Below are 57,671 nucleotides of genomic sequence, written 5' to 3' on the forward strand. Positions count from 1 at the left end.
ACCAGATCGGCATTGACCACAGAGGTTTTGACATCGGTGCCCATACGTGTTGTGCCGCCAATAATGGCATTGGACAGGTAAGGGTCGTTGTGTTTGACCTCTGTCGCGCCCATGTTCTTGAAGACTTCGAGATTGATGTCCAGACCGACCTTGAGGCCTTCTTTGGTATAGTCGTCCATCTTGAAGGTAATCTTGGGCTTGGGAATGCCAGCTGTATCCATTTGATCAGAAAGCTCTAGACGGTTGTTTCGATCCGGTAAAACCTCTGCCGAGGAATTTAAACGTAAATGACGGGAAACTCTCTCGTTAATCTGTTTTGATAGATCTGCCCCGATGACGCCTTGATCAATCAGATCGTGGGCCATGTTGATGGCATCACTGTTTCCTGACCAGCCGTTGTTCATAAAGGATGTCCCGATGGCGGCCATCTTGCTTCTGAACTCACCATCACGGCGTTCTACCAGACCGGATGTCTGCTGTGGCCCGCGATAGGGAAAGACAGGATCAGGTGTAAATCCGGTGGTGTCCTGATTGGCCTGTGTAAGCAGATAACGCCCTACAGAATCAGATGAATTGGCAACACCTTTACTGGCTGTTTCCTGTTTTGAATTAAGCAGAAGCCTTGGGTTTTCGATGGCGTGGCCACAAAGAGCAAAGGCCTTGCCACCAACCCAGAAGGTTGATCCATCAGGCTTTTGGACTTTGACGCGGGTGATCTTCTGATTTTTATCAACTTCCATAAAGGTCACAAGGGCGTTGACTTCTACGCGTGCGCCTTCTTCTTCGGCCTTTTGGGCATCCACAGAGGCGTCGTATTTGGCGCCGATAGGGCAGATTGGCACACAGGTATTGTTGCCACAGCAAACTGGACGATTGTCATAGATCACAGAATTACGGGCATGAGAGAAAATCGCCGAATGTAAGCCCATCTTGGCCAGTGCTTTGGTGACCTGTTTATCCAGATAGGTTTCGGGAATAGGGGGCATTTGGTATGGCGTTTTTCGTGGCGCACCCCAAACGTGATTGGGGTCACCCGCAACACCCCAGCGTTTTTCCGCAACCTCATAAAAAGGTTCTAGCAGCTCATAATCAATGGGCCAGTCCTCTGCGACGCCGTATAAGCTTTTCATACGAAAGTCTGCCGGGCGCAGGCGATCTGCGAAACCTGTCCAGTGCCATGTGGTCCCGCCAAATATGCGTAGATATGCCCCGATAAAGAGGTTTTCTTTTAGGGTGTCTTTGTCCTGTACGTAAAAGTCAGCATAACCGTTGTCTTCTGGGTGAGGTGCTGATGGAATACTTGGATAGGGGGCTTGCGGGCCTTTGACAGGGTTTTCGTAAAACACCTTGAGGAAGTCACCGCGCGGACGTCTGTCGCCTGCTTCCAAGATCAGAACATCAATGCCTTTTTCGCGTAAGGATCGGGCCAGATGCGCCCCGGCCATACCAGCACCAATGATAACGACATCAGCGTTCATTTTGTTTTCTTCAGTCATTACATTTCTCCCCCTTGAAGAGGACCGTGCGTCCAGTGCCCAAACTTTGGTCCCCCACAAATACCGGGGGCCTTTGCAAAGGCAAGGGATGACCAGGCTAAGGACCAAGGGTAGTAAGGAACCGTTGTCGTACTGTTGCCTTTATCATCCGTGCGCGTGATTTCCCCAGTGTAAAGCACCCGGGCAATCAGCTTTGTTTGTTCCTTGAAGTCATCGCTGGCATTGATCAGGGCCTCGGTAATCGACCGCCCGTCAACCAGCTGTATGAAGGTATTCATGGCGTCCTGTCCATAGACGGCGAGGAATTCTGTCTCGACTGCACGGACCATATGATCGGCGATATCAACCACACCACCAATCTGACGAACTGCTTCGCTAAATACCCGCGAACCTGACCCCAGACTTAATGCCTGTGCCTGTCCAGCCAAGGGGATCAGCGCAGCAGAAGCCAGTAAAGAGCGTCTGCTTAGTTTCATATGACTTCTCCTGACGACCTCTTGATAGGTCTTCTTTTTTTTGGGTTCTTTGCGATCCGATGGATTTGATGCCCAGAAGCTATTCCAAAGGCCGATCTATTGGCTGACGATGACGGCACCACGGGCACGATTGGATGTGGAATCCTTGTCCATCATTGCGGCGTAGAGTTCAGCAATCGTCAACCACACAGGCGGGTATTTGTAGCGAGCAACGTCCATCACCAGAACACGATCTGTATCTGCGTCATAGGCTGCTACGGGTGAAATATGTCCCCCACCGACTTGACCGATGGGTTTGCGCGAATAGTTGGCGACAAAGCGCTTGTTTGGGTCGGCGAGTGTCTTGGTGATGGTTTCGCGCAGCCAGTTTTCATCGAACTCATCAGCGTGTTTAAACTCAGCCTTTGCCCCCAGATTAATGAAAAACTGCGCCAGTTGTGGCAGTTCCAGCCCCTCGTGTTCAACCATGGCATAGGATTTTACCTTTTGGTTTTCAGGCGTAAAGATCGACACCTGGGTAAAAAGCGGCCAAGGGTAAAGCTCTGGCGGTTGTGGGCGCTCGATATCCAATGAGTTCATAACCCCGGCAATAGACGCCGGACCACAGAATGTCAGGATATGTTCGCTTTCCAGATAACTCGCCAGTTTTAGGTAATCAGTCAGGATCTCTGCATCACGGAACAGTTGCTCCCCCTCGGGCGAGGTCAGGTAAATGTTGTTATCAGCCTTGGCAGAACTGTCAGCCTGTACGATACCGGTCAGGGACAGAGTAACAAGTGTTGCTGCGGCAACTGTATTTAATAGGAACGTTCTCATTTTTGTTCTCCAAACCATTTTGCGAGTTCTTCAATATCTTTGTCAGTGAGGTCTTTGACCATCTCTTGCATTACGAGGGCCTGTCCGCCTGTGCGCTGTCCGTTTTTATAATGGCGTAGCGCATTGGCCAGATAGATGGGTTGTTGCCCGGCGATGATCGGCACATCAGCCAAGGCAGGGCGACCATCTTCACCGTGACAGGAAAGGCATTGCGAACCCGATGCGGGGATGGGAGTAGGGGGCGGCGATGACGTATCGGCCATTGCTGCCTGTGATAGGAATATGCCGCCAACCAAAAGGGCACTGGTGGCGTAAATTGTGTGTAATTTCGTCATGTTCAGTTATCCAGTTCGTTGCGCGGATCTAGGCTTCGATATTCACATTAATCATCATGCCCGTATCCTCGTGGGGAAGGATGTGGCAGTGCATGACATAGCGACCTGAGAAATCAAGAAAACGGGTGCGGAATGTTACAGAGCCAGCGGCGGGCACGCCTATGGTATCCATCCACGGTTTGTCCGGGTCAGGGACACCATTGATCGATCTCACCTGGAAAGGATTCACATGAATATGGATCGGGTGCGGATAGGGCGTGGTATTGATCAAGGTCCATTCTTCAACAGCCCCTAATTTGGTAACCACGTCATCCCGACGCGGATCAAAGGGTTCACCGTTAATGGTGAAAAGTGTGTCGTCAAAAAAGCCTTTTACATCCTCGACGCCGAGAACAATCTTGCGATGTCCTGTCAGTTCATCATCGGTGATATCGGTAAGTATCCGGTTTTTGGGCAGGTCGCCTTGGGGAATGTTCTTGCCAAAAGGTGTTCCCGCTGGAACACGGGGGTCGTCTTTTGGGATGACAAATATATTGGCAAGTTCGACTGCGGGAAGCGGATCCTTCCCTTGATTAAACTGGGGACGCCGTAATTCATAAGCACCTGTTTTGATACCTTTGACCAAAACATCAACACGGTTTCCTGGCGCCATATGAATTTCTTCGCGACGCTGGGCCTTTGGCATCGGGTTGCCATCGCGCCCGATCTCGTAAATCTCAAGCCCGTCTATTTTAAAGGGGAAGAATTGTGCGTCGCCTGCGTGTAGAATGCGCCAGCGTTGAACTTCGCCCTCGCGGATATAAATTCGAGGCTTGTATTCGCCGTTCACCAGAAAGTCGCGTTCCGCATCAAGCGGCCAGATCGGGTCTTCGGCATCCAATATGCCATCCACTCCGGGGATCGGTGCCTGAATGACCAGAACACGTTCGACGGCTTCTTTGATTTCCGGCACATCATCCAATGTACCCGTGATGACAGCCATACCCGCAGCACCAGACGCAACCTGTGCAGAGACTGATCCGTGGCGGTGCGGATGATACCAGTAACTCCCTGCGGGATGATCATCGGGTACTTCAACAACATAGTTAAACTTCTGATCCGGTTCGATATTCAGATAGACGTTATCGCTGTTGCCTTTGGGACTGACGTGAAACCCGTGATAGTGCATGTTTGTGGTATTGAAGTGATTTGGAATGTTGACTTCTGTCGGTTGATCTGGCGCGTTTTCTGGCATACGGTTTTCGAATGCCAGTTCGAGCGTATCACCGGGATCAATTCGCAGGGTCGGACCAGGCAGGCTGTTGTTGAAGTTTCGCAACAGTGCGGCGCCACTGGGCAGCTCAACCTTGTTATAGCTCATATAAATTTGGGCGCGGAGCTGGCCGTCCACAGATCTTAGTTCGGGTGGATTGGGTAGATCGTCAGAAATTCCCAGTGGCGAGCTACTGGCATGAACTTCCTGTGCGTAACTGAAACCGCTGTCCGTGATACCCTTGAGCACGATACCACCAGCTGAAAGGGCGGCAGCCCCTTTCAAAAACGTTCGCCGTTTTATTTTTTTCATTTAATTCCCCTGACAACACCATATTGAGGCGAAAAATACTAATGTGTCGTTAACGCTTGCAGCATATCACAACTCTGCCGACAATCGTTGTTCTTCGTTTTTATTTTTATATTCTTCTATTTGAAGTTATTTTGTGTTTTGTAATTATAAGTTGTTACAGTTTTTACTTAGTACCCTGAAATAGATCATTATTTTTTTTCAGAGGATGCACCGATCAGCAGAAACATACAATTGCTTTTTAAATTTTTTTTCTTGTATTTATCGAGGGCTATACCCACAACAGGACTGCACGTTTATTTAAATTTTGTGAGCCTTGGTTACTATGAAGATGACCCGTCCCTGTGTGAGGGAAAAAGTATTGTCCCCCAAGGAATGTCAGCAGCTGATTGGTTTGTTTGAGGCCTCATCCGATGTGGCTGAGGCCAAATTGGCTGGCGGGGTGAAAAGCACACTTCGTGAATGCAGCTATTTGTGGCTGGATGATACGGATGAAACGTCTTGGGTTTTCAAAAAGCTTGCCGGATTGGTATCGCGAGTTAATCAGGACTGGTTTCAGTTTGATCTGGAAGATTTCAAAGAAGGTGTACAGGTGATCCGGTATGATGCGCCTGAAGACGCCAAAGCACCAGCCGGGCATTATGGTGCACATATGGATATTGGCGCATCAGGTTCTACGGTCAGTCGTAAGTTATCGATATCGATACAACTCAGTCATGGCGCAAGTTATAACGGTGGTGAATTGAGTGTGGATAACGAAGGTAAGGACTGGGTAGCCCCAAAAGATCAGGGAACAGCTGTAATTTTCTCTAGCTTTCTACAGCATCAGGTGCGTCCGGTGACAAAAGGCACACGCTATGCCTTGGTGGCGTGGGTACATGGGCCAGCCTTTAGATAGCCAACCCCTTTAGATAGCCAGCCCCTTTAGATTTAATTCTTTGAAAATTTGATTGTTCGATTTCTGGCGGGGTTGCTCACAGGGTTTTGATCCGCTCCTTGCTTGAAGAATGTTTCTTCTAAACCAGATAGATTACCAGATAGATTACCAGATAGATTACCAGATAGATTACCAGATAGATTACCAGATAGATTAAAGGTCTTGACCGGACGTTTAACCCTACACCTTTTCATTGGTGAGGCAGTGAAGGATATCATTTCGAGCAAATCTTACAGGATGATTTTATTCTGACAGGCAAACTTAATCATTATTTAGCTTTCATTTGCCAGAGTATCGGCTAGAGCAGTATCCGCTTGTAAGCATCGGTATTTTAAATACTAGTTTGCTTGTATCGTCAGTTTGTTTTGCCCCACCCGTCCTTACCCAGTGTGATATCCGGGTAAGATACAAATGGGAAATACTGATTTAATGAATGAAGAACTCAAACTCTGGGCTGGCGCATCCTTAAAGACGGTGCTGAATGGTCAGTCCATTATTGATTCCCCTCGATTACAGGTCACATCACTGGAAGAGGCCGAAGCCTTTCTTGAATGTTATGGCTATGACTATGATCATCTGGAAGATCGACAGGAGATTGAATCTATCCGTCTGGAAGCAATTGATTTTATCGAAGACATGTTGCTGGAAGATGGCGAGGAAATCTTGCCGGAAGTACGCAATCAAGAAAATATATTGCATCTACTGATGTGGGTGTCTGAGCCTGAGGCAACAACACGTTCACGGTGGAGCTGCGCTTTGTTGCGTGTGATGCATACCTATGCCCACTGTGGGTCATTTTTTAATGAAAATTATCACGGGCAAATTCAAGATCAGATTTTTAACCGCTTTGAGCAGCACATTCGCTATACATCCAATGGCATATTTATTGGAGATATAGAGCTCGTATCCTATGAAAGCCGTGCGTCTAAATCCCGGAAATCTGCGGTACTCAAGCTGTTACACAAGGTTGAGAACGTTGCCGCTGATATTTTTGACTGGATAGGTATTCGCATGGTGACCCGCTATCCGCTGGATGCTTTGCGGGTCCTTTGCTATTTGCGTAATCAGAATGTGGTGATGTTTGCCAATATAAAACCATCCCGCTCTCGCAATACGCTGATTGATGTGGATTGGGTCGAAGAACGCTGGAAAGGCGTTGAGGATTTGGCACAGGTAAGCGTCGATCTAGAGGAAATGCAGTATCCCAAGGAAGTGGGGCGCATGACAGATAATGTCTTTAGCGGCGATAGCTATCGTGCTTTGCAATTCACTTGTCGTCAGCGCATCAAGTTAAGGGACACAGACGGGAGCCCGCGTCGTTTTTATTTCCCCTATGAAATTCAGATTCAGGACGAAGAAAGCTATCAGGCTAATCGCAATGGTGAAGCGTCGCACGAACAATATAAACAGCGCCAAGTCAGATCAGCCCGACATCGTGTGCTGGGGAGCCTCTGCCGCAAAATTAATCGTTAGTGATTTTCTTGGGACGTTGTCAGTCTGTTTACAATAAAGGTAAAAATTCAGAGTATCTAAAAAGACGTATGAAAGATAAATAGCTGTATCTAATTGTAATTATTTATATCATCACCATATACTCATGGCTAAGCAAGCCTTGTGGCCTTGAAAGGTAATGTATACGGTTGTGCATTGGTCCCTGAAGTGTGTTTCTGAAAAATTCTGAAAATTGAATAATTCACTAAACTTTCGTGCATGAGCTCGAGAGTGATTTTCACTGCTTCAAAAATGGGAAATAAAATGATTAACGGTACAGTTAAATTCTATAATGCGGAACGCGGCTTTGGCTATATCAAGCCTGACAATGGCGAAAAAGATGTACGTGTTTTGCTTTCTGCGCTTTCGCGTGCCGATATGAAAAGCTTGGCACAGGGGCAAAAAGTCAAATTTGATACACATACCGATCCTGATAGCGGGAAAGTCGCTGTCCATACTATCGAGGCTGATTAAACAGGCTTTATCCAGACTATTTGTCATAATCGGAGAGAGTTATTCTCTCTCTCCGATGCTAACCTGAGTTTCAGGGCTGGATTTCTAAGATTCCGGCTTTGGGGTTCAGATATGCGTATTCATTTGATTAGATGTGGATGCCTTTATTATGCAGCTCTATCCAAAATTTTTATCGCGTTTATTATTTTGGTGTTTGGCTTTGTGTTTCAGCACGGCGCCTTTGCGCAATCAATGATACCTGACAATGCAAAGGCTAGTTCATATGCCGAAGGTTGGGAGTGCAAAAGCGGCTTTCGAAAGAAGGATGAAAACTGTGTTGCGATCACTGTGCCTGAAAATGGTTATTTGACTAGACAGTCTTATGGGCAGGGGTGGAGATGTAGCAGAGGCTTTCATGAAACAGGTTTGTTATGTAAGGCAATTGTTATCCCAGAAAATGCTTATCTTGAAGCATTTGGTCGTGGATGGCGATGCGATCGCGGGTTTCGAAATAACAACAGCGGCGTATGTGAAGCTGTTTATGTACCGGAAAATGCTTTTTTAACACGCCAGGGGAATGCTTGGGAGTGTGAGTTTCCATTTCGTAAGGCTGGGGATGCGTGCCAGATGATTTCAGCGCCTCCTAATGCCTTCCTGACATATTCTTCATACGGAAAAGGTTGGGAATGTCGCCGCGGGTTTATCCCGACGGGTAATAATTGTCAGGCGGTCAAGGTTCCAGAGCATGCATATCTGACCGGTGATTATTTTGATGGCGGGTGGAAATGTAAACGTGGATATCAGGCCAAAGAAGGATTGTGTTTTCCCATTATTGTACCGTCAAACGCCCACCTAGGTTATTTCGGTACTAATTGGGAGTGTGACCGTCCATTTGAAAAAAATGGAGAGCAATGTGTCATGCCTTAGGCGTGTTGTTTGTCCTTAATCCCAGTTGTTATTCCAAAATCATATTATCAGGAATTTTCAGATGATAAATCAATCTGTTAAGAGCCAACACGTAGGTCCTAATTTTTCGCAAAATTTTTGTCAGGAAAAATCCTCGTTCTTATCTGTTGCCTCGCCCATGTCTATTGCTCAGTGCGTGTCTATTGAATGCACTTTCATAAAGATCATAGGGCATGATCGGGTAAAAAAATCATGAAGCTGATTGGCACGGATGCCCAGGAATTAACCTCTATTGCATGTGATCCTAAAATAGATCGCTACATTGCCGTTGTTGCAACAAATACCGAAGGAAATAAAGAAACGGGATTTGGTTCAGTTGATACGTGCAAAGCCTTTTATGAAGCCTTGATGGAAAGTTATCAGCGGGTCACGTTCCACGAAGTTTCAACAAAGGCATCGCTTGACCTCGTTGCGGGGGAAAGACCTGATCTTGTTGTTTTATGTAGTAAGTATCTGCCTGCAATGGGTGGCTTTCCAAAAATATGGTTTTCAGAATACTTTGCAGCGCACGGTATTGCCTTTACCGGGTCAGATCGTGAAACGCTGGAATTTGATTCGAACAAAAGCAAGGCAAAAACAGTTTTGTTGAACCATGGTATTGCAACGGCAAAGTTCTTTCTGGCTCACCCCGAGCAATTTCAGAGCGAAGATCATTTGCCGTTGCCATTTCCGCTGTTTATTAAACCTCTTGATGCTGCAAACGGCAATGGGATTGATGAGAATTCAATTGTTCGGGATTTTGAAAACTATCAACAAAAAGTTGCTGAGCTGTTTTTAGCTTTTGGGACGAAGGTTCTCGTTGAAGAACTTTTGCCGGGGCGGGAATTTACGGTTGCGGTTTGGGATAATAAAAATGAAGCAACGAGAATGGTTATGCCACTTGAAATTATTTCTCCGGAAAATTGTAAGGGTGATCGTACGTTGGGATGTGCAGCCAAAAAGAAAAATGAGGAAATTCTTGAACTTGTAGAAGAGCCGCTGTTGTCCGAAATCAGACAACTTGTCGGCAAGGCTTTTTCTATTCTCGGGGCGCAGGACTTCGGGCGCATTGATGTTAAATTAAATGCTCTTGGTCAACCGTATTTTATAGAAGCCAATCTGGTGCCGGGGATGACACCTGATAGCAGTTATTTCCCGCGCGCGTGCATTCTTTATAACACAAAAAGCGGAATGCAAAATGATATGCCAGCTATAACCCATTTCGATGTTGCGAGGAAAATCGTGGAGTTGGCTCTGAATCGTGCGTATCCGATGCCGGCAGTTTGAGCTTCATCCCTTCTTGCTTCGTTGATTTTTTTGCGTGCCTAAGGCTAATTCTACAGTAGGGTGGTGTACTAGGGCGAAGATAGAATAATGACAATTTCATTCGGGGGGTAAATCTCACTTCCCGCTTGCAAGATTTTTTCAAACCAGTTAATTTTATAGGGTATGAATTTGGGCGCTGAGCGCGGCAGGCTGATGAGCAGCAGGCAACCGCGGCGCTTTGCCCCGATTGGATACGGTCTTTATCTTTTCTGTACATTTTTGTGCGGAGTAAAGCATCTAAAAGGGGCGAAAGCGGAGAACCCTTTTGATGAAGACCATAATAGAACCCTTTCGTATTAAATCTGTTGAACCTATTCGCATGACCACGCCCGAAGAACGGCGTGAATTGTTGAAACAGGCTGAATATAACCTCTTTAAATTGCATTCTGACGATGTGTTGATTGATCTTTTGACCGACAGTGGAACATCGGCCATGTCATCACAACAGTGGTCCGCCCTGATGGGTGGGGACGAATGTTATGCTGGCTCGCCATCATTCTATCGCTTTGAAGCTGCTGTGCGGGATTTGATGGATTTTAAACACATTATTCCGACGCATCAGGGGCGTGCGGCCGAGGCGATCCTATTCTCTATTCTGGGGGGCGAAGGGAAGTACATTCCATCGAATACCCACTTTGATACTACACGGGGAAATATTGAGAACAGTGGGGCCGAAGCCACGGATCTTGTCATTGCCGAAGGGAAAGATCCGGCGTTGATCCATCCCTTTAAGGGAAATATGGATCTGGATAAGCTGGAAGGCTATCTTGGAGAGTATGGCGATAAAGTACCTTGTGTGATGCTGACCATCACCAATAATGCCGGGGGTGGGCAACCCGTATCCTTGGAAAATATCCGCGGTACGGCTGCGCTGGCCAAGCGTTTTGGCAAACCCTTTATCATTGATGGCTGTCGCTTTGCCGAAAACGCCTGGTTTATTCAACAGCGTGAAGCGGGGCAGGGCGAACGGACAATCAAAGAAATTGTCCGCGACTGTTTTGCCCTTGCAGACGGCATGACCATGTCGGCAAAAAAAGATGCTTTTGCCAACATCGGTGGCTGGCTTGGGCTTAATGATGATGAATTGGCCGAGAAATGTCGTGCGCGTCTGATCATGACCGAAGGTTTCCCCACCTATGGCGGTCTTGCTGGGCGGGATCTGGATGCGATTGCGCAAGGGTTGATCGAGATTGTTGATGAGAACTATCTGCGCTATCGCATTCGTACCAACGAATATATCGGTGAACGGTTAGATGCATTGGGTGTACCTGTGGTAAAACCTGCGGGTGGTCATGCGGTCTTTGTTGATGCTCGGCGCTGGATGTCGCATATCGCACCGCTACAATACCCCGGACAGGCCGTCGCCTGTGCTCTGTATGAACAGGGGGGCATCCGAGGGTGCGAGATTGGCACGGTCATGTTTGGGCGTGCCCCTGATGGAACGGAAAAGCCCGCAGCTATGGATCTGGTGCGTTTGGCTATTCCGCGACGGGTTTATACGCAATCCCACGCGGATTATATGATCGAGGTTTTTGAAGAGCTTTCGGCCATAAAAGATACCTTGCCGGGATATCGCATTACCAAAGAGCCCAAAATTCTGCGTCACTTTACCGCCAGTTTTGAGCCGTTGTCTTAGGTAGGGTCAAAGGTGAAAATATAGTGTGAATAAGCTTGGCAGAGGTGATAATCGTTATCTCTGCCAGCTTCCTTGACGCCGATACTTATAATATTGTGTATGCTACTGGGTTCTTAAATCACGTAACTGATGGCAACTAGACAATATTCCATTTTTTCTTGAGGGTGATTTGAACCTGTTGCATACGCAAGAAGAAGGTACCTTCCTCGGCGCCTTCGTTTTGTAGCCACTTGACGATGGGTTTCAGGCTTTTGTATGGCAACATCATACTGGCACAGGTATTTATTTCTGGCTCAAATCTTTTTTGGTTGAGACGGCGGATCATTTCGCGGAAATTTTCCAACATCTCTTCTATTTTTGGGATGTTACCAACTTTATTCTGAGTTTCAGCAATAATCTGTTTTGCCATGTGAATAGGTTGGCGGCCGAGTTCTGCTGCGATCAGCGGGCGGGCTTCGAGCATCGCGTCGCGGCTTCGGGCCGATCCGATACAGATGTCTTGTAACGCTTTGTAAGAAAGCATGCTTTGCTCGTCGCCAACCGCATGGGCAGACAGGGCGATAATATCAAATTCCAGATCTTCGGTTTCATTCACGATCTGATCGATTTGCAGGACGGTTTGGCTGTGATCATTGCCATACTTGGTTGCGTTCTGGATTTCTTTGACCGAGTGCAAGAAACGCCCTTTGTTGAGGGTGTAAAGCTGTTTGATTAATACAAATCCAGCCGTTTGTGGTAGAAAGTATTCGTTGATTTCTGAATGAACTTTCAGTTTGTCGCGTACTTTTTGAACCAATAGTTCCTCGGGCGTGAAATCCTGTGCGGCAGAATTGGTACCTGAACTGGAGCTTTCAGATTTTTTTTCGGCCATGCTTTGCTCGGCTGCTATCCCCCAATCCAGAAGCTTCGTAACCTGTTCATCAATGTAAATCACATTATCTTCGAAAAAAGATTCATGATTTTTTCCAACCCCAATGACGTCTCTGGTCAAAGGCTCATAGATGGTGGTTTGGATTTTCTTGTTACGAAATCGCTGTGTGACGAGCTTGATTATAAGGTCTCGGATGCCAGATGCGTACAAGTTGGCATAGATACACAAGGGGTGAACGGGAAACTCTCGACGCCCTTTTCTGTACCCGGGATGGGCTGAAACTTCACCGCGTATTATCGAAAGATTATCTGCAATTTTACTGCTGATGTGATTGACCAGTAAATACTCTGCCCGCAGATATTCATAGTCGTCGTATTCCGTTGGCTCATCCTTTTGATAAAGCTCGGGAATTATCTTTTGTGAAATGGATTGCGCAAGCTCTACACGGCCCGGATGGACGGTCGATTTGAGACTGTTTAAAAAGTCCAGAAGGTCAGCGATGGATCTGCGCGCTGCTGCTGGATCAATGGTGTTCTTAACCGTTGTGCGCAGGTCATCGATAACGGCAGCCACAACCTCGCGAACTTCGGTTTTATCTGAATTACTATTTAACCGCGCAAAGCGTTGTAGCGATGGCAAAGAGGTAGCCATAAAATCTTCCATATTCAAGAAACCCGCGTAAAGGTAGCACCTGAATGATGAAATAAAGTTAATGGATTGTCTTTTCTAGCTTTATTTTGATTTATTGTTTCGAATTTACCAAAAAATCTCTGAAAATTTTATATTAATTTGCCGCATTTACCAATTGGCGATAGATTTTTGGTAGAGCCTGCGAGAGCCGGGCCGCATTACCAACGATGTGATAGGCTCCTCGACCAAAGATTGTCGGGAAATAGTCTTTGGCCTCTTGATCGATGGTGACACCAAAGACTGTGATACCTTTACGACGACATTCCTGAACTGCTTTTCTGGCGTCTTCAATACCGTAGCGACCTTCGTAATGGTCGACATCGTTGGGCTTACCGTCAGTTAGAACCAGCATGAGTTTCTGTTTGTTGGGACGATTTTCAAGTTCTTCGCCCATAACCCTGATAGCGGCACCAATACGGGTATAATAGCCCGGTTTCAACGCACCAATGCGTTGCATGACTTTATCATTCAGCGGTTCGTCAAAACCCTTAACCCGATCCAGACGGATATAGTGACGTTTGCGAGAGGTAAAGGTATGAATGGACAGATCATCACCTGCGGCATCCAATCCGTTCGCAAGAATAGCAAGGGATTCTTTTTCCACATCAATCACGCGACGATCATCCAGCCAACTGTCTGTTGAAAGAGAAACATCCATCAAAATAGAAACGGCAATATCACGATCAATCTTTCGCGTATTGAGATAAATTCGATCAGAACAGATACCGCTTGCCTTTAAGTCTCCACGTGCTCGAACCAGAGCTTCGATATCAAGGTCATTGCCTTCGGGTTGTGAGCGTAAAAGTTTACGATCATTTCTAAAGGCTTCAAACTGTCGACGGACCAGACGGATACGTTTGCCAGCTTCCTTGCCCAGTTCCCAGCCTGTATCTTCGTCCGATGCTTCGCGCATGGTAATAGCGCAATAGTCTGGTAAAAAGGTATTCTTGCGATAGTGCCATTCGTGAACCGTTCGTTTTGCTTCAATCCGGCTTTCATCCAGCTCGTTCGCTGGTAAATCCAGATCCATTTTGATCTGGGTCGCAACTTTTTCTTCGTGATTGCTCAGGGTGATACGGTCTATATCATCGGCTGTTTCCAGCGCGTCTTCTTCTTCGTCTTCTTTGATATTTCTGTCGAGGTTGATTACATCAGACACGGCCATGAGCTTGTCGTAAACGCTGACAAAAAAACCATCACCTTTTTGTGTCTGGTCCAGTTCTTGGCGTTCTGCGCGGCGCTTTTTATTATCCCGGGATTGTTTGTTCGCGCCGCCACCGCTTTCGGTTTCGGAAGAACTATTGGCACTGGCAGTCGGGATAACTTCCCCCCATAAAGGGATAGGTAGGAAGGGACGATAATTTTGTTTAGCTTGCTCAAAACCGCTGAGGTCCAGATTGCTCAAAGATGGGCATTGTATAATTGCAAGATACAGCTTGGATCGATCAGTAAAAGTCGTGGTCCGGTTTTCTAACCCTTGCCTTTTTGAGTTTTGTGCCAGCAAGTAAAGAATCACATCTTCAAGGGCTTTTTCCTGATCGGGCAGGTAATCTCGCTTGGGGCGTAGCTCTAGCAGGTTATGACATAGTGTTCCATAGACTTTCTGAAGGCCTGGCAATTCGTCCAAAATAAATTGTGTCACTTGATACGTTTGGCGAATAAAAAGGATATCAGCTAACAATGGATTGCTGGCATCAACGGGCTTTTCGTTTTGATGTTGGGAAAAGAAAGCAGCCAGCCAGAGATAGAGATCTCTGTTGAGAGACCGTTGAGGAAAAAGGGCAATTTGGTCCGGCAGCATCATGGTCCGCCCATCAAGTGTCGGGCGGGATAGCTTTTCAATATCTATGCCCAATTTTTGACGAAAAGAAAGGCGGTGGCTGGATTTTTCATTGCCACTCGCCGCAATCTCAATGGCATTTTCGCCCCCCAAAGCACGAAAAAAAACGCTCAGCAGAACCTTTACGTCATCAAGGATCACAGCCTGATCGGCAAAAGAAGGGTAGCTTTCTGCGTTGGCAATAAGCTTGTGCCATTGTCGGCCAACAAACTCTTCTACCTCTATCAGTTCCATTATGCCCATGGTGTGACGTCCTGCTTTGCTCTGTATTTATTCGTACAAACTTGGAAAACTTGGAGGTGATGACATTCAGTTATCCGAAGCTGACCCGCACCACTTCTTCCAAACCCTGTTTGACGTCGTATTCGTCTGTTAAAGGTTCAATCATAGCGTGGCGGATAGCTTCGTCATAGCTTAACCCCGCCTGTATCAGAGTTGCGCAATAGACCAGAAGACGGGTTGATACGCCTTCTTCCAGATCTTGTCCCTTCATATCGCGAAGCTTGCGGGCAAGCCGGACAAGGCCCATGGTTCGATCCGGGTCAAGGCCGCTTTCGGTTGACACAATGCGTGTTTCAGTTTGGGCATCTGGAAAGTCAAATTCAGCAGCGATAAAGCGTTGTCGTGTACTGGGCTTGAGGCTTTTCATCATGTTTTGGTACCCGGGGTTATAAGAAACCACGAGCATAAAATCATCTGGCGCTTCCAACATCTCGCCAGTCCGTTCCAAAGGCAGTAACCGTCGATCATCGGTAAGAGGGTGAAGGACGACGGCGACGTCTTTGCGTGCTTCGACCACTTCATCCAGATAACAGATACCGCCTTCACGGACTGCTTTGGTTAGGGGGCCATCTGTCCAAACAGTATCGCCGCCCTTGAGAAGGTAACGTCCGGTCAGATCAGAAGCTGAAAGATCATCGTGACAGGAAACAGTGTGAAGTGGCACGCCGATTTGATGAGCCATATGGCTGACAAAACGCGTTTTACCACACCCCGTTGGTCCTTTGAGCAACAGGGGAAGCTTGTTTTTGAAAGCCTGTTCAAAAAGAAGGCACTCATTTGCCGTTGGTTCATAATAAGGTTGTGACTGTGCCATAACAAACACCTGTTTAAAAAATGAAGTAACGAATAATTTTTATTTTTAAGGGGCTGATTGGGGCTCGAACATCCGAGCCCCAATGCCATGAACAACGCTGTTATTCAGCAGGTTGTTGTGCTGTCGCATTTGCCTGTTGCTCTTCTTTTCTTGGAACAAGAAGGGCATAGACAATGATAAACGCACCAATGACAACGACCAGACCAGAACCAAGTCGCAGTTGATAGAAGAACATCATCTGATCCTGTACATCCATATAGGACTCACCCAGAAAACGCTGGACGTGAGACTGGATAACCCCGGCAAAAGTCAGGGTAAAAGTCATGAAGGCAACCCCGGAAGAACAGATCCAAAAGCCCCACATGTTAAGTGTCTGGTTGTAAGGTTCTCTGCCCAGTAGTTTTGGCAAGGCATAGGTGATAATCGCCAAGTTGACCATGACATAGGCACCATAGAAAGCGAGGTGACCATGGGCCGCCGTAACCTGAGTACCGTGGGTGTAGTAGTTCACGTTGGCAAGGGTATGGAGAAAGCCCCAGACGCCGGCACCAAAGAACGCAAACACGGAACAACCAAGTGCCCAGAGAATAGCGGCGTGATTTGGATGTTTCCGACCACCTTTCCAGACCATATAGAAGGTAAAGAGAACCATGGCAAAGAATGGAGCGACTTCCAATGTTGAAAAGACAGATCCGATCCACTGCCAGTAACCCGGTGTCCCTATCCAGTAATAGTGGTGACCTGTTCCCAGCAACCCAGTGAAAAGTGCCAGACTGACAATCAGATAAAGCCATTTTTCAACAATCTCACGGTCAACACCTGTCATCTTGATCATCAAGAAGGCAAGGATAGACGCCATGATAAGCTCCCAGACACCTTCAACCCACAGATGGACCACGAACCACCAGAATACCTTGTCGAGGACGAGGTTGACGGGATTGTAGAAGGCAAAAAGGAAGAGAAGGGCAACCATCCACAAGCCGATCACGAGGATCATGGAGACAGCTGTCTTCCTGCCCTTAAGCACAGTCATGCTGAGATTAAAGAGGAAGATCAACATCACGCCGACAATGGCAATTTTGATCCATAGGGGTTGTTCAAGGAACTCACGTCCGCCGTGAACGCCGAAAATGTAGCCTATGATTGCTGCGGCACCGCCCCCCAGAAATAGCCAGAACTGCAACTTTGCAAGGAAAGGGCTGTAAATTTCTGTTTCTGCTTCTTCGGGGACCAGATAATAGGCTGCCCCCATAAAGCCCATCAGCAACCAGACAATCAGACTGTTGGTATGGATCATACGAATGATATTAAAGGGGAGTGTTTCAGCCAAAAGATTTGGCCACACATAAACAGCCCCTGCCAAGGCCCCAAAGGTTACTTGGGAAAGGAATAAAACGAGTGCACCGACAAAATAGTAGAGTGCGACTTTTTGAGTTTGATATTTCATAAGATAGTCCCCCGGCTCACCCTTCTTCGTTTGGTGGCCAATTTTGGGTATTGATCCCGTTGGTCCACTTGAAGAATTCGACAAGGGCGTCCAATTCCTCTTCATTGAGGTCAAAGTTCGGCATTTGGCGGCGGCCTTCGACACCTGTTGGCTGTGACTTCATCCATTCCTTGATGTAGTCAGCAGCACTTTCAGCATCTTCTTCGCCCCCACGGCGTGCCCAAACGTTCCCGAGTTCCGGTGCGAAATAGGCACCTTCGCCAAGAAGGCTGTGACAGTTAATACAGGAATGCCGTTCCCATACTTCTTTACCAAGGGCAACTTGCTCGTTGATGTCTTCCGCATTTGATGTTTCAGGATCAGTTGCGTAATTCACCGAGTGGATGACGAGACCTATAAAGATCACGGCAAAGAAAATTGTCCCTCCGTAGAAGATGTTCCGGGCGGCGCTGATTGATAAGCGCTCATTCATAATGGATCTCCCAACTTGCTAGACAGATGCAAAAGATCGCGACTGACTGTCATCAATCTTTCCACCAAACCTATAGATACATTCACGCTGCATCTTTTGATTTGACGTTGGTCAAGTGAGTAGATGGTGCCTGTGTCTTTTTAGTAGGGAAATTTTTATGAATTTATTAGAGGAAAAAACATATCTACTTAATAAATCACTTATTAACTCTCATTCTATATTAATCAGATGTTTAGGGGATTAGGTGGCGATGCCATGAAGTGGCTCATTATTTTATTTTTTTGTAGTTATGCCAGTTATGTGCAAGCGCAGACGGTTTTTACAACACGTGCGCCAGAAAGCGATGGTGACCAAAGACAGGAATACGTCAGAAAGGTGTTTGAGCTTTCTTTGCAAAAGACAGAGGCAGGATATGGCCCCTATATTCTAAAGCTAGCGCCCCCCAGCTCAACAATGAAACGTTCGTTAGTTGATGTGAGGCGAGAGGCGTATGAAAATTTTTTCGTCAGAGATTCCGTTTCCAAGAAAAGCTTGTCCGAACTTGAAGCTGTTCCTTTTCCTGTCGACCTTGGAATTGCTGGATATAGGGCTGCTTTCGTCGCGAAGAAAAATTTGTTGCAATCTGTAAAGACGTTGGGTGATTTAAAGAAACATACGGTTGTTCAAGGGCTTGGCTGGTTAGATACCCAAATACTCAGGTCAAATGGCTTTAATGTTGAAACCGCAGGCTCGTATGATGGGATGTTCAAGATTGTTGCGAATGGTCGTTCTGATCTATTTTTACGTGGAGTAAATGAGCTTTTGGCCGAATGGACGACATATCAGCATATTCCGGGCCTTACCTATGACGAGCACGTTTTATTGTATTATCCGCTGCCTCGTTTCTTCTTTACTTCAAAGAAAAATAAAGAAGCGGCCAAAAGGGTGTATAAGGGGCTTGTTATGGCCTATGAAGATGGCTCTTTGCATAGTCTGTGGCAGCAATACTATGGACCCAGTATTGATTTTGTAAATTTAAAGTCCCGTCGCTTTTTTGAAATCGAAAATCCCTTTTTAGAGGGGATAGATGACAGCTACAAAAAGTACCTGTACCGACCGTAATATTCACACGCTAGTGCATCTTTCTGATGCATGTTTCCCTACGAATAATGACAATTTTTAAGACTCCAAATATAATTTGGTGACTGCGTCAAAATGTACCATTTTTAAATTATCTTTTTAAAAACAAATGTTTAGTCTTTCGGGATTTTGTGAAAAGCGATCCAGCCCATTCTTCTTGCTCAAAGTCAAATCACTGATAGGAAATTTGGATTAATTCTTGGTCGTGAGTTGATATTAGGACGGCTCGCGAAAGAGGCCTATCCCTTCCTGTAAACCTAAGGGGTCACAAGAGTTCTGGCAGAGAACGGAACCTTATCTAGGAGCAAGATCATGGAAAAAAATAACGATAAAACAATGGATCGTCGCAGCTTTTTGCGGGGCACAACACTAGCTTCAACGGGTGCTGCTTTGGGCGCGATTACACTTGCTGGTCAGGCCAGCGCCTCTGGTTTGACAGTGAAGCCACAAACAGAGCCGGAATACGATCAGGTTGCGAGCGCAGAAGTTAAGGTATCAGCATCTCTAAGCGAAGCAGAAATTGCAAAGCTACCACGCGTAAAACAGAAAATGGTCGCTCCGCCCTTTGCACCAAAACATGATCAGGTGGCGAAAGGTGGGCCCAAAGTAGTTGAGGTTACTTTGACTGTCAAAGAAATGCCCTGGAAACTTGATGACGAGGCAGAGACGATTGCGCTGACGTTCAACGGCAGTGTTCCTGGCCCTTTGATCGTTGTTCACGAAGGGGATTATGTGGAAGTCACAATGGAGAACCCCGAAACCAGCGCGATGGAGCACAATGTTGATTTCCACGCTGCAACGGGTGCTTTGGGCGGTGGTGGCTTGACCCACGTGTTACCGGGTGAGACAGCTATCCTGCGCTGGAAAGCGACAAAACCGGGGGCCTTTGTATATCACTGTGCACCGGGCGGATCTATGATCCCTTACCATGTAATCAAGGGAATGAATGGCGCGGTTGTTGTTCTGCCCCGTGATGGCCTGACAGATGGGCGCGGTAATCCAATCACCTATGATAAAATGTATTACATCGGCGAACAGGACTTCTACGTACCAAAAGATGAAAACGGCAACTATATGAAGTTCTCTGAAGCTGGTGAAGATTTTTCTGAAGTTATGGAAGTTGCCCGGGGTTTGATCCCGACACATGAGGTCTTTAACGGTAAAGTCGGTGCGCTGACGGGTGAAGGGGCGATGACGGCCAAGGTTGGTGAAAAGGTTCTCTTTATCCATTCCCAGGCAAATAGAGACTGTCGCCCGCACCTGATCGGCGGACACTGGAATTTCTCTTGGGAAGCTGGGTCTTTTAGTGATGTTCCCGGACGCGGACATGAAACCGCGATCATCCGTGGCGGTTCCGCAGGGGCCTTTCATTACGAGTTCGAACAACCGGGTGTTTATGCCTATGTCAATCACAACCTGATTGAAGCAACTGAACTTGGTGCTGTCGCCCACATGGTGGTTGAGGGCGAGTGGAACGATGATTTGATGAAGCAAATCAAGAAAGGGGACGAGACTGCCTAAGCAAAGTTTGGCATAAGCCAAGAGTGGCTTGGCGCTGATTTACCCAGATATTTGGGGTGATGTGATGATAAACAGTAAGTATATCTTTGTAACCTTGTTACTTGGTCTCGTTATCGGCGGTGGTGCACTGGTTTTGAAAGAGCACCATGCGGAAAAGAGTAGACTGGATGCTGTTTTAGCTGAAAATCCGGCATATCACCCCAAGTTGGTTAAGGTTGAATTAGAGCCAAATGCCACATCTGGTTACACAGAGCCAAAAACGATATTTGTTACCTATTCAGAAGTTACGATTGCACATTGGCAAGCATGTTACGATGATGGTGGGTGCAGTTATCAGCCAAAGATGCGCGAGAATGAAACCCCTCAGCATCCTGTAACTCAGGTGAGCTATTTCGATGCAGAAGAATTCATTCGTTGGATTTCACTGAAAACCGGACAGGCCTTTCGATTGCCGCTGGAATCTGAATGGAATTATTTTTCCCGTGATGTGATCAGCCCCCCAAAAAAGCTTTTTGATGATCCCAGATTGGCCTGGGCTGCAGACTACGTCACCTTTAGCAGCCGCCCAAAATCCAGCAAGACCAAAATTGTTGGTGGGTACGGTGAAAATCAATACGGGTTGGTCGATCTAAAAGGGAATGTATGGGAGTGGACGCAAACTTGTTGGAGCACTGATTACAGCGATCTGACAACATCAAAGGAACGCAGCGAGGCCTGTGGCGGTGTACGCATTATGCAGGGGGAACACAGATCCTATCAGTCTGAATTGATTAGGGACCCTAAGATTGGTGGATGTTCTGTTGGATCACCACCTAACAACGTTGGCTTTCGTCTTGTGTTGGAACAAAAGGTGTAAGGGGTGAATACGTGAGGGGCGATCGCTGATTTATGATCCCTGATTATTTCTGCTCAAGTATTAAAGTAAGAAAATCCCCTTGATCATCGCTGTGCTTTGTTTCTGAAACGCTGGTCCATCCACGTTGTGACAGTACGTCGTTGAATTTTGTTGAGAACCGCTTGATCTCTACACCGAAATAATCGGTATCAAGGGATGTATCCATAAAACGTAAAACTTCAAGAAGGTCATTGGGATAGTCAAAAGACCTGACATCAATGGTTATGATGTCATCGTCAAAGCGAAAGGTTGCCTTGGCGGGCTGTGTGGATTTTTCTTTTTCTGATAAGGGTGCATCGCGATGGATGTGGAATAGCCACCCATCTTTTGTTTCTTTGCGATCAATAATACATCCCAGCTTGGTCAGTTTTAGTCGCAAGGGGATCGGGTCAAAATTCGATTGCAATATCACCTGTGTTTCTTGCTCAGCCTCAAAGAGAATGCCAGTGACAACATCAACAGGTATCTGACCAGCTGCGATTAAATCTTCGACCCTGAGGTAGTGACAATTTTCGTCATCTTTATCGGAAGTAATCTCGTTATCCATAGCAGATCAGTCCTGGTTGGTGACGCATCACGTGCTTATGCAGACATCAAGAGCTTGTTTTCGTCAAACACATAGCCAAATCCCGCGCAATACTGACGAAGTTTATCGGGATCAGTAATGATAACTTCTTGCCCCTCGCACACGATACCAGCATCTTCCAGACGACGAAGTACCCGTGAAAAACTCGCGGGATCTATACCTACATTGCTTGCCATGGTTTGTTTACAGCGGGGTAAGTTTCCGGACCCTTTCCATTTGTTGCTTTCGTAGAGCGACAGCAACTTTGACGCAACACGCTGGCAGGGGGAAAGGCTTTTGAGTATTTTAATCTCGCTGATAAGGAATTGTTGCCGTTTAATCAGGGCGCTTAACAGATGCAAGGATGCTTCTGGATCGCTTGATATTTTTTTCTCGAACAGGGATTTAGAGACTTTAACTATCGCCGATTTTGGCATTGCTGTTCCGTTGATTGGAAACTCCCCAAGACCAAGCATGGCTGCTTCGGCAAAGCTTTCACCGGGTTCGACAATACGGACAAGACTTTGTGCGCCGTCAGCGGTCAGGATTGTCAGATGAACTTCGCCGGACAAGAGAATATAAAACCCGTCAGCCTCATCACCAGCCATAAACAGGTCGGTTTGGTTTTCGTAAAAGGTTCCCGATGTATTTTCAAACAACCCCTGTAGAAGATTAGACGGGAGCTGAGAAAAAATAGCAACATTGTTCAGGGTCTGAAGCTCGCTATCCCCAATGGCAAAATGTTTCATGTTAAGAGCCTCTACCTTTTGCAGGACTATTTCTTGAAGTGTTATTGTCAGGTGTCAAACTTTTAAACAAAAGAATAGCCACAGTAATCTGCAAGCATTTCAATATCTGTTATCACAACCTGATTACCGGGTTGTGTATTTACACCGATTTTCTTCAATTTTGCAAAGGTTCGTGACAAGGTTTCGGGTGACATACCAAGCTTATCAGCAATAACACGTTTGTCGTAAGGTAGGGTGACGATATCATCGCCGTCCTCTTTTCCTGATAGTCCTAACAAAAACATGCTCAGCCTTTCGGCTGTTGAGCGCATCTTCAGATCCGCAATCTGGGTCATCAAAGAATGCATGTTAAGAGAAATGCTGCCCATCATCCGAAAGAGAAGCACAGGATCTTCGAGTAAAATTCGCCTAAGAACATCACCGGGAATAACGCGAGTTTCAACTTCGTCCAATGCGATACAGGTGAAGTTATTCAAGGCTGATCGTGTGATCGACTCCTCGCCAAAAGCACTGCCCGGACCGAGAACATCAATAGTTGATTTTTTATCGCCACAAGTGGAATTCAGGACAAGCCGTACATAGCCGTCTTCAAGGACATAAAAATTTTCGGCCTTTTCACCGAATTTTACAATTGTTGCCCCCGCAGGAAAAGTTTCTATACGGCTAAGGGGTAAGAGAACTTTTTTTTTTCTGCGGCCAATTCCAGAAAAGGAGAATGAAAAGGGTTCTCCTTGGATGTATGCGGTTGTTGCGGCATGCCGATTGATCTCCTTCTCCGGCTACATTTTGGCACCGGACATAGTTTGGGCACAGGGCATAATTGAGCACTGATTTTGAACGAGAGTACTCTATTTTTTTCGGCGCGAACTTGATTTGGATCAAGCCCAAAGAATCAGGGTAGCAAGAGTATAATCAAAGTAATAGGGGGCGCTATTGCTGAATGGTGGCAAGTTTTATGGCCAAGGCAATAAAAACAACGCCAGCAGTCTTATTCATTATGGTCTGTGCTTTTGATGATCGTTGTAAATATTCGCCAACGGCACCAGCCAGAAAGGCTATGCCCCCAAAAACCAGAATGGTGGAAAGAATAAAGAAGCCCCCAAGCTGGATCATCTGTAACGACATGCTTCCACGGGTTGGGTCGGCAAATTGGGGCAAGAAGGACAGGAAGAAAATCGATACCTTGGGGTTGGTTACGTTCATGATGATCCCCCGCTGGTAAAGTTTGAAGTATCCGACTTTTTGTGCGCGATTTTGTTTGTGCTGATCGACAGTAATATTTTCTGTTTTTGCGCGGAAAGCCCCCCATGCCAGATAAAGCAGATAAAGGGCACCGATAATCTTCAGAACGTTGAACGCAGTTGGCGAGGCTTTGAATATTGCCGCCACGCCCAAAGCAACGGCTGTGGTGTGGACGAGAACCCCTGTACAAAGTCCTAATACCACCAGAATTCCCGCCAACTTCCCATTCAAAGCAGATTGGGTCAGCACAAAAATATTATCGGGCCCGGGTGTTAAGGCTAGTAAAATACAAAGCGGAAAGAAAAGCGCGATGACGTCAAGGGTTAGCACGGGCAAGTTCCAATTTCTGGGTTGCGATAGGTCTGGAATTTTTGATGAATTCTGGTTTTTGGAAGATCACGTTGTCGTAACAGGCACAGTGGGGAAGGGCCCTTTGGCATTCTTCATCAATGTGAAGATCTGGTTCGGCAACAGAACTTCTCACCTCAAATGCCTGGTTTAAATAGACCTGATCTTAATAATCAGATGCTATAAACTGTGTCTGGTACTAACAGAACATTTACCACCTAAAGTTAAAGGGGTGAATGCTTCTGTGTTCCTATTACTTACGGAACAACGTGATCTCCTTGTGCGTATTTTTAAAGGCTTTTGGTTCTTTCACAATAAAATGCTAATAAATGTTCACTATACGAACATGGTTTTGCTTCAGCGCTTTTTCATGATGTTAAATTTGGGATGACTTAGTTCGAGATATTAAGCCCCGGACATTAACCTGAGGTCAGCAAGGCCAGAACAGCAAGCCAGAGAAGCTGATAGAGGTCTTAAATCGGAGTATGGGATGAGGACGGTTTTTTCTTATGGATGGTGAGGTTCATAAACCTGTGAGGGCGCTTTCACGGGGATTAACACTTTTGCAGGTTTTGAACAGAGAGGGGCCTTTACCTGTTCAGGAGCTTGCCCGATTGAGTGGGCTAAACCGAACAACAGTCTATCGTTTGTTAGAAACCTTGGAACGGGATGGTTTTGTACAGTCTGGTGCTCTTTCTTCTTCGCTTTGGCACTTAACGATGGAAGTTAAATCTCTTAGCGAGGGGTATGATCATCGCGACTGGGTGACACAACTGGGCGCACCTGTGTTGGGACGTTTGCTGAAAAAGGTTGTTTGGCCAACTGACTTGGCTGCGTTTGATGGTAAGGGCATGCTGATACGCGAAACAACGCATAAATTCAGCCCGCTTTCAAATCACAGATCTATGGTTGGTGTCAGGTGGCCTGTTCTTTCTTCATCTCTGGGTCGAGCTTTTTTCTGTTTTTCTAACGAGAAAACGCGAGCATCAATCCTGCGGGTTCTTCGGGCATCTGATGATCCTGGGGATCGTATGGCGCGGGATCAGACCCATGTTGATAATCTGGTAAGGATCACCAGAGAACGCGGGTATTCGCAAAGTATCGATGAAACGGCGCAGGGAATTTCGTCAATCGCCAGACCTGTATTTTACCGGGGGCAAGTCGTAGCTTCAATTAATATGGTGTTTTTTTCCTCTGCCCTGTCCCCCAAGGTTGCGGCAGATAAACACTTGTCTGATATTAACGACGCCGTCGCCGAGTTAGAGGGAAGCCTGTTGGACAGTAGCGACGTCTTTAAACAACAATTGGAAGATAGGGCCTATTAACGTTAAGATCAAAAATTGTGTGGTTATGAAAAGGAGCTGATTGCTTCTTACTTTCTTGTTCCATTCTGGCTTCTACCATTATGGCTTGTGATAGTCCCGGACTGAATAATGCCTGATCTTTATGCTTTTTTTTGTTCGTGTTATGCTACGTTACGAAGAGATATAATTTCGAAGTCACTTTTGTATTGGCCTTCTTGTTTCGCCAGTACATTCCCTAAGTTCATTCTGAACACCCGTTTGGAAATAATTTCTGAAGCTTATTTTAATAAGAATTAAGTCTGAAAAATCTGGGAGGAAATTTTATGTGTGATGCGTGTGTAATCGAGGCCGTCAAAGAAAAGATGTTATCCCGTCGGGATCTGTTTCGAAAAGCTGCTGTCACTGCGGCTGCCACTGCGGCTGCCACTGGTGCGATAGGTGTTGTCGGTGGGGCTGCCTCTGTTGGCTCAACGACGCCCGTTATGGCAGCGGGTGCCAGTAAAGTCGAAGACATGACCCATGAACTTCACGAAGATTTCCCGACTTATTTCGGGGAACAGGGCTTTTTCAAAGAACAGAAATTTAACTATGCCGAGCACAAGTTCAACCTGTTTGAATTAAAAGTGAATGAACACACTGGGACACATTTGGATGCACCGCTGCATTTTTCAGAAAATGGTCAATCTGTAGCCGAAATTCCGGTGGAAAATTTGGTGGTTCCCCTCTGCGTTGTTGATATCAGAGAAAAAGCAGTGGCAAATGCCGATGCACAGGTTACGCCCGATGATATCAAGGCATGGGTTTCTAAAAATGGTCCTATTCCGGACCGGGCTTGTGTTGCCATGAATTCTGGTTGGGATAAATTTGCTGACAGTGATAAGTTCCGAAATGTTGGCAGTGATGAAAAGATGCATTTTCCGGGCTTTCATGTTGAAGCCGCGCAGATGCTAATGGAAACCAATGCTGTTGGGTTGGCTGTGGACAGTCTGTCGCTGGATTACGGTCAGTCCGGTGATTTTGCGACCCATTATGCCTGGTTGCCAACCAACCGTTGGGGCATTGAATGCCTTGCCAATCTGGACAAGGTTCCGGAAAACGGCGCGACATTGGTTGTCGGGGCACCAAAACATCGTGGCGGTACAGGTGGCCCATCTCGTATTTTTGCGATGGTCTAGGGGGTTTTACCCTACAAGCCTATTCAGTGTTAAAATTGACGGGGCGTTGTTCTTTCCAAGCAGAGGAAAAAACAACGCCAGTACTAAACGCCCGTACTATATGTAAAATAATATGCTATATCCGCGCCACGTTTATACAGCGTGGTGAGACCAAGCATTGGAAAATGTATGCAGATTATTATTTTGCCCGAAATTTTTGGGCGAACGTCCTTTATTACGGCATTAGAGACGCAATTTCTCGATCGGGAATTTGCGGTGCAGACGCTTGATCCCTACGGCGGGAAGCAACCTGTTTTTGATAACGAACAGCATGCCTATGATCATTTCATGAACGAATGTGGTTATGATGGCTATCTGAATTTGTTGCAAAGAATGATCAACGAAACAGAGGGGCCGGTGTTTCTTATGGGGTTTAGCGTGGGGGCATCGACAGCATGGCGGATCTTGGGAAATGTTGCCTATGCAAATAAGGTCAAACGCTTTGTTGGTTTTTATCCCGGCCAGATACGGCATTATCTTTCTGTTTACCCCATATGTCCTGCGACATTGATTTTTCCAAAGACTGAAACCCACTTTTCCGTCCAGGATGTCATGAAGTCGGTGGCTGAAAAAGACAGTGTAACTTGTTATCAAAGCGATGCTGGGCATGGATTTTTGAACCCCAATTCTGTGAACTTTGTGCCCGAATTATCAACGAAATTTTTAGATGCTTTTAAAGGTTCCAATCCTGAAAACATTGACACGGTCTTGGACAGCTATTTTTTGACGTCTTTTCAGGAGCCTGTGTGTGGTTGAAAATAGGGTAAATAGCTTTGGTAAATGATGTTTGATAAAGACTTCTGGAAAATTTATAGAATTCGTTGTTCCTGCGAAGAGAGATTTTATCTTGTATCTGTTATCTGTTAGACAAGAGGCTTGATATAAAAGGGACTGACATTTTTCCGCCATGATCTCTTTGTAGGGATAGGCGCTATATGTGGTTGAATGAAATAATTGGTTGGGGGGATATCCCGGTTTGAAAGTTACATCGCCTTTTTCAGGACTCTATTCTGGTTTGGTATCGGCGGCGCTTGTTTGCAGCAGTTCACCAGCTCTTGCGCAGGATGCTGATCTATCAACAGATCCAGATGTTACCTTTCAAGAACAGTTAACGGGCCGTGTCGCGTCCAAAAAAGAAGATCAGTATATTTCGCTGGTCATCGAAAATGATTCCCTTGGCACAGCAGGAACCGATAAAAACTATACCAGCGGTGTCCGCCTAGGGTATCTGGATGTAAATGCTGATTTACCAGAAATAGCCTATACGCTAGATCGTGTTATCCCGACCTTTGGTATTAATGAAACATCCAGTGTGTTTTATTCTTTGGGGCAGAATATCTATACCCCACAAAATATCCGCCAGCGCGAACAAGACCCGGATGATAGGCCATGGGCCGCGCATCTTTACGGATCAATTGGTTTGGTCACGGTCACGGATAATCATCTGGATGAAATAGAAGCATCCCTTGGGATCGTCGGCCCAGCGGCATTGGGCGAACAGGCCCAAAAATTTGTCCACACCCATGTTACCCCCAGCAGCCCGACACCCCATGGCTGGTCAAATCAGCTTAATCACGAACCGACCTTTTCTTTGGGGTGGCAACGTCGCTTCCCTGATTATATGTCGGTTGACGCGGCGGGCTTAAGTCTGTCGGCATCGCCTTATTATGGTGCGACACTGGGCAATGTGCATACCTTTGCCGATGTGGGGATTAACTTTCGACTGACCCCGGAAAAGGACGTCTGGCAAGATGGACCGCTGCGTGTCAAACCGGGTCTTCCCGGCACAGGGTATTTTGATACCCCTGATGATGGCTGGAGCTGGTATCTCTTCGGCGGCGTGGAAGGGCGTGCTGTCGCACGGAATATATTTCTGGACGGGAATACTTTTAGTAATTCTCATTCGGTTGATAAACACCATTTTGTTGCCGATATTAATGGTGGTCTTGCTATGACTTATGATCGTTATCGCATGAGTTACACTATGGTTTACCGTACCAAGGAATTCGAAGGGCAGGACGATCCTGCTGTCTTTGGCGCGGTAAGTTTTGGGGTGCGGTTTTAGGGCTGGTCGTGCCTGTTAAGAGTGATTATTCTATTGATCAAAGCGAATAACCAAGACATTTCAGGAGCATTTTATGTCCACCGTTCTGCCGCCGGAAGATCTGGAAAGTAACCCTCGGATAAAAGCCGTCTTTGATGATATTCGGGCGACGCGCCAGACGGATTTTATCAACAATATCTGGCGCTATCTGGCTTTTGATGCGGATCTGTTAGAGCGCACATGGGCCGAGGTGAAAGCCGTAATGGCAACACCGTCTGATCTTGACCCATTGACCAAAGAAATGCTGTATCTTGCCGTGTCCATCGTCAATAACTGTAATTATTGCGTGCATTCCCATACAGCAGGGGCCAAAGCCAAGGGCATGACCCAGGCACAACATGCAGAAGTTCTCAAAATCGTTGCACTGGCATCGAAAACAAATCAATTGGCGACGGCCATACAATTACCAACCGATCCGGAATTTTTGTTGGAAGAATAATAATTCTCCTCGAAAGTTCTGTTCTAGCGCCAGTTCTGTATTTCTTAAATACAGAGTTCCAGGACCACTGAACTTCTGTGGTCTTGGGTTTCTGAATTTGCGGCCTTTTCAAAATTGTGCGGGGATTGATTAAAAGATTGAAACCCTTGTTCTTGCGCCGTATCTAAAACGGATCATTTTAATAAACTCTAAACCCGGAAGATAAAGATGACCTATGCAATAGTTGCGCGCCAACAGGGCGGTAGTGATGTTCTGGAACAGGTGGAAATTGCCAAACCATCCCCAGCTGTTGGCGAAGTTCTGGTCCGTCACGCGGCCATTGGGGTGAACTTTATCGACACCTATTTTCGTACCGGACTTTATCCATGGCCGGTTGACAAAGACCTTGTCCTTGGTAGCGAAGCCGCAGGCGTGATTGAAGCAGTGGGCGATGGTGTCTCTGGCTTTGCCGTTGGTGAGCGTGTGGCCTATACCATTCCAAATGGGGCCTATGTATCGCACCGCGTGATCGATGCCAAACATCTGGTCAAATTACCGGATACGATTTCAGACGAAGTTGCTGCTGCATCAATGCTCAAAGGATTGACCGCGCATTATCTTTTACATCGTAGCTATGTTGCCGAGGCTGGAAAGAAAGTTCTTTTTCATGCCGCGGCGGGCGGTGTTGGTCTGATTGCCGGGCAATGGCTAGCGGCCAAGGGCGTTACGGCCTATGGAACGGCTGGCGGGGCAGAAAAGTGTGCCCTTGCGTCCGACCATGGTTATAGCAAGATGATTGATTATAAATCCGAAGACTTTGTCGAGCGGGTAAAAGAGATAACTGACGGGCAGGGGGTGGATGCGGTCTATGATAGTATCGGCAAAGATACCTATCCCGGGTCATTACAGTGTCTGAAAAACTTTGGCTCGTTGGTTAGTTTTGGGCAGTCTTCGGGACCAGCACTTGATTTTAAGTTGTCTGATCTGGCGGTGGGGTCCTATAGCGTTACGCGCCCAGTATTATTCCACTTCACGGCAGAGCCGGGATATTTACAGTCTGCGGCGGATGAATTGTTTGCCATGATTTCGTCTGGGGAAATAAAAATTAGCATCAACCAGAAGTTTAACCTGTCTGATGTTGCCAAAGCCCATGACCAGTTAGAAACACGGAAGACAACCGGATCAACTGTTTTGTTGCCATAAAAGGCAAGGCAATTCATCGACAAAGTTAATAGCGAAGGTTTATCCTTTAAGTCCAATTAAGTTTATGGTGGTAGTATAGCAACGGGATGAGGATTCTTGTTGCTAGAAAATCCCTTATCACTTGTGTATATTGTATATAGAGCGCGAGATGATAATAATAACTTTAAACTCGTCAGAGAGGATGACTTGATGGATCAACCTCCAATTTTTGAGAATATTATCGATGGACCGGCGATAGAGCTGATCCGATTGATAAATAATCATGCGCTCGTTTATATTCTATCTGATGACGGCAAGGTTAAGTATTCCAATCAAAAACTTGCGGATATTTCTGGTTATTCGATCGAAGAACTGCTGGGAATGTCGATTAAAAAACTGCGGTCACAATATCATCCATCCTCTTTTTACGAAGATATGTGGGCACAGCTTAGACGGGGTGAAACCTGGACAGGCGAAATCTGTTGTATGGGGCGCACAGGGGCTTATTACTGGGAAGAATTATCCATTTGTCATCTGGATTTGGTTGGGGATTCCAATAAATATTATCTGGCAGTTAGCGCTGATATCTCGCTCCTTAAAAGCCGTGAAAAGACGATAGAGGCCTTTAACGAGGTACTTATCAATATTACAAAGGGTGTTTCGCTAAAGGATAACTTTCATCAATTAATTCACAATGTCGAGGCCATTTTTCCCTATATGAATTGCTCGATTATGATGAAGGGGCAAAATAATACTCTTACAAGTTTCGCTGGCCCGAGTTTACCCACTGAATATGCCGCGGCAATTAATGGGGTCCAAATTCATGAGACAGTTGGTTCATGCGGTGCCGCAGCTAAAACTCAAAAGTTAGTTGTTGTCGAGGATCTGTATAATCATCCGAATTGGGCACCCTATCTGGATGTCGTTCGAAAAACAGATTACCATGCTTGCTGGTCACATCCGATTATCAGTTCTGATGGTGTTACCTATGGAACTTTTGCTATTTATTATAAGACCACACGTGGCCCAACTGATATAGAGCTTAAGCTTATCCAGTCCCTTGCCAATAGTTGTCGGGGCGCGATTGAAAGTCATAATTCCCGACTTGAATTGATTGAGCAAAAAAATCGAGCTGAAGCAGCAAATCACGCCAAAAATCAGTTTCTTGCGAACATGAGCCATGAATTAAGAACGCCGTTAAATGCAGTTATCGGCTATTCGGAAATTTTGGAACGTGAACTTTTTGGTCCGCTTGGGGTTGATAGATATAAAATCTATGCAGGAGATATTCAGACTTCAGCGCGCTTTTTGCTGGATATCATTAACGATATTTTGGATATTTCGCTCATCGAAGAAGGTAAAATATCGCCCGAGCCTGAAACTTTACCTGTTAATAAATTGATGGGCTGTTGTATCCAATTGATCAAAACCCGTGCAAATGACAAAGACGTTTCTTATGAAATTATAGAGCCGGATGACGATTATTACATCTATGCCGATAAACAGCATGTGAAACAGATTATTGCCAATTTGCTGACGAATGCGATCAAGTTTACGCCTGCGAAGGGGAAAGTGACTCTTTCTGCTCAATTGAATAATTCAGAGTTGATAGACTTCGTGGTTAAGGATAATGGCATTGGAATAACGGAAGAAAATCTTGAGCGGGTGCTAGAGCCTTTTAATCAGGTTGCGGATAGTATGACCCGCGCGCATGACGGTGTCGGGCTGGGCTTGAGCCTCGCGAAAAAGTTAGCCGTGGCACAGGGGGGGGACCTTCGGATTGAAAGTGTTTATGGTAAAGGAACAACGGTTTATGTTAGTTTGCCACTGCAATATTTATAGTTTTTTCCAGTCCTTCCCTAATTTACACATCCTTGTCTTTGCGTGACATTCGTGCTGTTTTGTTTATGCGATAAAGTTAGTTTTTCGGATTAGAATTTTTTTTATGACACTATTAGATAAACTAGGCTTGAAGAATTGCTTTGGGCCGAATAAAGCTATTGTATAAAATTTCACAACCCTATTTAAAAACAGAGAAGGCAGCGGAATGGCTATCGGTGAAGTAATCTGGACGTATTTCCAAGGTGAATGGCACAAAGGTAATTTACCGATTATGGGCGCCGCAGATCATGGTACTTGGTTGGGGTCACTTGTCTTCGATGGTGCCCGTTCATTCGAAGGCGTCGTGCCGGATCTTGATCTTCATTCTGCGCGTGTAAATGCCTCTGCCGAAGTTATGGGCCTGAAGCCAACTATGACAACGCAACAGCTTATTGACCTGACGATGGAAGGTCTTAAAAAGTTTGCTGATGATGCCGCTGTTTATATTCGTCCAATGTATTGGTCGAAAGAAGGTGGCGCAGGGACCGTTGTCCCTGACGAGAACTCTACAGAGTTTTGTCTGTGCCTTGAACAGTTCCCTATGGCCCCAACCAGCTATACGCAAACGCTTTGCCGGACCAAGTTTGTGCGCCCAATGGTTTCAATGGCACCTGTAAATGCCAAGGCAGCCTGTCTGTACCCAAACAACGGACGGATGATCCGCGAGGCACAGTCGCGTGGTTATAGCAATGCACTTGTCGCGGATGCTTTGGGCAATGTTGCAGAAACCGGCACATCGAACGTGTTTATGGTCAAGGATGACGTGATCTATACGCCTGTTCCAAATGGTACCTTCCTGAACGGCATTACTCGCCAGCGCGTTATTGGGCTTCTTCGCGAAGCGGGACGAGAGGTTGTGGAGACAACCTTGTCATTTGAAGATTTTGAAGGTGCTGACGAAGTCTTTATGAGTGGTAATATCTCTAAGATCACACCCGTGGTTAAGTTTGAAGACGTGGAATATGCCATCGGCCCCATAAGCAAACTTGCCCGCGAACTCTACTGGGCATGGGCCAAGCGATAACGCGTTTGACACTGCGCATCCTCTCCAAACCTATTATTTAGGCTCAATATTATTTAAGCCCATAGTTTTCATTTGCTATGGGCTTTTTACGTCACCTGAAAAGTATCAATTGCGCGCGACCACGATCATCTCTCGACTGTCTTTCTGAAGTGGAGTTTGGTCCCAATCACCAAATAAATGTTCGAGAACAAGCCCTGCTTTATCCAGATGCGCTAAAAGCTCTTTGTGGCTGAGGAACCTTATTTTTGCTTCAGTTTTGGTCGGGGGTGTTAGTGACTGCCCGCTGGATGGGGCATTATTCCCTTGGACAGGCATTGTTCTGTATAGAGTAAAGTACTCAACAATTCTGCCGTCGCCATACTTTTCAACATTGCCAAGGTCATGCCAGATCTCAATTTTTTGGTCTTTTTGGTGTTGACTGTTTACAGGAAGGACGAAGGTTTGGGTTGTTTCTTCCGGTATCCAGCGTTCCCACGCTTTGGCGTCGAGATTGCGGGTATCAAACGCAATCTTTCCATTAGGGGAAAGCAATGCCTTTAGATTAGTAAGGGCATCATGGATCGCTTGATCTGTCAGGAAAACCTGAAATGCGTGACCGCTGAGGATAATTAGGTCAAAAAGCTGATCAGATTTAAATTGTGCTGCGTCTGATTGAACCCAGAAAACCTTGTCACCGGATTGTCGGTGGCGGGCAATGTCAAGCATGTCTGAGGCGGGATCAATTCCGGTCGTATCATGCCCTAGGTTGGCAAAAGCAGTGGTCAGCAGCCCTGTTCCACACCCGACATCAAGTATCTTTTGGGGTAAAGGCGCGTCTTGAATCAAAGAGAGGAAAAAATCACAATCCGGTCCCCAAGGATTTTGGCTGTCGTACAGTCGTGAGAGAAGCGGATCATGATAGTGATCTTGAGGTTTGTTATCGGACATAATCTTATGGATTCTTTGTTCATATTTCGAGAAAAAGACAACACTAAAGCGCGTTGGATATGCTGGAATAACTATTTACGCAGGTGCTGTTTTAGGTGGGACTACAGATGACAGATAATTTTGTTCGATCAGGGATTTAAGTTGATCTTCTTTAAATGGCTTCGTCAGAACATCATTCATACCAGCTTTGCGAAAGACTTCGTGGCGATCTGTGAAAGCCTCGGCCGTTAGCCCAATAATGGGAACATGTGCGCCTTTGTCAGTTGTCCTGATTTGTTCTGTCGCGATAATGCCGCTCATGACGGGCATGTGTACATCCATCAGAACAAGATCAAAATCGTGTTCGGCAAAAAGGTTCACGGCTTCTTCTCCATTTTCAGCGTGAATGGTGTTGTGTCCGAATTTGATCAGGAAGGCCTTTGCAATCATCGCGTTGACGGGGTTATCTTCGGCCAACAACACAGATAACTGCCCTATATCCACATCTTGGGGATGGTTCAATTGTTCGAAATATTGTTCGTTTTCTTCTTCAGTCGGCAATGTCACTGGCAGGTCTATTACAAAGGAAGATCCTTCGTCGAGTATGCTTGATACGTTAATATGACCGTTCATCATCGAAATCAAACTTTGAGTAATACTGAGCCCTAATCCTGTCCCGCCAAATTTGCGGGTAATAGTATTGTCTGCCTGGCTAAAGGCATCAAAAATGCTATCCAGCCTGTCTTCGGCAATTCCTGTCCCTGTATCTTCGATAAGAATTTTCAAGTTGGGTGGCATCGTTGTTTCTGTCAGCGAGATCGACAGGGTGACCTGTCCTTCGGTCGTAAATTTAAAGGCATTGCTCAACAAGTTGTTTAAGATCTGGCGCAATCTTGTCTGATCACTGTAAATCAGTTTGTGATCATGTAGTTCAATTTCAGTAACAAATTTAATGCCCTTCTCTTCGGCGAGTGAACCAAAGGTTGCTTTAAGGGGGGCGAGTATTTCGGTGAGGTCAAAAATCCTGCTTTCTAGTTCCAGTGCACCGCTTTCGATTTTGCTCATATCCAGCACGTCATTGATAATTTCCAATAGGCTTTGGCTGGAAGAAATCAGTGTTGAGATTTTATGTTCCTGATCAATGTTTAGCTCTGTATTTTTGAGCAGTTGGGCCATGCCAATGATACCGTTCAAAGGCGTGCGGATTTCGTGACTCATGGTCGCCAGAAAATCAGATTTTGCAGAGTTGGCCGTTTCTGCATCGTTTTTCGCTTTTTCCAATGCTTTGGTGCGTTGTTTTATTTTGTTTTCAAGATTGCGATTGAGTTCTTCTACTTCTTTCTTGGAGCTTTCCAGTTTTTCTTCTGCACGTTTTAGTTCGGTTACATCCTGAACCAATCCCGTTGCTTGAAGAACTTTTCCTGTATGATCGCAGTTTAAATTATTGTGGCTAATAACATGGTGGACATCACCATTTTGATGAACCACACGATAGGCGAGTGAAAAATTTGTTCCCTTTTCGAGGTTTTCACTTTGGATTTTTTCGACTCGTTCTCGATCATCGGGGTGTACACAGCCAATAAATGTATCATACCCGGGCTTTGCGTTTGCCGGAAGTCCGTATACATTTGGCAAGTTTTCAGACCATTCTTCGTGTCCAATTGTTAAATCCCAAAACCAGTGCCCCATCTTGGCAACCCGTTGAGCGCGTAGCAGGTTAAAATTCTGGTTATCAAGTCGCTCAGAAAGCTCTTGGCGGGTTGATATCTCGCTGTGCAGTGAAGTTAGACTTTCCTGAATTCTGTCGAGCATCGCATTAAAACTGTAGCCAAGTTGCCCGATTTCGTCGTTGCTGGTATCGCTTAGCCGAATGTCCAGATTACCACCTTTGATTTCGTTGCCGACATCTGAAAGGTGGAGAATTGGGTGTATTAAATGATTTTGTAGATGAAGGTAACTGATAATGACAAATAAAATTGTAGATAGAACAAAAATGCTTGCCAGAATGGTGAGATTGTTAATTCTTTGTTCTATGACATAGATGTCGTGCGCTAAGCGACGATCAACCTCGGTCTTGAAATCGTTGATCGGCCGCATGATTTTGGCCTTGGCATCGTGATAGGCATCACTGAACAAGATATTAGTTGCAAGTTTTGGGTCGGGGGCTGCTTTTTTTGTTAGTTCACCGTTTTCATCAGTAAAGATGCCCTTGAGTGCGGCAAAAGCTTTGCGTTCTAAGCGAACAAGATCATCAGAGTTTGATTTGGCTTTGGCTAGAAATCCTAGTTCTTTGTCACTAACCCCAATAGCTTCGATCAAGGACAATATCGAGGCGGCAGGTTTGGGGGCATCATTATCGACTTGTCCGGAAAGAATAAAATCCCAATAGATATTATTGTAACCTTCGGGACGAGACTTTTTGCCATCCCTAATATCCAAAATATCATTAAAATATTGATCGAACCTCTGTTGGCCTGTTACGGCGTAACTACGCGCCATGCGTGTTAGATCGTCGGACGATTGCCGCAATTGATCCGCCAGCTTTAAAACTTCGATATGGTGTCGTTCTTTCTGGGTTAATTCAGTTGAATTTTTATGTACCAAACCAAGGGTAATGGTTGTTGCGCCGAGCAGCAACATAAGCAGGGTAAAGATGATAATAATCCGAACACGGATCGACATTTAAAGCACCTGATTTTCGACTGATTATATCCTAATACTCTGTCATTAAGGCAGGGTTAATACCAATAAAATGGTAAAAGGGGGCGATTGGAAACAGTGTTAATAGGTGTGATCAGATTTGTTTTCTTTGTACACTATGAGATGGTTTCCATCTTGCCTACGCATAAAGATTGATCAGACCGGAACAGTCTTAGGCGCTTTGCTTTTTCTCTGTGACGGGCTCGTGGATTACTTCCTGCATGACATTATTAATTTCTTCAAGAAGCACACTAGGGTTTATTGGTTTTGCAACAAATGCGTTCATGCCTGCCTCTAAATATTCTTTGACATGATCTTCGACAACGTCAGCAGTAAGGGCGATAATAGGTATATTGGCAATTTCACTATCCAGATCCCGAATGATCCGCGTTGCTTCGGGGCCGCTCATTTCAGGCATACGGATATCCATTAGAATAAGATCAGGAATATATTTCTGCGTGACGTCGGTTAAGAGGTCGACGGCTTTTTTCCCCGTATTGGCTTCTTTGACCCGATGGCCATATTTTTCCATAAGAACCGAAATTATGCGCAGGTTAAGGGGGGTATCATCAACTGAGAGGATCGACAGGTTGCGGCGTGTTTCGTAAATGGCTGCTACATTTTTTTGCACAGGTGCAGCCGCTTGTTTGTTTGATTTGTTTAAAGGAATCTTGATTTCAAAAATAGTGCCTTTGTGTTCTTCTGAAGAAACCTCGATGCTGCCATTCATGACATCAACTAGACGCTTTGATATGGCAAGACCTAACCCGGTTCCTTCGTAACGGCGGGAAATAGAGGCATCTGCCTGGGTAAATTCATCAAATATTTCTTTTAACCGATTGTCAGGAATACCGATGCCGGTATCTGTGACACTAATGACAAGCCACGATTTGTTTTGATTTTCGGTTAGTTGTCGGGCTGAAAGTGTTACGCACCCCTTTTCAGTGAACTTAATGGCATTGCCCAACAGATTAATTAGAACCTGCCGTAGACGGGTGGGGTCACCGTGCAAGTTGTTAGGGATTTTATCTTCAATTTCGATATTCAGCTTTAGAGATTTTTGTTGGGCAGATTGTTCAACAATTTCGATGGTTTTGTTGAGTTCATGGCGTAATTGGTAATCAATATTTTCCAGCTTGAGTTTGCCTGAATCAATTTTTGACAGATCAAGGATATCGTTAATGATGACAAGTAGCGACTGGGTCGCTTCTTTTATTTTGTCAACTTTTTCGCGTGTGTCAGGGGTGATTTTGTCGTCGAGTAACATATCGGCCAACCCAAGTACCCCCGCCATCGGGGTACGTATTTCATGACTCATGGACGCAAGGAATTCTTGCTTGGCTTTGCTGGCTGCTTTGGCTGCTTCAAATTGTTTTGCTAACTCGACAGTTCTGTCCACGATACGCTGCTCTAATGATGCCGCGGCCTTTCTTAGGTCTTCTTCAGCTGTGTCGCGTTCCTGAATACGTTTGGCAATTGATTGTAAAAGCCGATTTCCTGATTCTGCTAATACGTAAAGTTCGTCGCCGTGGTTTTTCTTGGGCACAGCCAGTTGTGTTTGTAATGGGGCATCCGGATCTGTTGTGGCCAGCGCGTGTGAGATGTTTTGTAAAGGGCCAATCAGCAGTCGATAAAATATAAACGAAAATATACTCGCAATAATGAGGCTTTGCAGGATGATTACCAAAGCTTCTAGCGCGACCCTCCGGATGAATTCTCCTGCAACACCTATGGGGTCTGCTATGACCTGTAAGTACCCCGCTGTAACTTCTGTATCATCAATGGTTCGCAGTTCTACCTCAAAGGATTGTAGTCCGCCAAACCCATTGTTTGCAATCCACCGATGTGGTGATGCTTCGATAATGCTGGATCTGCTTGTAAGTGTATTGTGCAAGTCATCCAGAATTGTCACGGATATAATGGACTTATATTCCATGAGACCGTTAGCAACTTCACCAGCTAAGTCATCGTTCAGATTATAAGCAGATCGTGCTGCCGGTTCGTGGGCTGTTTTGATTACTTGTGCAACGGTTTCTCTAAAATTATTATTCGTTTCTATAAGGTCTAGATAGGCAACAATCGTACTCATCATCAATCCGATGACAAGGGCGACCAAAATAACAGATCTTGCAACCTTGGAGGCAAGTCGTCTTTGAAGCTTTGGAGGGGGAGGGGGTATCGTTGACACGTTATTTGCTTAAAATATTATGCATTTTAGATTGAGAAGTTGCCATCATTTCTTGCAAGACTGATTGCCCCATGAATTTTGTATTTCTTGGTTTTGATCTATCCAACGGATGGCAGCCTGGTCATGTGTCATCCCATCAGCATCAACAAGTGCAGCGACCTGGCTGATCATCGTGTTGTTGAAATTCATATCGTTGAGAACAGCATAGGCACAGGGCCATATTATTTCCATTTTGATCCAGGCGACTTTTTTTAACCATCCATCTTTTGGGTTGCCACAATCGTGAATTCGTTTGGGGTTAACGCCCCAAGCGGGGTTAGTTTCGCATTCTGCGCTGTAGTTCGGGAATTCTACAAATTTACCATCGTACCGGTCTTCGACCCAATTGGGGCTCCAATTAAAAAGCACAATCGGTTCTTTGTTTTTATAAGATTTTTCCAACTCAACCCACAGATCATCGGCTTGTTTTACCCGACGTACAGTGAAATCCATTTCAAGGGCTCTGATACGTGCCTTTTCAGGCTTTTCCCATGGACCTGCAACATATCTACCCCGTGGGGTTGTTGAGTTATCAGAAAAGAGTGAGGCGCATTTTTTTAAGGCTTGCCAGTCGGGTAATCCGGGGCAAAGTTGCTCAACATAGCTGGGGTACCACCATTCTTCGCGTGTTTTTGCATCATGGTCACTAACCACGACGATCTGCCCTTTGGCTTTTACTCGCTCAAGGTCTTCGGCCATGGTTCCTTCCCAGACTTCGACCTGTACGTGTTCAAGACCACGATGAAGTCTGGCCCATTGATCTTTTGTGTTTAATTCCTTGTATTCAACTTCATAGCCTTTTGCTTCAAGGGTTTTACCATAGATTTTCGCCATAACAATCTGGCTGGTCCAATTGTTCAGGATAATTCTGACCGGCTCTTTACTTTCCGGTGTGAACGCGTTGGCTGGGGAAAGAACAACATAATTTATCGCCAACAATACGCCGACTGCCAAGAGGAAACGGTTGGCAGTCTTTAAGGACGTTTTGAGCGAAAGTTGGTCGTGGCGCATCAGAACTCTAATCATGTTGTTGTTCGAAAACCGTATTTCTTTAGGTTATGCCCAAGATTAGAGGGAAAAGATTAAATATTTCTTTTGACAGTTATATTGCTGGAAAACTCTTAGCTTAATTCATTGACAGAATTGTTAAATCTCCACGGTCGCCGTGCTGGTTTTTACACACTGCAGATTAAAACCCCTAGAGAGAAGTAATTGCTCTTTATGGGGGAGTAATTATTATAAAAATAGCGTAAAAACTGAATTTGAATATTTTTGTACGTTAAAATTAAGAGTTGTTTAGTTTGTTTTGTGTAGGATTTATTCACAGCAAGTTGTGTCGACAGGATATGTCATGTGTGTTTTTTATCGCAAATCAGGAACACGATGTCAGGTGCTGGCAAAAGGTGAGTGGGTTTAGGGGATGTCAGTAGAAATCAAGGGCTCTGATGTGGGGGGGCTATCTGAAACGAATCAAGCGGACCGGCTGGAGGCTGCGATCCTTGTTCTTTCTGATGATTACTTGTCTCTTCTTGACGCTAACTCTCGTGCTTTGGAAATGCTTGGTTATTCGCGTGATGAGTTACAGGCTTTGGCCCCTGATGAATTGATAGATACTGCGCTCCGTCATCCTTCTCCTTCATCTTGTCTAAGTGGCACCTCAAAAGGAAAAATAGACAGTTCTTGGGCTTCTGTGAAAGACGAAGTGACGCTTCGTCATGCAAACGGGCAGTCTATTTTTTGCCGTGTTTCTTGTGGCCGTTTAGATTTTGGAGGCGGTGTTCAGATAATTGTGACCTTAATCCCAATATCGCATGATCAAAAATTGGTAAAGATTGGGGCTTTGTTACGGTTGGCCGTTGAACATATGCCTGATGCGATGATTATCTATGATACTGATGATCGCTTGATGTATTTTAACAAAGCATACCGCCAGATTTTTTCCTATATGCCGCCATTGGAAGAAATGATTGGGAAACACTATCTGGACGTTATTAAGCTCACGATGGAAGTTCCGGGGGTTATTACCGACCCTCTTAGTATTTCTGACCCAGAATCATATCTTAATAAACGTCTGAAACGATTACATAACCCACCAGATAGTCCTTTTGAACAAAAGACAGGGGTGGGCTGGCATATGGTAAGCGAGATGCGCATTCCTGGGGTTGGTTTCGTTAATCTACGCCGTGATATAACAGTCGAAAAGCAATTCCGGGATGAAATGTCCCAGGCAAACGAGCAACTGGCCACCGTTGCAAAAGCCATGGAACAATCACATGCTGATGCTCTTAGGGCGCAAATTTCAGCAGAACAAGCGAACAGAAGTAAAAGTGAATTTTTGGCAATGATGAGCCATGAATTGAGAACGCCGTTGAATGCAATTATCGGGTTTTCATCGATGATGACCGAGAAGATATTCGGGGCTATCGGTAATGAGCGTTATGAAGAATACCCGACATTAATACATGAAAGCGGCCAGCATCTTTTAGCCATTATCAATGATATTCTCGACCTGGCAAAGGTAGAGTCCGGGAAAATGGAACTGGATTGTGAGCAGATCAATGTAGTTGAAATCATTGAGGAAAGCGCGCGCCTGATGAAAGGATTGGCGGTCACGCGTGGGGTGAGCATAGATATTAAAATCAAAGATGATGATGCCACGATCTATGCCGATTCAAGAATGACAAAACAGATGATTGTCAACTTGCTTTCAAATGCGTGTAAATACACCCCGGAAGGGGGGGATATTGTATTGTTCTTTGAAAAGGATAAAAGCAATAGAAAAATTATTGGCGTTAAAGACACTGGTATTGGGATGAATAAGGCTGATTTGAGTTTGGCTTTGATCCCGTTCCAACAAGTTGGTGATGTTTCTACCAATACAGATAATGGTACAGGGCTTGGCTTGCCACTGGTTCGATCATTCATTGAATTACATGGTGGCACACTTGAAATCGAAAGTGAACCCGATAAGGGAACCTGTGCGTGTTTATGTTTTTCGGCGGGTTCATAGTTTACTGGTCTAGCTTAAGTACAAAAATAGCGTTACAAGAACAAAAGCCAATGAAAAAAATGACAGGAAAATGAGGAGAAATGATGGAACTCAAGCATAAGACCGACAAGATCTATGATGAGTCTTTTCTTGACGTTTGTCATGTAAACATTCGCGCATTTTTTGATTTTTACAATACCAAAAAACAAGGACGATTAATGCCGTCCCGTTCTGATTTTGACCCTTTGGAAATGAAAGAGTACCTGCCGAGTATTACCTTGGTGGATGTTAAATCAGATACAAATGAGTTTATTTATCGATTGGTTGGGACAAAAGAAGTAGAAATCAGGGGAAAAGACCCGACTGGGAAAAGTATTCAAGAAGGATTTTACGGAGAGTTGGCTGAAGAGGTAGAGGAAAACTACCGCTATGTAAAAGAATACAAAACGTTCCTTTATGATCATACCAATGAAGCCGAGAAATCCAGCAAAATCATCCATGATGAAACCTTGTTTTTACCGCTTTCGAATGATGATAGTACGGTTAATATGATTATGTTGTTTTCCGTACAACAATATGCACAAAACAGATAGGCATGGACCTTGGCAGAAGTTTTTGCAATTTTCTTCTCTGATTTTGAATTCCTGTATTTTTAGTTTTTGTGGAGTATAGCGATTAAACTGTAATCTTTTACAAAAGAATAATAATTAAAATGGATAATCGTATATCGGTATTGATCTTTCACCAGATAAAAAAAGACCTCAAAGAATAATCTTTGAGGTCTTTTTCATCGAGAAAACTACAAGCGTTAAAACCTAAGGGAGGATAGCTTTTAACGCGAGCTTTCTATGAACACGGTCAGCTGATCTATTAGATCTTAGAAACGATACCAGAGATATCGCAACGTGCCAGACCGATGTCTTCAAGAGTTGCATCGCTGCAATTTTCAAGAGCGATAAGTGTTTCTCTGCGAAGCTTATAATTTTCAATGGCATCAATCGCCGAAACAAAAAGATTACCAAGTGCAAAACCAACACGTTCTGCATAAGTTGCAGTTGGGTTTACAGGAAGTGTTTCTGTGAATGTTACTGTAGCCATTGTTTTAACTCCTAAACAGTAGGTAAATAAAGTTTAGACGCTTCGCGAAAGTTCGTGTTCGTCCGATAAACAATGATATAATCCCACTGATTTATTTTTACGAGTGGCATTCCTACAACGCCGATATGCAGAAAGCGCATGTCACAAATCCGACATTTTCTGCGGGATAGAGAGCGGGTATGTTTCATACGGGCTTGCTTGAAAAGTTATTGAATTTGCTTGTTTTTCGGTTGTTTTATCACCGTGTCTTCAATCGCGATAAGGGTGTGTTAATCATCAAAAAATCGCATTATGGCTAATAAAAGATTAAAATATTTGCCAAAAAACTGTCTCGTTTTACTGTCATCGCATCTGTTTTACTGTCTTGGTAAGGGAGGGACTTTGCTAAAAGAAACGAGTAAAAGAAAAGAATCGCCCTGAATTCTTGATAATCCCGAATCTTTAGTCGATCCAAAGTACCTCATAATCACGTATAGGCTTTGAAATATCCTAGGCGTGCAATGCTTCGATATAACTTAAAACAGCTTCTTCGCTGTGGTGCCCGATAATTTCATGTGCGTGGGCTTTGATCTCTGTTGTGGCGTTTGCAACGGCGATAGGGGTATTGACGCTACGCAACATTTCCAAATCGTTAGAACTATCACCAAAAGCGGTGGTTTCTTTGATTCCTAGGTTATGACGCTGTTCGATATGGCCCAACAGTGATTTTATCGCAAAACCTTTGTTTGCTTCTGCTGCTGAAATAACGATTTCCCAGCCACCAATATAGTGGTTGGGGTAAAGCGTAATCAAAAGGTGGGGTAATTTTTCTTCGATCAGGTTCTTGATTGTGAAGATTTCTTCTTTTGTGCCCAGATAAACAAAACACAGCACATCATCCAAAAAAGGATTGTCTTGGGTCATTGGGGCCGTCGCGGATGAGGATGTGGGTACACTGGCAACGATGGGGCGGGCGAAGATGTTTGCGGGTAATTCGGTTAGTCTAGGATCTTGGCGGATGATTTTTTCATCGTGAAACCACTGCATACCATTGTTTTTGAGTTCAGGAAAATATAACGGAGTTTGGTCATCTTTCAGTCCAGAAACGTACGGGATTAAACCGACTTCCTGAAAACAGTCAAAGGCCCGAGCGGCATCAGTTAATCCCAGACCTTTGTGATCAAGAATGTGATCCGTGTTGAGGTCCCGGATAATGGCACCGTTTAGTTCTATGATCGGCAGCTTGAGATTAACCCCTTCCATCAAGTGCTTTATCGACGGTGTTGCCCGTGCCGTTGCGATTGTAAAATGCACGCCTGTCTCGATTAATCTGTTGAGCCGAAGGGCGGAGCTTTTGGGTAAGTCGCCATCGGTGTTTAAAAGGGTAAAATCGAGATCAGAGATAAAGAGTTTCAAAATGGATCCTCAGGTGTTTAGGCATGTAGGGTATAGGGAGACGCCTGTTGCCTTTGCTGCGTCGCGCGGTCCTATGTCGTGCGCAGATATTGATCTAGCGTATTTATTAAGATGGTAAAAGAGGTAAGTCACCTTGCCCATACGACAAGGGGTATTCATAAACTGTGTTATTATTTTTAGGAAGGAAGGCTTTTAAGGAGGAGTATATATGTGTGTGACAAATTATATCTTCTGGGGATCGGTATTACCCTGTGGACTATGACTTCTTTGGCGACAGATATAATTGTCATAGAGATAATCGGCATTTTACCCAACGTACAATTTTCTTGTTTCAATGTATTATCGCGGGTGCTGGTTCTTGAAAAAGAAAAATCAGTCGCTAAGTGATTTGGGAATAATAATACGCCTGATTTTATGCGTTTTTGGATAGCATTATGAATAGGGTGTTTAAATCACATTATCGTCAGCGACCTTTCCCATAGGTTAGTATATTTAGTTACAAAAAATCTAGTAAGGAAATTCAATGAGCAACCCTGCGACTAGTCCCGCGAACCAACCCGCCGATTACACCCCGCCCAAAGTATGGACGTGGGATAGCAAAAACGGCGGTGAATGGGCCAGTATCAACCGCCCTATTGCCGGGCCGACCCATGATAAAGCCTTGCCAGTCGGGGATCATCCGCTACAGCTTTATTCCCTTGCTACTCCGAATGGTATCAAGGTGACGATTATGTTGGAAGAGCTGTTAAGCCAAGGACACAAAGGGGCTGAATATGACGCCTATTTGATTAAGATTGGCGACGGCGATCAATTTTCCAGTGGTTTTGTGGATGTTAACCCAAATTCCAAAATTCCTGCACTGCTTGATACCAGCACTGAAACACCAACACGGGTTTTTGAATCTGGCGCTATTTTACTTTATCTGGCAGAGAAGTTTGACGCATTTTTACCAAAAGATCCGGCAAAGCGTACCGAGTGTATGTCATGGCTTTTCTGGCAAATGGGCAGCGCCCCATATCTTGGTGGCGGATTTGGGCATTTCTATGCCTATGCGCCGTTCAAAATCGAATACTGCATTGACCGCTTTACCATGGAAGTCAAACGCCAGCTTGATGTTCTGGATCGGCACCTGAGCGATAATCAATACATGGCAGGTGATGAGTATACCATTGCCGATATTGCAATCTGGTCATGGTATGGGTCATTGGTGTTGAATAGAAGCTATGATGCGGCTGAATTCCTAGAGGCCGAGAGCTATGCAAACGTGGTACGTTGGGCCCAAGAAATCGACAAGCGGCCGGCCGTACAGCGCGGCAGAATGGTCAATCGTACGTGGGGTGATCTGGATATGCAGCTGCATGAACGCCATAACGCCAGCGATTTTGACCTGAAGACACAGGACAAAGTTGCTGCGGAGTAAGTTGCTTTAGTATTGTGTATCTGCTTCTTGAGCAATGATATGTTAAAGAAAACCTTTCGGGCCTTGGGCTATTGTTCTCTGGCCTGAAAGGTTTAATAAATCGAGCTTTGTTATTGAAACTAAGCTGATCATAGGCTTTCTCTGGAGCTGGCAGCTAGCAAGCTTAGTTTATGAAATCATCGATACCTTTAGTGAGTGAGTGTGCAAGTTCTCTCTATTGTGATCGTATTACTTGCAAAATATTATTTACATTTAGCGCTCGCACAATTGTTTGATCAAGTAAGCAAGATGCATATTCAATATTTCTTAATGCGCCCACAGGATATGTATCAGCTAGAATAAGGCAAAATTCTTTGGATGTGTGCTCCCATGAGTTCGAATTCTTAATTAATTGGGTGCATAAATTCTCACTATTCTCAAGGGCACAAAAATCCTCCATAGAGATTTCAATTATTCTTATCCAGGATGCCCGATTGCGATAGATACAGCTAGTTATTCTCGTGTCTTTTTGGCATTCATTAAGAATCACATTCGTGCAGTCAAATATTTGAGAATAATCATTGTGAAAATACTCAATTGCACAATTTTGCGTAGACAGTAAGTTTTGTGAGTTGACCCCATCGGCTTTAACTGTTGATGCTAGTTGAGAAGCAATTCCGACAGAAATTAATAAGATCTTTATAGCAAGCAACATTATTTTGTGTAGAATTCTCAATGAATGTGTTTCGCGTTCTGTGTCCCAATCAAAGTAATTTATCTCGAAACCCTCAATCAAATAGGGCGTCGATCTCATCCTGAGAGATGGCTTCTTCAACTTCTATTGCCGGGCCGTCCATGGCGACTTCTTCTTCCGGTACTTCACTGGCTGAGATTTCCATGCCCAGTGTATGGATTGTTGAATGACCATATATTTCGGCCATGGCATTCACCCGGTCTTGAACGAATTGGATGGATCGTAAAATTTTTGTGACGCGTTGTCCGGTTATATCCTGAAAACTACAGGCCTCTAAGTTGTTCGTTGCATGGGTGACAATCTGATCACAAAGGGCATTGCGGTCTTCTTCGGTGTTTTCTTCGCGTAATTTTTCAACGACATCCAGAATATCTTCTGATGATTTGAGAATACCATTCGAGGCTTCTTCTGTATTCCTGATAAGCGCGTCCAGTTGGTCCGAGACATTCTCGAAATCAGTTCTATCGCCCTTTTTTCGTGTGGTATCTGCCAACTCTTGACGAAAGCGTTCAACATAGAGAATTAACTTTTCAAGCTCTTTGTGAAGCTGTTGGTCTGTTGCAGCGTATGCCATGTTAAATTTTGCCCCAAAATCAGTGTCTCACTATCGATGTGTGAGGAAAGGAGTTGATATTCTCAAGTGTATGATTAAACACAATAATTATATATAGAGAGAAAGTTAAGAATATTTTCCTTTATTTTGTGTGCGGGGTTAAGTTTTCCACAACTTTCCCTCATCGGCTAAAAGTTTAGTTTGTGGCAATTAACGCTGGGTTAAAGGTGAGGTATTTAACATATTTTTTCTTGTAAAAATTCGGGTAAAAAGATTTTACCCATAACTTCATTAATCAAAATTGTTGATTGGGCCATTTGTGGTTTGAGCAAGCGCGTGTCGTATTTCCCCTAATGTTATGTCCCAGTGCCTTGTCGCGCGGGTGTCATGTTGGGCTTGGGCCGACGGCACGTTTATACAGATGCCAGGTCGCATGCCCCAGAATAGGTAGGGCGACAAATAATCCTAAAAGACCAGCCAATATGGATAAAAGGGTCAGTGCGGCGATGGTGATACACCAAAGTATCATTGTTTTCGGATTGTTTTTAACCAACCGAACCGATGTGACCATCGCAGTGACGAAATCAATATCCCGATGATAGAGCATTGGGAAAGATACAACAGAAAAAGAAAACACGATCAAGGCGATAATGGCCCCGACGGTATGACCGATCAGCAGGAATAATAAGCCTTTTTCGGTCGTAAATATCAGATCAACGAGTTCTGCCATACTGAAAAGTTTGAACCCGAAAAAGCTGAGTGTGATAAAGGCGGCCATATCCAACCAGATAAAGAGGGAAAACCCGGTAACCAGAGCCATCCAACCTAAATCCCGGTTGAACATTGATCCCACGACACCAAAGGCCCGTCCCCAACTAAGCGGTTTATTTTCTTCCAACTGATGGCTTATGAAATAGAACCCACTGGCGATGAAGGGGGCAATCAAAGCAAACCCTATTGCGAGCGGGTAAACAAGGTAGGGAAGTTCTAGTTCCAGCAAAAGTATGATCAAAACCCAACCGCCGACCGCGTAGATGCCGCCAAAAAACAACCCGTATGTCATTGAGTTTAAAAAATCTGATATACCAGCACGGAGTATTTCCGGAATTATAGACGGGGTAATATGATAAACATCAGGCCAGTTTGGATTTCTTTTTTTTACGACGGAATTATCCCCATGCACTTGGTTCCCAACAGCGCTGGCCGGATTAATTTCCTTTGACTTATTTCCCATTTTTATTTCCCCAATAACATGTGGCAACAGGTTCTATCAGTAGTTGCTCTTTTGCCAACAGGGTAGGGTATTTTCCATAGAATTTATACTATTAATTGTTCAGTTTAGGAAATATTCATATGGAACTTGGTTTTTGTTCGTGTTTCCTAACATGCTGATACTATTCAATGAAAATGTTATAAGGGAATGTAGAGGTGGACTGTTGTTCTTTTGCCAAGACGACTTTCAATTTCCATGGCGCCGTGGTGGGCTTCAATTAATGATTTCACGATCGTCAGGCCCAGACCCATACTCAGACCTATACCTAGGCCCATACCTTCTTGGGTGAGGTGGGGATCAATCTTCATTCTGGCAAAGGGTTGCTGTAGTTTGAAATGAGCCGTTGGGTTCATGCCTATACCTATACCTGTGTCGGATATAGAGATATGGGGATAGCTTTGCTGGGTTGGTTCATCTTTTGGATATGGTCTTGTGTCGATTTTTTTCAAATCGTTCTCTTGACCTTTGATGGGGTATTTTCAATAATCCCGTGGCCGTCACGAAAGAATGACAGGCACATAAAAAAACGTCAGGACATTTTAAAACATAAGGTCTGATTTTTAGACTTGATAATAAGCAGTTAAATGCTTGTTTCTCTCTAAAACATTGGGCTGGAAAGTGAAGAGAATGACCTGTTCAAAAACACCAGGCCAAGAAAACTGGTCTAAATTATCTAAAAGTTACCCCCTTAAAAATTATCGTTTTGAACCTTCTGAACTATTGGTTCTAGAGCTACTACGTTATTTTTGCCAATCATATGCCGACCCTGATTCCCAAGCTTGGGAAAAGGCGGTTACTTTGGCGGAAAAAGAGCTTGGCCCCTATGATGGCGCGTGGGTTGTAAATGCAACGGCATCATTTATTCGTGCAATTCGCTACGAACGTAAGGCGTCGTTTGAATTTATTGTTTCTTGTTGCGAGGTTTGTCGGCAGCAGGTTTGTGTTACCGAACTAAATGCTTTGTGGTTAATTCAGGCGGCGAGAACAGAAAACAGCCTTGCGATGGAAACCGCCGGGCGATTGACCTTGGATCAAGCAGGGTATTGGCCGGGCTTAGAGGCACTTTTGGATAAAGCCAAACATTTGGGCAGTGTCTTGAACGAAGTTTTTCCAGAAGAGAGACAATTTAGGCAAGGGCGGGCAACACAAGCAGAGGTTTCAACTGGCCCGGTTCCCAAAGGTCAGATACATTGATACTTTGAAAGGGGACGCCTTGAAGAAGGGTGAACTTTTATAGACGCCACTTACAGAATGGGGGATCGGTAAAACAATCTGCCGATCCCGCAAGTTGAGCTAAAACTGGGCAGTGGGTATAAAACTGCATACAGAGCAGTATCCTTGGCTACAGCAACAGTGATCCAAAATTTATACGACGGGCATTTATGCTGTTGTTTCGGACTGGAGAGAAAGTGATTTTTAGGCCCTTAACTAGATTGTCAGTGGTGAATTCGAGTACGAGCAATCTTATGTAGAATTTATGAGCTTAATTTATTGTTCCACCAAGCAATGGTTTCTTCTGTAGTTTGTACAAGTGTTGGAAGATAATCGCCGGCAGCTGACATGTCTTTTGAATGGCTTTCCATTATCTTTGCATTCTCTGCTAATCGGAGGGCAAACATGGAGCTGGCAGATCCTTTTATCGTGTGCGCAGCTTGATAGATCAAATCACTATCACCTGATGATAGGCCTTCCTTGATTTTGTCAATCTGAGTGTTAATCGTATCCGGAGCCATACCAATCAGCTCAACAATAACCTCATCGCCGATCTGGGATTTCATTAGCTCATATTCTTCTTCTGAACCAATTGGCATACCTGTTTCATCGGGTATATTTGTCATCTTCGGCGAAACCTTTTCTACGGACTCTTCTTCCAATACAGCTTGAGCAAAGGACGTAAACTGTATGGATCTGTGGCAATATATAGAAATATTGTGCCTTTTAGTTGTTGTTCAGTAAAGGGTTTTGATCGTTGATGGTTGATTAGACGTTACTCGATATTGAGTAACGTTGTAATGCTGCGTTGCAACATTATCGTCTTTGATTATTTACTATCTGTGGTACGCTAAGTATCTGAAATCCCCTCTCGTGATTGTTTTCGTATAAAACAAGATCTACATGAAATCGTCACGCGTCAATTATACTAAATGCAGGAGCTTGATATGTCAGCTTGTATCGTCGGTTGGGCGCACACGCCTTTTGGGAAGCACCCGGAAGAAGATGTTGAGAGTTTGATCGTGCGGGTGACGCAAGATGTATTGGCGCATAGCGAGTTATCAGCCGCGGATGTGGATGAAGTCGTGTTGGGCACCTTTAATGAAGGTTTTTCACCACAGGGGTTTCCGGCTTCCTTGATTTTACAAGCTGATAAGGACTTGAGGTTCAAACCTGCTGTGCGTGTGGAAAATGCCTGTGCTACAGGTTCCGCGGCTATTCACCATGGCTTGCGGGCGATTGAATCTGGTCAAGCGCGGTTGGTATTGGTTGTCGGGGTCGAGAAGATGACGGCTCTTTCCGGACCAGAGATCGGGGATACCTTGCTAAAGGCCGCTTACCTTAAGGAAGAAGGTGATATTAAAGGGGGTTTTGCGGGGGTTTTTGCGCGGATCTGTGATCTTTATTACCAGAAATATGGCAATCAATCTGATGCGTTGGCACGTATTGCCGCAAAGAATCACGCCAATGGTGTTCATAATCCTCTGGCCCAAATCCGCAAGGATCTAGGGTATGATTTTTGTCGTGCGTTGTCTGATAAAAACCCGACTGTGGTTGGTAATTTAAAGCGCACCGATTGCTCACTGGTATCTGATGGTGCTGCTGCAATTGTCCTTGCTGATGAAGAAACGGCCAGGGGGATGGGCAACGCAGTACGTTTTAAATCAGTATCCCATGTCAGTGATTTTTTACCTATGAGCAAACGGGACATTATTCAATTTGAAGGGTGTACTCGTGCTTGGCAGCAAGCTTTGCAGGCTGCAAGTGTGACACTTGATGATCTTTCTTTTGTTGAAACACATGATTGTTTTACAATTGCAGAGCTAATTGAGTACGAAGCAATGGGGTTGACCCCGCCCGGGCAAGGCTATCGCGCGTTGGAAGAAGGTTGGGTGTATCCAGATGGGAAATTACCGATAAATTTATCTGGTGGTCTGAAAGCGAAAGGCCATCCCGTGGGAGCAACGGGGGTATCCATGCACGTTCTGGCGGCAATGCAATTAAGTGGAACGGCCCCCCCTGATATCCAACTTGCTAACCCCAAACTTGCTGGAATCTATAATATGGGGGGTGCTGCTGTGGCTAGTTATGTTTCTGTTTTGGAAACGAGGGATTAAAAGGCCGAATAACAGGCCGGATTGATTGCCTGATGGTGTCTGTCAGTGGAGTAAGATTCAATTTAAAGCAATTTCAGACTTAGTATAACTGTTAAGAATAGTTTTAATGACACCCTCGTTACGGAGGTCACTAATAGCTTTGTCAAAGTCAGGCAGAATGGATGTGTATTCGGAATTTTTGTTAATACACAGATACAGATTGATCGTATCGATGATGACACTCGTTTTTTCAATACGGTCAGTATATTGATTGTCGCGAGAGAAGTAATCAAAATTAACAGTGCCTCTAACGATAATATCGGCGCGTTTGTTCGCGAGTAATTTGTATGTTTGTTCCAAAGTGTCTGTCCAGATAATCTTTCCATTTGGGAGCTTGTTTTTTAGCCATCCGTTGCCTCTGTAATCCACGACGGTAAAATTTAGTAGGTCACGGGCTGAATTGATGGCGAGAATTTCATCGCGTCTTGGGTGGTTGATATAGGTGTAAACGACAATATCTGTGGAAAAAACAGGTTCGTTGCTACAGGTGGTGTATTCTAATCGCTCTGGGGTGGGAATGGTGATGAAAGCATCTGATATCCCTTTTTGGACGTTGATTTGAGCACGAGACCATGGATAACCATTGTATTGGGTTTCCAGGTTTAATTTCTGCTTGAATATGATGTCTAAAACATCAATAGCTGCGCCTTTCATTTGCCCATTTTCAGTCCAGACCAAGGGGGCGTAATATTCTGGAAAAGCCAGCTTAAAAGGTGCAGCCTTAGCCACAGTTGAGACGGTTAAAAAGAACAGAACCAGGGGCAATAGCTTCAAGTGATACACTCCGGTGCTTTGCGAATAATTCTTTCTCACTTTCTTAGTGTACTCTTTTAGATGCTGTTTGTATTTAGAAATTTTATTTTTTGGTCAAATTGTGTAATTTTCTATTTAGGAATGCTTTGTAATTTGAGCGTGATTGGCAATATTGTTTGTCAGGTTTTACTGTGTCTTGTGGGAGTTTTAGAAATATTAACCGTATTGATGTGAGGGGGAATTATGGATGAGCAAAAAGTACTTATTTTAACTCAGCAAAAGAGTGGGAGGTTTGAAAATAAAACAAAAGACATCGTTCGTATTAAAGAGCCTGTGTCTGGGACAGAAAAATATACAATCACCTTTAAAAATAATAAGCCTTATACCTTTGGGAAAAGTAAGGTTCAATATTTTAAGCAACCAAAAAAAATCGATATTAGCCAATCAGTTATTCGGGTAAAAGGAGGTGAGTACGAGAGGTGGGATTCTGCGATTAAATTTGGGCCATATATTGTCTTGTTTCGAAATGAGAAATCGGATTACCATCTATTTGGCGACATCATGATTATTTCCAATATTGCTGAAAATGATAAAACGAAATCTCTTGTTGAATATTATCGTTACATTGCTGACCTTTTAAAGGGGCAAAGTAAACATTTAGATATATATTATAAGCATAAGCTTAAATTTATTAGACAAGATTCTGTTGTTAGGAAGTTTGCGGATAAGTCTGAGTTTCTTCGTTATAAAACAAAAGAAACACCAATTTTCCCTTTTGGAGTTAACTTATCCCAGCGTCAGGCAATTATATATGCGCTTGAAAATCAGGTTAGTTTAATTCAAGGGCCGCCAGGAACAGGTAAAACGCAAACAATTTTGAATATTATCGCGAATTTAATTGTTCAAAAAAAGACGATTGCAATTGTTGCTGGGAACAATTCTGCTACCGCAAATATCGATGAAAAACTGCAGAAAGAAGGCATAGACTTTATCGTTGCTAAGCTTGGTAATAAAGAATTGCAAAGTGAGTTTTTTGCAACGGACCACACAATTCCTGATATTTCCTGTTGGGCTCTGGATAACGAAAGTAATTTAAAGCTTAAAGCAAGGCTTAATTCTTTAGATAATGAGTTAACTCAGTTGCTTAGTGAAAAGAATGAATTAGCTATTGTTAGGGAAAAAATAGAAAGCCTTGCAATAGAAAAGCATCATTTTGAACGCTACTTTGACATCAGACCAGTTGATTTGAATAAGTTGTCTTTTGCGAACAAGTGGTCAACGCCTGTTTTATTGAAGTTTTTGGCAGAGCTAGAGTATTATTCTCAATATATCGGATTGAGGTGGACTGTTAAATTAAGGTGGTTATATAAATACCATATATTTAGATTTAAGGATTTAGAGTTTATTCATGATGATCTCATCAAAGGCGTTATTGGCCGATATTACCGTCAAAAATTAGAAGAGTTAAATCATCAAAAAAAGCTATTAGAGGCATCGCTTGATAAGCATAATTTTGATGTAATGCTCAAAGAGTATACTGAACTTTCTCTGAGAGTATTTAAGGGATATATCTCAAGATATTACAGAAATAATAGCGACCAAGAAAAGTTTTATATCAATTCATACAAAAGTCAATTTTCGCATTTTTTAAAACGATTTCCTGTTGTGTTGAGTACGACTGATTCTGTTGTTAACAACAAGGGGCCCTACGATTTATTTGATTATCTGATTGTTGATGAAGCTTCTCAAGTGGATTTGGTTTCAGGTCTTTTAGCAATGTCTTGTGCTAAAAATATCGTAGCCGTAGGAGATTTAAAGCAATTACCTCATATCCCTTCAGGATTAGTTACTGAGTGTATTGATGAGGCCTTTGATGTTCAGGCAGGTTATAGTTATCTGCATTATAATCTTTTATCCTCCTTAAATACCGTGTTTTTTGATGCCGTACCGCTTACTTTACTCAAAGAGCATTATAGATGCCATCCAATGATAATTGGTTTTTGTAATCAAAAATTTTACGGCGGCCAACTTGTAATTATGACGGATATAATTGGAGAGCCATTTAAAATATTTAAAACAGTCTCTGGCAATCATGCGCGTAGATCAAGTACTGGCAAAAGTTTACTGAATCAGAGGGAGCTGGATGTCATTACAAATGAAGTGCTTAATTTTGAACTAAGTCAAAAATCCCGAAATTCTATTGGAATTGCGACGCCCTATCGTGCGCAAGCAGATAGGGCGAGAAAGAGTATTTCGAATGGTGATGTGCAAATAGATACTGTTTACAAATATCAGGGTAGAGAAAAAGATACTATTATTCTTAGTACAACATCGAATAATCTCAATAAATTTGTAGATGATCCTCATTTACTTAATGTGGCGGTATCACGTGCTAAGCGACAATTTATTTTAGTGACATCAAGGGATATATTTAAAGATCATGGATCGAATATTGGTGATTTAATTCGATATATTGAATATCAATCGGTATCAGACAGTGTTTTTGAGAGCAAAACGGTCTCTATTTTTGATTGTTTATACGCAGATTATTCGGATGTTTTGAAAAGTTTTTCTAAAGGAGTTAAAAAAACTTCTAAATTCACCTCAGAAAATTTAATGATAGCTTTGCTCGAAGATATTCTGAAAGATGAGCGCTATAGCTCTTTCGCCTATAAGATAAATTACTCACTTAACTTATTGGTTCAGGATTTCATTGAATTTACTGATCGTGAAAAAGAGTTCGTATTACACCCCAATAGCCATGTGGATTTGTTGCTGTATAACAAATTAGATAAAACGCCCTTCTTGGCTATTGAGGTGGATGGATATCAGTATCATGAGTTGGATAAAACACAGTCAGAGCGTGATGAGTGTAAAGATAGTGTGTTTAATAAGCTAGGTATTCGGTTGGAACGATTTTCCACTATAGGAAGTGGAGAGAAGGAGAAGCTTGAAGGCGTGATAAATCTGTTTTTAAATTCGATACCTGAATCTCAAGAGGAAACAATTCATTCATAACTTGTGCACCTTATTATAATATAATGTGTAGAAAGTGACTCTGGAAAAAGTTATTCGGGGATGCTGTGTAATTTGCACATGCTCAGAAGTCTTTTTTTCGTTTGACCTGATACTCATATGTGAAAACCATTTGATGAAAAGTTTTAGTGATTTGTTACTTCTGTATATAGAAGGTGTGGGGCTTATAGCTTTTGGTCGAAAAGCGAAAGTATCTGATCTGAAAAGGTTTAATTGATTAAATAGCGCGCGTAAAAATCGGGTTATGGAATAAATCAGGCCGCCATGGAGACGGGCCAGTTGTTGTTGTGAATGGACCGCGAAAGGTGAACTATCAGGGTACCATGTTCCACAACACGCGTAACAGGGCAATCTGTGCCATCAGAATGTAGGCCATGAGCATGAAGAGCATCATGTAGCGGTGTGCATTTGATTCCCCGCGGGATTTTAGGGCGCGCACGCGCTGGGTTGATGTTGAAAGGTGCTTTGCAATTTCGCGTATTTTACGTTTTTCGTTGATTTGCCAAAACTGAAGAAATATTTCGGAAGCGATAGCAAATACAGTCAGAATGAGAGAACAGGCAATAAGGTAGTTAAGGAATTTTGCGTCATAGGCGTTGGCCATTGCCAGAAAATAAATCGCAACGAATGCCAAGCTGAGATAGGCAAGAGCTTGCCATTGCTGACGTTTGGCAAAAAGAAGATTGTTACCGGCCTCGCGATAGATCATCAAAAACTCGGCATGGCTCAGGTCATCAAGTGAGCTTTCAACGTGTGTAAATTCATCTTCTTCATCTAACATTGGTACCTCGTTTTAACGAAAGACCTCTTGGACCGGGTTAAATGATGCAAATTAGATCGTTAATGCATCCTATGTGCCGGGCAATAACCATAGACGTTTTGGCGGTTTTTGCCGATGCACACGTATATTTATGCCCGGATGGACAAAAAGCCCTACTTATTTTACGACCATAGGGGGATGATGGCATCAAAGGATTAACAAGTTATTTATTCCTATGCTTTACCCTTATCTATCAAAAGCTTATATGATGGTTCTGCCCGGTAAAATTTGGCAGGTGAAATTTGGACGCGGTTATCGTTTTTTGTCTTAGATTGGTGATAAGATGAATTGGCGCGGTTCTTGTATGGAACATAAAGGCTAGATATTCTTGGAAGCTTGGGAGTTGATGATGACGCGTACTGTTAAATCCATTTTGATCTCAGTGGTGGTTGTCACGCTATCCGGGTGTGGACAAAATGCGTTTCAAAAAAAAGAGGTGGTCGTTGTTTCTGCGCCTCAGCCGACAACTTATTGCTATCGTTCCCTTGCGAACGTCGATTGCTATGAACAGCCTGTACCCGAACAAGAACGTACTCTTTTGGTGCCAGTAGAATAGGCGTCACCTGCTCGTTCAAATCAAAATAAGTCCAGATTTAAATAGGCCCAGATTAAAATGGGTTAATGTGGAATAAGCACCCCCAATCAACGAAGAAATTTCGGCCTGATTTTTTTATCCCTAGTTATGTTCAGCTGTTTGTGTGTCGGGTTTCATCCCTGGCAATATAGAGCCTGTTTTTGGGGGCTCTGTTTTATCTATGTCAGTTTTATCAAGATCCCAAAGGTAACTATCCAATTCTTTTCATGTTGGACAGTTATCTAATTTTTTATCTGATTTTTCTGGATTAAATATCAACGATATCAAATTTTGAATCCTCAACATTATTTTTACATCACACATATTTGCAGGACCTCTGCGGGGGTTGAGGACTTTTCCTTTGATCTTGTT

General features: G+C 44.3%; 50 protein-coding genes. 24 read left to right on the plus strand and 26 right to left on the minus strand.

The features are described 5' to 3' along the window. The 5 genes from ACN0W5_RS17425 to ACN0W5_RS17445 all read right to left on the minus strand — a co-directional run. The coding region (locus ACN0W5_RS17425) for an FAD-dependent oxidoreductase (protein ID WP_417455356.1) at positions 1 to 1,496 on the minus strand (1,496 nt) is incomplete at its 3' end. After that, a complete protein-coding gene (locus ACN0W5_RS17430) occupies positions 1,496 to 1,972 on the minus strand; it encodes a hypothetical protein (protein ID WP_417455357.1) in 477 nt (158 codons plus the stop codon). The genes ACN0W5_RS17425 and ACN0W5_RS17430, both read right to left, overlap by 1 nt. Before the next feature lie 96 nt (positions 1,973 to 2,068). Next, the gene (locus ACN0W5_RS17435; protein ID WP_417455358.1) at positions 2,069 to 2,788 is read right to left on the minus strand and encodes a phytochelatin synthase family protein; all 720 of its coding nucleotides are present in this window, start codon (positions 2,786 to 2,788) and stop codon (positions 2,069 to 2,071) included. Next, entirely contained in the window at positions 2,785 to 3,123 is a 339-nt protein-coding gene (locus ACN0W5_RS17440; protein ID WP_417455359.1) for a c-type cytochrome, read from the minus strand. Before ACN0W5_RS17440 ends, ACN0W5_RS17435 begins: the two co-directional genes overlap by 4 nt. A 28-nt stretch (positions 3,124 to 3,151) precedes the next feature. Next, positions 3,152 to 4,687, minus strand: coding sequence for a multicopper oxidase domain-containing protein (locus ACN0W5_RS17445; RefSeq protein WP_417455360.1), 1,536 nt, complete (start codon positions 4,685 to 4,687; stop codon positions 3,152 to 3,154). Positions 4,688 to 5,015: 328 nt separating this feature from the next. Between ACN0W5_RS17445 and ACN0W5_RS17450 the strand changes: the two genes are divergently transcribed. The 6 genes from ACN0W5_RS17450 (at position 5,016) to ACN0W5_RS17475 (ending at position 11,472) form a co-directional block, all read left to right on the plus strand. Then, complete coding sequence (locus tag ACN0W5_RS17450; RefSeq protein ID WP_417455362.1) at positions 5,016 to 5,582, plus strand: 2OG-Fe(II) oxygenase; 567 nt, start codon at positions 5,016 to 5,018, stop codon at positions 5,580 to 5,582. Positions 5,583 to 6,032: 450 nt separating this feature from the next. Further along, on the plus strand, positions 6,033 to 7,094 hold the full coding sequence (locus ACN0W5_RS17455) for a TIGR04552 family protein (protein ID WP_417455363.1): 1,062 nt from the start codon (positions 6,033 to 6,035) through the stop codon (positions 7,092 to 7,094). Positions 7,095 to 7,376: 282 nt separating this feature from the next. Next, the gene (locus ACN0W5_RS17460) at positions 7,377 to 7,586 is read left to right on the plus strand and encodes a cold-shock protein (protein WP_417455365.1); all 210 of its coding nucleotides are present in this window, start codon (positions 7,377 to 7,379) and stop codon (positions 7,584 to 7,586) included. A 111-nt stretch (positions 7,587 to 7,697) separates the two neighbouring features. Then, on the plus strand, positions 7,698 to 8,492 hold the full coding sequence (locus ACN0W5_RS17465; RefSeq protein ID WP_417455366.1) for a hypothetical protein: 795 nt from the start codon (positions 7,698 to 7,700) through the stop codon (positions 8,490 to 8,492). A gap of 231 nt (positions 8,493 to 8,723) precedes the next feature. After that, a complete protein-coding gene (locus ACN0W5_RS17470; protein WP_417455367.1) occupies positions 8,724 to 9,797 on the plus strand; it encodes a D-alanine--D-alanine ligase family protein in 1,074 nt (357 codons plus the stop codon). A 307-nt stretch (positions 9,798 to 10,104) separates the two neighbouring features. Then, positions 10,105 to 11,472, plus strand: coding sequence for a tryptophanase (locus ACN0W5_RS17475; protein WP_417455368.1), 1,368 nt, complete (start codon positions 10,105 to 10,107; stop codon positions 11,470 to 11,472). A 136-nt stretch (positions 11,473 to 11,608) separates the two neighbouring features. Here ACN0W5_RS17475 and ACN0W5_RS17480 read toward each other — a convergent pair whose 3' ends face one another. The 5 genes from ACN0W5_RS17480 to ACN0W5_RS17500 form a co-directional block, all read right to left on the minus strand. Beyond that, the gene (locus ACN0W5_RS17480; RefSeq protein WP_417455369.1) at positions 11,609 to 12,994 is read right to left on the minus strand and encodes a hypothetical protein; all 1,386 of its coding nucleotides are present in this window, start codon (positions 12,992 to 12,994) and stop codon (positions 11,609 to 11,611) included. 133 nt (positions 12,995 to 13,127) lie between these two features. Next, the gene (locus tag ACN0W5_RS17485; protein WP_417455370.1) at positions 13,128 to 15,116 is read right to left on the minus strand and encodes a nitric oxide reductase activation protein NorD; all 1,989 of its coding nucleotides are present in this window, start codon (positions 15,114 to 15,116) and stop codon (positions 13,128 to 13,130) included. Positions 15,117 to 15,186: 70 nt separating this feature from the next. Then, the gene (locus ACN0W5_RS17490) at positions 15,187 to 15,969 is read right to left on the minus strand and encodes a CbbQ/NirQ/NorQ/GpvN family protein (protein WP_299381531.1); all 783 of its coding nucleotides are present in this window, start codon (positions 15,967 to 15,969) and stop codon (positions 15,187 to 15,189) included. 100 nt (positions 15,970 to 16,069) lie between these two features. Further along, positions 16,070 to 17,416, minus strand: a complete 1,347-nt coding sequence (locus tag ACN0W5_RS17495) for a cbb3-type cytochrome c oxidase subunit I (RefSeq protein WP_417455371.1) — start codon at positions 17,414 to 17,416, stop codon at positions 16,070 to 16,072. A gap of 16 nt (positions 17,417 to 17,432) precedes the next feature. After that, the gene (locus ACN0W5_RS17500; RefSeq protein WP_299381537.1) at positions 17,433 to 17,888 is read right to left on the minus strand and encodes a c-type cytochrome; all 456 of its coding nucleotides are present in this window, start codon (positions 17,886 to 17,888) and stop codon (positions 17,433 to 17,435) included. A 255-nt stretch (positions 17,889 to 18,143) separates the two neighbouring features. On the opposite strand from ACN0W5_RS17500, the gene ACN0W5_RS17505 reads away from it, so the two are divergent. The 3 genes from ACN0W5_RS17505 to ACN0W5_RS17515 all read left to right on the plus strand — a co-directional run bounded on the left by ACN0W5_RS17505 (position 18,144) and on the right by ACN0W5_RS17515 (position 21,384). Beyond that, on the plus strand, positions 18,144 to 18,989 hold the full coding sequence (locus ACN0W5_RS17505) for a hypothetical protein (RefSeq protein WP_417455372.1): 846 nt from the start codon (positions 18,144 to 18,146) through the stop codon (positions 18,987 to 18,989). A gap of 330 nt (positions 18,990 to 19,319) precedes the next feature. Beyond that, entirely contained in the window at positions 19,320 to 20,528 is a 1,209-nt protein-coding gene (gene nirK / locus ACN0W5_RS17510; protein WP_417455373.1) for a copper-containing nitrite reductase, read from the plus strand. A 64-nt stretch (positions 20,529 to 20,592) separates the two neighbouring features. Then, on the plus strand, positions 20,593 to 21,384 hold the full coding sequence (locus tag ACN0W5_RS17515) for a formylglycine-generating enzyme family protein (protein ID WP_417455374.1): 792 nt from the start codon (positions 20,593 to 20,595) through the stop codon (positions 21,382 to 21,384). 43 nt (positions 21,385 to 21,427) lie between these two features. Here ACN0W5_RS17515 and ACN0W5_RS17520 read toward each other — a convergent pair whose 3' ends face one another. The 4 genes from ACN0W5_RS17520 to ACN0W5_RS17535 form a co-directional block, all read right to left on the minus strand. Next, positions 21,428 to 21,970: a hypothetical protein gene (locus tag ACN0W5_RS17520; protein WP_417455375.1), complete on the minus strand. Its 543-nt coding sequence runs from the start codon at positions 21,968 to 21,970 to the stop codon at positions 21,428 to 21,430. A gap of 35 nt (positions 21,971 to 22,005) precedes the next feature. Then, positions 22,006 to 22,737, minus strand: a complete 732-nt coding sequence (locus ACN0W5_RS17525) for a Crp/Fnr family transcriptional regulator (RefSeq protein ID WP_417455376.1) — start codon at positions 22,735 to 22,737, stop codon at positions 22,006 to 22,008. A 62-nt stretch (positions 22,738 to 22,799) separates the two neighbouring features. Then, entirely contained in the window at positions 22,800 to 23,504 is a 705-nt protein-coding gene (locus ACN0W5_RS17530) for a Crp/Fnr family transcriptional regulator (protein ID WP_417455498.1), read from the minus strand. 163 nt (positions 23,505 to 23,667) lie between these two features. Next, positions 23,668 to 24,309, minus strand: coding sequence for a LysE family translocator (locus ACN0W5_RS17535; RefSeq protein ID WP_417455377.1), 642 nt, complete (start codon positions 24,307 to 24,309; stop codon positions 23,668 to 23,670). Positions 24,310 to 24,836: 527 nt separating this feature from the next. On the opposite strand from ACN0W5_RS17535, the gene ACN0W5_RS17540 reads away from it, so the two are divergent. The 8 genes from ACN0W5_RS17540 to ACN0W5_RS17575 all read left to right on the plus strand — a co-directional run bounded on the left by ACN0W5_RS17540 (position 24,837) and on the right by ACN0W5_RS17575 (position 33,454). Further along, on the plus strand, positions 24,837 to 25,652 hold the full coding sequence (locus tag ACN0W5_RS17540) for a helix-turn-helix domain-containing protein (RefSeq protein ID WP_417455378.1): 816 nt from the start codon (positions 24,837 to 24,839) through the stop codon (positions 25,650 to 25,652). 302 nt (positions 25,653 to 25,954) lie between these two features. Next, complete coding sequence (locus tag ACN0W5_RS17545; protein WP_417455379.1) at positions 25,955 to 26,806, plus strand: cyclase family protein; 852 nt, start codon at positions 25,955 to 25,957, stop codon at positions 26,804 to 26,806. Between the two features lie 168 nt (positions 26,807 to 26,974). Then, a complete protein-coding gene (locus tag ACN0W5_RS17550) occupies positions 26,975 to 27,601 on the plus strand; it encodes a dienelactone hydrolase family protein (protein ID WP_417455380.1) in 627 nt (208 codons plus the stop codon). A 220-nt stretch (positions 27,602 to 27,821) separates the two neighbouring features. Continuing rightward, complete coding sequence (locus ACN0W5_RS17555; RefSeq protein WP_417455381.1) at positions 27,822 to 28,910, plus strand: lipid A deacylase LpxR family protein; 1,089 nt, start codon at positions 27,822 to 27,824, stop codon at positions 28,908 to 28,910. A 73-nt stretch (positions 28,911 to 28,983) separates the two neighbouring features. Continuing rightward, a complete protein-coding gene (locus ACN0W5_RS17560) occupies positions 28,984 to 29,388 on the plus strand; it encodes a carboxymuconolactone decarboxylase family protein (RefSeq protein WP_417455382.1) in 405 nt (134 codons plus the stop codon). 207 nt (positions 29,389 to 29,595) lie between these two features. Beyond that, on the plus strand, positions 29,596 to 30,570 hold the full coding sequence (locus ACN0W5_RS17565) for a quinone oxidoreductase family protein (protein WP_417455383.1): 975 nt from the start codon (positions 29,596 to 29,598) through the stop codon (positions 30,568 to 30,570). Between the two features lie 189 nt (positions 30,571 to 30,759). Then, positions 30,760 to 32,391 (plus strand): GAF domain-containing sensor histidine kinase, encoded by a 1,632-nt coding sequence (locus ACN0W5_RS17570; protein WP_417455384.1) that lies wholly within the window; start codon positions 30,760 to 30,762, stop codon positions 32,389 to 32,391. Between the two features lie 205 nt (positions 32,392 to 32,596). Further along, positions 32,597 to 33,454 (plus strand): branched-chain amino acid aminotransferase, encoded by an 858-nt coding sequence (locus ACN0W5_RS17575; RefSeq protein ID WP_417455385.1) that lies wholly within the window; start codon positions 32,597 to 32,599, stop codon positions 33,452 to 33,454. Between the two features lie 105 nt (positions 33,455 to 33,559). On the opposite strand, the gene ACN0W5_RS17580 is transcribed toward ACN0W5_RS17575, so the two are convergent. The 4 genes from ACN0W5_RS17580 to ACN0W5_RS17595 form a co-directional block, all read right to left on the minus strand. Further along, the gene (locus ACN0W5_RS17580) at positions 33,560 to 34,381 is read right to left on the minus strand and encodes a class I SAM-dependent methyltransferase (RefSeq protein WP_417455386.1); all 822 of its coding nucleotides are present in this window, start codon (positions 34,379 to 34,381) and stop codon (positions 33,560 to 33,562) included. A gap of 75 nt (positions 34,382 to 34,456) precedes the next feature. Next, complete coding sequence (locus ACN0W5_RS17585; RefSeq protein WP_417455387.1) at positions 34,457 to 37,042, minus strand: ATP-binding protein; 2,586 nt, start codon at positions 37,040 to 37,042, stop codon at positions 34,457 to 34,459. A gap of 190 nt (positions 37,043 to 37,232) precedes the next feature. Then, positions 37,233 to 39,248 carry an ATP-binding protein gene (locus tag ACN0W5_RS17590; RefSeq protein ID WP_417455388.1) on the minus strand — a complete coding sequence of 672 codons (2,016 nt, stop codon included), beginning with the start codon at positions 39,246 to 39,248 and terminating at the stop codon, positions 37,233 to 37,235. Between the two features lie 45 nt (positions 39,249 to 39,293). Continuing rightward, positions 39,294 to 40,298, minus strand: a complete 1,005-nt coding sequence (locus ACN0W5_RS17595; RefSeq protein WP_417455389.1) for an ABC transporter substrate-binding protein — start codon at positions 40,296 to 40,298, stop codon at positions 39,294 to 39,296. Between the two features lie 409 nt (positions 40,299 to 40,707). Between ACN0W5_RS17595 and ACN0W5_RS17600 the strand changes: the two genes are divergently transcribed. After that, a complete protein-coding gene (locus tag ACN0W5_RS17600) occupies positions 40,708 to 42,297 on the plus strand; it encodes a PAS domain-containing sensor histidine kinase (RefSeq protein WP_417455390.1) in 1,590 nt (529 codons plus the stop codon). A gap of 83 nt (positions 42,298 to 42,380) precedes the next feature. Further along, positions 42,381 to 42,869, plus strand: a complete 489-nt coding sequence (locus ACN0W5_RS17605) for a PAS domain-containing protein (RefSeq protein ID WP_417455391.1) — start codon at positions 42,381 to 42,383, stop codon at positions 42,867 to 42,869. A 277-nt stretch (positions 42,870 to 43,146) separates the two neighbouring features. Here ACN0W5_RS17605 and ACN0W5_RS17610 read toward each other — a convergent pair whose 3' ends face one another. Further along, positions 43,147 to 43,374 carry a DUF1127 domain-containing protein gene (locus ACN0W5_RS17610; protein ID WP_417455392.1) on the minus strand — a complete coding sequence of 76 codons (228 nt, stop codon included), beginning with the start codon at positions 43,372 to 43,374 and terminating at the stop codon, positions 43,147 to 43,149. 489 nt (positions 43,375 to 43,863) lie between these two features. Next, positions 43,864 to 44,769, minus strand: coding sequence for an HAD hydrolase family protein (locus tag ACN0W5_RS17615; protein WP_417455393.1), 906 nt, complete (start codon positions 44,767 to 44,769; stop codon positions 43,864 to 43,866). Between the two features lie 523 nt (positions 44,770 to 45,292). On the opposite strand from ACN0W5_RS17615, the gene yghU reads away from it, so the two are divergent. Further along, the gene (gene yghU / locus ACN0W5_RS17620) at positions 45,293 to 46,189 is read left to right on the plus strand and encodes a glutathione-dependent disulfide-bond oxidoreductase (RefSeq protein WP_417455394.1); all 897 of its coding nucleotides are present in this window, start codon (positions 45,293 to 45,295) and stop codon (positions 46,187 to 46,189) included. A 767-nt stretch (positions 46,190 to 46,956) separates the two neighbouring features. Here yghU and ACN0W5_RS17625 read toward each other — a convergent pair. The 3 genes from ACN0W5_RS17625 to ACN0W5_RS17635 all read right to left on the minus strand — a co-directional run bounded on the left by ACN0W5_RS17625 (position 46,957) and on the right by ACN0W5_RS17635 (position 49,197). Then, positions 46,957 to 47,496, minus strand: a complete 540-nt coding sequence (locus tag ACN0W5_RS17625; protein ID WP_417455395.1) for a hypothetical protein — start codon at positions 47,494 to 47,496, stop codon at positions 46,957 to 46,959. Between the two features lie 364 nt (positions 47,497 to 47,860). Continuing rightward, on the minus strand, positions 47,861 to 48,709 hold the full coding sequence (locus ACN0W5_RS17630; protein ID WP_417455396.1) for a DUF2189 domain-containing protein: 849 nt from the start codon (positions 48,707 to 48,709) through the stop codon (positions 47,861 to 47,863). A gap of 176 nt (positions 48,710 to 48,885) precedes the next feature. Beyond that, positions 48,886 to 49,197: a sensor histidine kinase gene (locus ACN0W5_RS17635; RefSeq protein ID WP_417455397.1), complete on the minus strand. Its 312-nt coding sequence runs from the start codon at positions 49,195 to 49,197 to the stop codon at positions 48,886 to 48,888. A gap of 178 nt (positions 49,198 to 49,375) precedes the next feature. On the opposite strand from ACN0W5_RS17635, the gene ACN0W5_RS17640 reads away from it, so the two are divergent. Further along, positions 49,376 to 49,942 (plus strand): hypothetical protein, encoded by a 567-nt coding sequence (locus ACN0W5_RS17640; RefSeq protein WP_417455398.1) that lies wholly within the window; start codon positions 49,376 to 49,378, stop codon positions 49,940 to 49,942. Between the two features lie 281 nt (positions 49,943 to 50,223). Here ACN0W5_RS17640 and ACN0W5_RS17645 read toward each other — a convergent pair whose 3' ends face one another. Continuing rightward, entirely contained in the window at positions 50,224 to 50,586 is a 363-nt protein-coding gene (locus tag ACN0W5_RS17645) for an Hpt domain-containing protein (RefSeq protein WP_417455399.1), read from the minus strand. Positions 50,587 to 50,907: 321 nt separating this feature from the next. On the opposite strand from ACN0W5_RS17645, the gene ACN0W5_RS17650 reads away from it, so the two are divergent. Further along, a complete protein-coding gene (locus tag ACN0W5_RS17650) occupies positions 50,908 to 52,077 on the plus strand; it encodes an acetyl-CoA acetyltransferase (protein WP_417455400.1) in 1,170 nt (389 codons plus the stop codon). Between the two features lie 57 nt (positions 52,078 to 52,134). On the opposite strand, the gene ACN0W5_RS17655 is transcribed toward ACN0W5_RS17650, so the two are convergent. Next, positions 52,135 to 52,890, minus strand: a complete 756-nt coding sequence (locus ACN0W5_RS17655) for a substrate-binding periplasmic protein (protein ID WP_417455401.1) — start codon at positions 52,888 to 52,890, stop codon at positions 52,135 to 52,137. 222 nt (positions 52,891 to 53,112) lie between these two features. Between ACN0W5_RS17655 and ACN0W5_RS17660 the strand changes: the two genes are divergently transcribed. Next, entirely contained in the window at positions 53,113 to 55,887 is a 2,775-nt protein-coding gene (locus ACN0W5_RS17660; protein WP_417455402.1) for an AAA domain-containing protein, read from the plus strand. A gap of 331 nt (positions 55,888 to 56,218) precedes the next feature. Here the strand turns inward: ACN0W5_RS17660 and ACN0W5_RS17665 are convergent, their stop codons facing one another. Further along, a complete protein-coding gene (locus ACN0W5_RS17665; protein WP_417455403.1) occupies positions 56,219 to 56,686 on the minus strand; it encodes a hypothetical protein in 468 nt (155 codons plus the stop codon). A gap of 388 nt (positions 56,687 to 57,074) precedes the next feature. Here ACN0W5_RS17665 and ACN0W5_RS17670 point away from each other — a divergent pair, with 388 nt between their 5' ends. Beyond that, entirely contained in the window at positions 57,075 to 57,281 is a 207-nt protein-coding gene (locus ACN0W5_RS17670; protein ID WP_417455404.1) for a hypothetical protein, read from the plus strand. Positions 57,282 to 57,671: the final 390 nt, after the last annotated feature.

The organism is Kiloniella sp., from assembly GCF_048270245.1.
Taxonomy (GTDB): domain Bacteria; phylum Pseudomonadota; class Alphaproteobacteria; order Kiloniellales; family Kiloniellaceae; genus Kiloniella.

Coding starts and splice junctions, on each gene's coding strand:
- ACN0W5_RS17540 (WP_417455378.1), top strand. CDS start 24,837: ATGGATGGTGAGGTTCATAAACCTGTGAGGGCGCTTTCACGGGGATTA.
- ACN0W5_RS17665 (WP_417455403.1), bottom strand. CDS start 56,686: ATGTTAGATGAAGAAGATGAATTTACACACGTTGAAAGCTCACTTGAT.
- ACN0W5_RS17630 (WP_417455396.1), bottom strand. CDS start 48,709: ATGGGAAATAAGTCAAAGGAAATTAATCCGGCCAGCGCTGTTGGGAAC.
- ACN0W5_RS17560 (WP_417455382.1), top strand. CDS start 28,984: ATGTCCACCGTTCTGCCGCCGGAAGATCTGGAAAGTAACCCTCGGATA.
- ACN0W5_RS17495 (WP_417455371.1), bottom strand. CDS start 17,416: ATGAAATATCAAACTCAAAAAGTCGCACTCTACTATTTTGTCGGTGCA.
- ACN0W5_RS17640 (WP_417455398.1), top strand. CDS start 49,376: ATGACCTGTTCAAAAACACCAGGCCAAGAAAACTGGTCTAAATTATCT.
- ACN0W5_RS17580 (WP_417455386.1), bottom strand. CDS start 34,381: ATGTCCGATAACAAACCTCAAGATCACTATCATGATCCGCTTCTCTCA.
- ACN0W5_RS17660 (WP_417455402.1), top strand. CDS start 53,113: ATGGATGAGCAAAAAGTACTTATTTTAACTCAGCAAAAGAGTGGGAGG.
- ACN0W5_RS17470 (WP_417455367.1), top strand. CDS start 8,724: ATGAAGCTGATTGGCACGGATGCCCAGGAATTAACCTCTATTGCATGT.
- ACN0W5_RS17435 (WP_417455358.1), bottom strand. CDS start 2,788: ATGAGAACGTTCCTATTAAATACAGTTGCCGCAGCAACACTTGTTACT.
- ACN0W5_RS17520 (WP_417455375.1), bottom strand. CDS start 21,970: ATGGATAACGAGATTACTTCCGATAAAGATGACGAAAATTGTCACTAC.
- ACN0W5_RS17565 (WP_417455383.1), top strand. CDS start 29,596: ATGACCTATGCAATAGTTGCGCGCCAACAGGGCGGTAGTGATGTTCTG.
- ACN0W5_RS17485 (WP_417455370.1), bottom strand. CDS start 15,116: ATGGGCATAATGGAACTGATAGAGGTAGAAGAGTTTGTTGGCCGACAA.
- ACN0W5_RS17610 (WP_417455392.1), bottom strand. CDS start 43,374: ATGGCTACAGTAACATTCACAGAAACACTTCCTGTAAACCCAACTGCA.
- ACN0W5_RS17460 (WP_417455365.1), top strand. CDS start 7,377: ATGATTAACGGTACAGTTAAATTCTATAATGCGGAACGCGGCTTTGGC.
- ACN0W5_RS17605 (WP_417455391.1), top strand. CDS start 42,381: ATGGAACTCAAGCATAAGACCGACAAGATCTATGATGAGTCTTTTCTT.
- ACN0W5_RS17465 (WP_417455366.1), top strand. CDS start 7,698: ATGCGTATTCATTTGATTAGATGTGGATGCCTTTATTATGCAGCTCTA.
- ACN0W5_RS17430 (WP_417455357.1), bottom strand. CDS start 1,972: ATGAAACTAAGCAGACGCTCTTTACTGGCTTCTGCTGCGCTGATCCCC.
- ACN0W5_RS17500 (WP_299381537.1), bottom strand. CDS start 17,888: ATGAATGAGCGCTTATCAATCAGCGCCGCCCGGAACATCTTCTACGGA.
- ACN0W5_RS17440 (WP_417455359.1), bottom strand. CDS start 3,123: ATGACGAAATTACACACAATTTACGCCACCAGTGCCCTTTTGGTTGGC.
- ACN0W5_RS17450 (WP_417455362.1), top strand. CDS start 5,016: ATGACCCGTCCCTGTGTGAGGGAAAAAGTATTGTCCCCCAAGGAATGT.
- ACN0W5_RS17550 (WP_417455380.1), top strand. CDS start 26,975: ATGCAGATTATTATTTTGCCCGAAATTTTTGGGCGAACGTCCTTTATT.
- ACN0W5_RS17575 (WP_417455385.1), top strand. CDS start 32,597: ATGGCTATCGGTGAAGTAATCTGGACGTATTTCCAAGGTGAATGGCAC.
- ACN0W5_RS17515 (WP_417455374.1), top strand. CDS start 20,593: ATGATAAACAGTAAGTATATCTTTGTAACCTTGTTACTTGGTCTCGTT.
- ACN0W5_RS17570 (WP_417455384.1), top strand. CDS start 30,760: ATGGATCAACCTCCAATTTTTGAGAATATTATCGATGGACCGGCGATA.
- ACN0W5_RS17625 (WP_417455395.1), bottom strand. CDS start 47,496: ATGGCATACGCTGCAACAGACCAACAGCTTCACAAAGAGCTTGAAAAG.
- ACN0W5_RS17445 (WP_417455360.1), bottom strand. CDS start 4,687: ATGAAAAAAATAAAACGGCGAACGTTTTTGAAAGGGGCTGCCGCCCTT.
- ACN0W5_RS17505 (WP_417455372.1), top strand. CDS start 18,144: ATGAAGTGGCTCATTATTTTATTTTTTTGTAGTTATGCCAGTTATGTG.
- ACN0W5_RS17600 (WP_417455390.1), top strand. CDS start 40,708: ATGTCAGTAGAAATCAAGGGCTCTGATGTGGGGGGGCTATCTGAAACG.
- nirK (WP_417455373.1), top strand. CDS start 19,320: ATGGAAAAAAATAACGATAAAACAATGGATCGTCGCAGCTTTTTGCGG.
- ACN0W5_RS17645 (WP_417455399.1), bottom strand. CDS start 50,586: ATGACAAATATACCCGATGAAACAGGTATGCCAATTGGTTCAGAAGAA.
- ACN0W5_RS17475 (WP_417455368.1), top strand. CDS start 10,105: ATGAAGACCATAATAGAACCCTTTCGTATTAAATCTGTTGAACCTATT.
- ACN0W5_RS17585 (WP_417455387.1), bottom strand. CDS start 37,042: ATGTCGATCCGTGTTCGGATTATTATCATCTTTACCCTGCTTATGTTG.
- ACN0W5_RS17455 (WP_417455363.1), top strand. CDS start 6,033: ATGGGAAATACTGATTTAATGAATGAAGAACTCAAACTCTGGGCTGGC.
- ACN0W5_RS17650 (WP_417455400.1), top strand. CDS start 50,908: ATGTCAGCTTGTATCGTCGGTTGGGCGCACACGCCTTTTGGGAAGCAC.
- ACN0W5_RS17595 (WP_417455389.1), bottom strand. CDS start 40,298: ATGCGCCACGACCAACTTTCGCTCAAAACGTCCTTAAAGACTGCCAAC.
- ACN0W5_RS17480 (WP_417455369.1), bottom strand. CDS start 12,994: ATGGCTACCTCTTTGCCATCGCTACAACGCTTTGCGCGGTTAAATAGT.
- ACN0W5_RS17670 (WP_417455404.1), top strand. CDS start 57,075: ATGACGCGTACTGTTAAATCCATTTTGATCTCAGTGGTGGTTGTCACG.
- ACN0W5_RS17490 (WP_299381531.1), bottom strand. CDS start 15,969: ATGGCACAGTCACAACCTTATTATGAACCAACGGCAAATGAGTGCCTT.
- ACN0W5_RS17525 (WP_417455376.1), bottom strand. CDS start 22,737: ATGAAACATTTTGCCATTGGGGATAGCGAGCTTCAGACCCTGAACAAT.
- yghU (WP_417455394.1), top strand. CDS start 45,293: ATGAGCAACCCTGCGACTAGTCCCGCGAACCAACCCGCCGATTACACC.
- ACN0W5_RS17545 (WP_417455379.1), top strand. CDS start 25,955: ATGTGTGATGCGTGTGTAATCGAGGCCGTCAAAGAAAAGATGTTATCC.